A 56924-nucleotide genomic window follows, 5' to 3' on the forward strand; every position below is an offset into this window, starting at 1 on the left:
ACCCCGCCGCCCACCCCCCGCGGGCGCACCGTCCCCCCCGCGCCGGTCCCGCGGCGCCAGCACCCGCCCGCGGCGCTGTAGCCAGCCCCCACCCCCCCCCCCCCCCCACTCCAGCGTGACAAAGCAAGGTATAGCGGGCGGAGGATCGAGAAGAAAACTCAGCCCTGGAAGACGCGGATCCAGTCGACCAGCATCTCGGCCGGGTAGCTGCCACCGCTCGGATCGCGACCACCGGAGCCGCCGACGGCGATGTTGAACACCGGCACCAGGGTGTAGCCCGGGTCATTGAAAGGCCAGTCTTCCAACGAGTTTGCCGGGACCTCGAAGAAGGGGTCCATGCCCGGGGCATAGTCCTTCCAGAAGTACATGCCCTGCGGCGTCCATGACATCCGCCAGGTGTGCCACCCGCTGTCGATGGGGTGCGGGTCGGTGGCGAAGGACTCGCCGTCCAGCCGGGCGTGCACCGTGGAGCCCGACGGCCAGTCCCGGTTGCCGTACCACTCGACCAGGTCGACCTCGCCGCCGCGGACGGGATCGTCGTTGAGGAGCCAGAACGCGGGCCAGGCGCCGTCGGTCAGGCAGTTGAGCTTGACCCGGGCCTCCCACGTGGTGCCGATGCCACCGCGCCAGTTTCCGACGACCTTGGCGCTGGCGTACTTCTCCTGGACGGTGGTGCCCGGGCCGCGCGTCGCGCGGATCACCAGGTTGCCCTTGCCGTCCTGGAAGGCGTGGTCCGTGTCGGTGACGTAGCGGCCCATGTTGAACGGCTTGTCCCACTCGACCGGGTTCTTGATGGTCTCGCGCTCGGGCACCAGATGCCACCACGCCGGATCGGGCGGGGACCCGGCCGGACCGTTGAACTCGTCCTGGAACAGGAACGTCGGTGACGCCGCGGTAGCAGCCGGTGGGGTGGGCGCTCCGGGCGCGGCGGGACCAGGTGCGGCTGGGTCGGCGTTGGCCGTCCCGGCCGGCAGCGCTGCCGCTGCCACCCCCAGACCCATCATGAACATCACACTGCGACGATCCATCTCAGGCACAGCAGAACCTTAACCGAACTCTTACCGAGATATTCGCCCCCTGCCCAAAGTTTCGTGGTCGCAAGCCCGTTTCCCCAGCTAGAGGCATTGGGCGGGCGCGTCGTTCCGCACCGGAGCGTCGGCGGGCAGCGTGTAGGTGACGACGACATCGGCGTCGACGGCGCCTTCGTTGTTCACCCGGTGGGGCACCCCGGCGGGAATGACGACCGCCTGGCCCGCGGTGTACTCCGCAGGCACACAGTCGACCGCGGTCTGTACCACCACGGCACCCTCGTTGATCACCGACTGCTCCGGTCCGGGATGGGTGTGCCAACCGCTGCCGGCCCCGGGTTTGAGCTCCAGGCCGTGCACATGCAGCGTGGTGGGCTGGCCCGCGGTGAACACCCAGATCGGCGCAGTGGTGGTGCCTTTGCCGAGATCGGTGCGCACGACGTCTCCCTCGGCCGGAGTTGCGGCGGCCGGACCGACCGAGACCCCTGCGGCGATGACGGCGGTGGCGCCCACGGCGACGGCATGAATGCGCTTCATCTTTCCTCCCGGTTTTGACCGAGAAGGTACAGCCGAACCACGCGGCCGGCAGGGTATTGCCCCACCCTGCCGTCAGTCGTCGCCCGAGGCCGCCCCTTCCCGCGCGCATGGCACGGAACGTTGCGCCGCCGTCAGTTCAATGTATTGACAATGCGCACAATACTTTTCGGCCCAGCAACACCATCAGGGATAGGGCTGAAACGGATTCTGCGGCTGCTGCTGGTAGGGGTACTGCGGCTGTGGCTGATAGGGGTATTGGGGTTGCTGCGTCTCGCCACGGTTCGGCACCTGGATCGGAATGGGCACCGGGACGAACGGCACGGTGACATACGTCGTCGTCATCGGGTTCGTCGTCGTGGTGGTCGTGGTCGGCGTCGTCGTGGTGGTGGTGGTGGTCGGCGGCGTCGTGGTTGTCGTCGTCGTTGTCGTGGTGGTCGTGACCGGCGGAGGCGTCGTCGTCTGCGTGACGACGTGCGTCTCCGTCACGGGCGGAGGCGGGGGCGGAGGCGCCTGAGTGACGGTGACCGGCGGCGGCGCGGGTGCCTGGGTGACGGGCTCGGGAGCCGGTGGGGGCTCGACCGGCGGCGGGGGTGCGACCGGACTCGGTGCCACCTCCTGCGGAGGCAACGGCTTGGGCTCGGGTGGCTTGACCTCCGAACTCGGCGCGGTACCCGTCGCACTGGTCAACGCATACGTCACACCACCGATGGCGACCAGGACGAGCGCCGCGGCCACCGCGAAAACCGTCAGCGGCAACCGCTCCCACCCGCCACGCGGCTGCTCGATGGGACCCGTCGGCGCAACGTACTGCACCGCCGGGCGCGCCGCGGTCTCGCTGCCGTAGGACTCCACCAGGTCCGGGCCGGTATAGGGCACCACGTCGTCGCCCGCGTCGTCTTCGGACCACGCCAGCGCCCGGAACGTCGACGATGCCTCAGAACCCCCTGCACCGGCAGGCATTTCGGCCAGCGGTGGCACCGCGGCCACGCCAAGGGTAGGAGCCACGCCCGTCTGCGCCTCGGCGTCTGCGGAGTAGGCGGCGGACAACGCCGCACCGATCGCGGCATCCAGTGCCGGTTGCGGAGTAGTCACCACCTGCGCCTGCGAGTGTTGTGAAAGCTGTTGGGTGACAAGCGGAATACTGGCGCCACCACCGATGGTCACCACTGCCGACACCGCCGGCCAGCTGATCCCGTTGCGCTCCAACGCCTTTTCCAGCGCATCCAACGCACCGGCGAGCGGCGCCTGCATCAGCCCCTCGAGTTCGGTGCGGGTCACCCGCACCGTGGCCGAATATCCGGGCAGGTCGACCACCAGGTCGGTGGCGGTCTCCGCCGACAGACGTTCCTTGGCCTGACGGCACTCTTCGCGCAAGCGGGCCAGGGAGCCGACCGCCGCGGTGCCGGCCGGATCGATACCGCCGGCCTGGGCGACACCGTCGAGCACATGGGTCAGCAGCGCCTGATCGATCTGGTCGCCCGAGAAATCGGGATAGCGGGTGGCCTCGTCGATCGGCTCGAAGGCCGCCGCGGCGTCAGCCAGCGTGATGCTGGTGCCGCCGCCGCCGAAATCCAGCAGGGCCACCACGCCGTTGGACGGCAGGCCCGGGTTGGCGCGTAGCGCCGCCAGCGAGGCGACGGCATCGGGAACGAGCCGGGCGGGCCGACCGTCACGCGACAGGCTGGGGTTGTGCCGCAGCGCGTTGCGCAGAGCCCGCAAGGTGGGCGCACCCCAGTGCGCGGGCACCGCGATCGCGAGCTGGTCGGAAGGCCCGCCGACCAGCTCGACCATGGCATCGAGGGCCTCCACCAACAGAGTGTCGGCGGGATAGGACGCGCCGTCGGGCGCCACCAGCGGAACCGGGTCGCCAACCCGTTCGACGAATCCGCCGAGCGTGACACCGGGACCGGATTCGGGCACGCCGACCTGCGGCGTCCGGTCGGTCGACAAGGTCAACACCGAACGCCGGCTGACAGGTTGATTGCCGACACGCGCCGCAACCAAGTTGGTGGTCCCGATCGACAACCCCAACGGGCCGCTCATAACGCACGCCACGATAGCCGCACTGCAGCCCCGGGGCCCCTCGACACTCCGCAGCGACCCGGCGAAGCCCGTTCCGCCGGTGCGGTTTTGACTTCGTCAGCAACGCTCACGTGACACACAGGAACATTGATGGTTACTGCAGATGGCGGCCAGGCGGGCTACCTGGCAACAATTCTCCAGGCGGCTGTGACGAGCGTGCAGCTTCTCGGGCCGGACGTCGAGCGCCCGTCGCGAAAGCCTGCACACTCGCCACAGCGGCCCGGGCGGGTATTGCACCCGACTGAGGAATCGACCGGGCTTTCCAACCCCCACACCCAAAGCTGTTACCCATCAATGCTTCTGACGCCGCCCAGAAGCACCCTCCGCACCTACGTTTGAGTTCCCCACCTGCGGGTACAGCCACAACCGTGACGTCTCTCTGGCTTGCCGACCGCCCCGAGCACCGCATCGTGCCCACTCTCGACGAGGAATCCGCGCGCAGTGCAGACGTCGTCGTGGTCGGCGCCGGGATCACCGGCCTTGTCACCGCCGTCCTACTGGCACGGGCCGGGCGGGATGTGCTGGTCCTGGAGGGGCGCACCGCGGGTGCGGGCGCGACCGGCAACACCACCGCGAAGATCAGCCTGCTGCAGGGCACCCGGATGACCGACATCGTGGGCAAGCATTCGCCCGAGGTGGCCCGGCAGTACGCCCAGGGCAACCTCGAAGGTCAGCAGTGGCTGATCGACTACTGCGAGCAACGGCAGATCGGCCTGCAGCACGAGGACGCCTACACCTACGCGCAGTCACCTCGCGGGGTCGCAAAGGCCAAGGCCGAGCTGAAGGCCTGCCAGACCGCGGGCCTGGATGTCGAGTGGGTCGACGACGCCGACGTGCCCTTTCCGTTCCACGGCGGAGTCCGGTTGGCCGATCAGGCTCAGTTCGATCCCATGCCGTTCCTGGACAGCCTGACCGCCGAACTGCACGAACGCGAAGGGCGATTGGTCGAGGGCGCCAGGGTGCAACGCGTCAGCCATGACGGTGGGGCCCGCCTCAAACTGCGGGTGCGGACGAACACCGGTACCGACGTCGACGTACTCGCCAATCGCTGCGTACTGGCCACCGGCGTCCCGATTCTGGACCGCGGTGGATTCTTCGCGCGACTGACTCCCCACCGCTCCTACTGCATGGCGTTCCAGGTGCCGGGCAATATCACCCGCGGCATGTTCATCTCGACCGATTCCCCCACCCGCTCAATACGTTCGGCGCCGACTGCCGAGGGAGAGCGACTCATCGTCGGCGGCGCCGGCCACCCAGTCGGGCGCGGCAGCGACCCCGCGGCAGCCACCGACGAGCTGGCGTCGTGGGCCAAGCAGCACTGGCCCGGGTCCCTCCAGACGCACTTCTGGTCCGCGCAGGACTATTCACCCATCGACGCCCTTCCTTACGTCGGCCCGATCCTGCCGGGGCACGAAGAGATCTTGGTGGCAACGGGTTTCGACAAATGGGGCATGACCAACGGGGTGGCGGCCGCACTGGCGCTGACGGGCCGCATCCTGGGCGGTCGGATGGACTGGGCCGAGGCCTTCGCAAGCTGGAGCCCACACGAACTGTCCGGCATCGCCACCGCGGTGCAGGCCAATCTGACCGTCGGGCTGAATATGGCCAAGGGCTGGATCGCTCCGGTCACCCGCATCGGTAAGCCTGCCACCGAGGACTGCGGCGTGGTCAGCGGGCCGCCGTGGCATCTGGAGGCACGCAGCGTCGTCGACGGAGTCGAGCGCACCGTATCGCCCGTGTGCCCCCACCTGGGCGGCATCGTGAATTGGAACGACGCCGACAAGTCCTGGGACTGCACACTGCACGGGTCCCGCTTCGCGCCGGACGGCACCCTGATCGAGGGACCGGCCACCCGCGACCTCACGCGTTCGGCATAGCGTCACACCCGCTGTGGCCGGTGTGCTCCAATGTCGGGCATGGGTGACATCGACGACATCAAGCAAGTCAAATACCGGTACCTGCGTGCGCTCGACACCAAGCACTGGGACGAGTTCGCCGACACCCTCACCGAGGACGTCGCGGGCGACTACGGACAGTCCATGGGCAAGACGCTGCACTTCACCGAGCGCGGCCCTCTGGTGGAGTACATGAAGGCCTCGTTGGGTCCCGAGGTCATCACCGAACATCGCGTCGCACACCCCGAGATCGAGGTCAACGGCGACGACGCCACCGCCACCTGGTACCTCCAGGACCGCGTGATCGTGCCGAGCATGAACTTCATGCTGTTCGGCTCGGCGTTCTACCACGACACCTACCGCCGCACCGCCGACGGCTGGAAGATCAGCAGCACCGGCTACGACCGCACCTATGACGCCACCCTCTCGCTGGAGGGTCTCAACTTCAATCTCGAACCCGGTGCTGCGCTGAATCTTTGAGCTATTGCGCGACGGCGATCACGGCGCCCGGCCGTAGCCACTGCATGATCTTGACGAGCATGGCGTCGTCGATCGCCACGCAACCGGCGGTCGGCCCGCCATCAGTGGTGTGCACGAAGAACGCACCGCCGTTGCCGGGCACCCGCGCCTTGTTGACGCCCATCACGATGGCGTGTTTGTAGGCGGTGATGTCGAGGTTCTCGGTGCCGCTGGCCGGGTCGGTGTTGAACGGGCACTGCGCCTTCTTGCACACCTGCATGGTGTTGTAGGTCGGGCTCTTCATGTCCCCGTCCCACCAGTGGTCGGGTGTCACCTGGACGTACTGCAGCCCGCCACCGGGATTGGGGGCGGTGCCGAACGCGAAGTCGAGGGTGAAAACGCCCATGGGGGTCTTCATCTCCCCGTCATGGGTCTGCGGGGCCATGCCATTGGAGCCGATGTTGGCCGGAATCCCGGCGGCTACCGGCTGCCAGCCTGCCGGCCCGCGTTGCCAGACATCCATCTTCGCCTTCGAACCACCCACTCCGACAACGGAAATCACCTGGGTGGCGTTGCCCACCGAGGGGGCGAACCAGGGCGGGTCGACGGCGCCGGCCGTGGGCGCGCATGCCAGAGCCAACACCCCGGCACACAGCATGGCGAGCAGACGGCGCATCCGTCCATCGTCGCCGCTGCCCCTCTCGGCCCGGTAAAGCTTGGAGCACGATCCGGTCGCGACAGATACGTTGGCGGGATGGATGTGCGCGCGATCGGCAAGGGCCTCGGCACCTTGGACCGTGAGGTCTTCGAGGCGGTGGCCGAGTCACCGAGCCCCTTACTGGATTCCGTGATGCCCGGGCTGACCAGGGCCGCAGACCACTCCAAGCTGTGGTTTGCCATCGCGGCCGCCATGGGCGCGCTGGGCGGCACATCGCTGCGGCGCGGCGCCGCGCGCGGCGTGGTCAGCCTGGCGGTGACCAGCCTGGTGACCAATCAGGTGGCCAAGCGAATCTGGCGGCGACCACGACCGGACCGAAGCGTGATCCCACTGGCCCGACGGACCCGACGTGTGCCCACCTCACATTCCCTGCCGTCAGGACACTCCGCGAGCGCGGCGGCCTTCGCGGTGGCCGTCGGCCTGGAATCCCCGGCCGCCGGCCTGCCGCTGGCTCTGCTGGCCGGCCTGGTCGGCCTGTCCCGGGTGGCCACGGGTGCGCACTATCCCGGCGACGTGTTCGCCGGGTTCGGCATCGGCGCCGCCATCGCGGTCATCGGCGCCCGCATCGTCCCGACCATCCCGGCCGCCACCCTTCCCCGATCCGAACCGCTGCGATACCGCACCGAGCCCCGACCGGACGGCGCCGGCGTCGCACTGGTGATCAACCCGGCCTCCGGCGACGGGACGGGCGCGCGGATCGTCGACGACGTGCGCAAAGCCCTGCCGCGCACCGAGATCGTCGAACTCGGCGACGACGATGACATCGAGACGGTGTTACGCGAGACGGCGGCCCGCGTCGACGTGCTCGCAGTGGGCGGCGGCGACGGCACGGTGGCGTGCGCGGCGGGCATCGCCGTCGAGGCGGGGGTCCCGCTCGCCGTGTTCCCCGGCGGGACGTTCAACCACTTCGCCAAGGACATCGGCTGCGACACGGTGGCCCGCACCGTGACGGCGATCAAGGACGGCGCCGCGGCCTACGTCGACCTGGTGTGCCTCAACGAGGAACGCATGGTGATCAACACCGCCAGCATCGGCGCCTACCCGAACTACGTACGGATGCGCGAGAAGCTCGAACACCAGATGGGCAAGCGACTGGCCGGGATGTACGCGCTGTACCTGACGCTGCGCCGGGAAGCTCCGGTGCGGATCAGCTACGACGACAAGACCCTTGAGACGGAACTGTTCTTCCTGGGCAATTCGACGTACTTCCCGTCCGGGTTCGCTCCATCACAGCGGCCACGTCTCGACGACGGTCTGATCGACGTGCGGATCCTGGAGACCGGGCGGCGGTTCAGCCGGCTGCGCATCGCGACGGCGGTCGCGTTGGGCCGGCTCGAACGCAGCCCGCTCTATCACGAGCTTCAGGTGCCGGAGTTCCGGTTCGTCGCGGTCGACGGGCCCACCACACTGGCCCATGACGGCGAGGTGGGTGAGGCGCTCAGCGAGGCGAGCTTCACCGTGCGGTACCGGGCGCTACCGGTGTTTCGTCCACTGCCATGACCGTCGACGGATACGGCGGGTACAGCAGGAACACCACCACGAACCACATGTAGCCCAAGGCCCAGCCGGCCACCACATCCGAGGGATGGTGGACGTTGAGCACGACCCGGCCCACGCCGATCGCGACGATGACGAGCGCCCCGGCCGCCACCCACCAGCCCCGCAGGTTGGGGCGCAACGTCGGCCACGCCAGGGCCGACAGCGCGAGCACCGAGACCATCACACCCATCGCGTGCCCGGACGGGAACGAGGTGGACAGGGCGTGGACCAGCGCGGTGGACGGGCGCGGCCGGTCGGCCAGGAACTTGGCCACCTCGGTCGTCACCGCGCTGAGCTCGATGGTCAACACCAGGTACCACGCGATGCGCCACCGGCGACGCACCAGCGCAATGACGATCAGCACCAACGCCAGCAACCGGAAGGCGAACGGCCCGAGCACGGTGCAGAACACGTCCCACGCGGTCACCCAGCCCGGGTGCGCCGAGCCGTACCGGTACGGACCTGCCAGCCCCGCGGCATCGACATCGGCCAGCCAGGCCCACTGCATCGCGTAGCCGATCCACAGCGCCGCGTACACCACGGCGGCCGCCACCGCGGTCACGATCAGCCATCTGGCACGGGATCCCACCAGATAATCTCTACCAGCTCCCATCGATTTGCCATGTTTGCGCGCTACCGTCGAAGCATGGCTCTGATCCTGCGAAAGCTGATGCACATCGGCGGACTGCCGGAAGGTCTGCGATCAGAGGCCGAAGCCGAGGGCATCCTCTTCCTGGCCGAGTACATCCCGGTGACCAGGCGTTTCACCGGATCGATCCCGGGAACGCGCTCGGCCGGGAGCGTCGCCAGCTACGCCGGTTCACTGGTTCTCACCAACTACCGGGTACTGGCCACCATGTCCACCCTGCCCAAACTCGCCGGCCGCAGCATCGACCAGCCGTGGTCGGCCCCGCAGGTCGGTGCGGTGCATGCCGAGCTCACCGAGACCGGGCTCACCCTGCAGGCCGACGTGGCCCAGATCGACCGGCGCGGTCACGGGAAGCTCTCACTGCACTACAAAACCGAGATCCCCGACGAGGTGCTGACACGACTGCCGCGTCGGTCGCTGGCCTTCGACGTCGGCCCGGAATACGTGTTCCGCGCGGTCGGCGTGCCGTACCACCCGTAGCAAACTCCGTCACAAATCAGGTATTTACCGAGACCCGATGTCTCGGTAAATTGTCGCCATGGCTTCCACCTCGCCCGACACCGCACGCCTGGATGCGGACTACCGGGATCTGCTGCAGACACTGTCCGAGGGCTCCGTGCGCCGCCGCTTCGATCCCTATCTGGACATCGCGTGGGACTCCCCCGATCTGGCGATCGACCTCGACGATCCGCGGTGGGTGCTGTCACCGAACGTCGACCCGCTCGGCGCCACCGCCTGGTACCAGCGCCAGCCTTTGGCCCGCCAGATCGAGATCGGCCGGTGGCGGACACTCAACTCCGTCAAGGTCGGCGCGGCGTTCGAGAGCATCCTCATCCGCGGGTTGATGGCGTTCATCATGAAGCTGCCCAACAACTCGCCCGAGTTCCGTTACGCGTTGCACGAGATGACCGAGGAGTGCAACCACATCCAGATGTTCCAGGAGCTGGTCAACCGGTCCGGCGTCGACGTGCCCGGCATGCGGCCGCTGTTCCGCCGGCTGTCGCCGTACATCGGCCTGGTCGGCCAGTACTCGCCGACGGCGTTCATGGCAGGCATCCTCGCCGGCGAAGAGCCGATCGACCATTTCCAGAAGGGCCTGATCCGCGAGGGCGCCAACATTCCGCCCGCGGTGCTGCGCACCATGCAGATCCACATCGCCGAGGAGGCCCGCCACATCTCCTGGGCGCACGAGTTCCTCAAAACCCATATGCCGCAACGATCGTGGCGGATGAAGACCTTCGCGTGTGTGGCGTTCCCGTTGACGCTGCGCTGGCTGGCCCATGAGATCGTGGCGCCCCCGAAGTCGTTCGGCGAGGAGTTCGGGATTCCGCGGGCGGTGATCAAGGACGCGTTCTGGCGCAGCCCGCACTCACGCAAGATCCTGTCCGGCTACTTCGGTGAGATGCGTTCTCTCAGTGAGGAGCTCGGGTTGATGAGCCGGGTCGGCCGGTGGGTGTGGAAGCGCTGCGGTATCGACGGCGAGGCCGCCCGCTACCGCGGCGTGCCGGACCGTGAAGCGGTTGCGCTCGCCTGATGCCGCACGTCATCACGCAGTCCTGCTGCAGCGACGCCTCGTGCGTCTACGCCTGCCCGGTGAACTGCATCCACCCCACGCCCGACGAACCCGACTTCCACACCGCCCAGATGCTCTACGTCGACCCGGTCGAGTGTGTCGATTGCGGCGCGTGCGTGTCGGCATGCCCGGTGGATGCGATCAAACCGCATACCAAGCTGATCGCCGCGGAGGACGTGTTCACCACGCTGAACGCCGATTTCTATGCCACACCCCGACCCCGCCCGGTCCTGGCGCCGGTGGTGCCGCCGTTACAGGTGCGCGCGGGCGACCTGCGCGTGGCGATCGTCGGGTCGGGCCCGGCCGCGATGTATGCCGCCGAAGAGGTGCTGACCATTCCCAGCGCCCAGGTACGGGTCTATGAAAAACTCACGCAACCCTACGGTTTGGCCCGGTACGGGGTGGCCCCCGATCACCAGCGCACCCGCGGGGTGACCCGGCAGTTCGACCACATCACCGCCGACCCCCGACTGTCGATGCGTCTGGGAGTCGAGGTCGGCAGCGACGTCACCCATGACGATCTGCTGAATGAGCACCACGCAGTCATTTACGCCGTAGGTGCCTCAACCGACCGTCCGCTCGACATCCCCGGTATCGACCTGCCCGGCGTCACCTCAGCCACCGACTTCGTCGCCTGGTACAACGGTCACCCTGAACACGCGGGCCGCTCCTTCGATCTGTTCCATCGACGCGCCGTGGTGATCGGGAACGGCAATGTCGCACTTGACGTCGCACGCATCCTCACGATCGACCCGGACCTGCTCGCGGGTACCGCCATCGCGCCTGAGGCCCTGGAAGCGCTGCGCCACAGTGCAATCGAAGAGGTGGTCGTGGTCGGGCGACGCGGGATCGAGCAGTCCGCGTTCACCGTCCCCGAACTGGTCGGACTGTGCTCCACACCGGGTGTCGACGTCGTCGCGCGTGACGAGGACCTACGGATGTTGTCCGGGTCGGATCCGCGGTCCGCGATTCTGCGCGCCGCGCCACGCGGAGCGGGCCATCGCCGGATCGCGCTCGAATATCTGCTGTCACCGACCACGATCCGCGGCCGGTTCGCGGCCACCGGTGTGGAGTTCGTCCACAACGAGCTGGTCGCCGCGGCTGACGGATCAGTGCGGGTGAAATCGAGTGGGCGCGAACGGGTTATCGACGCCGGTCTGGTGCTGACGTCCATCGGTTATCGAGGCCGGCGTGTTGCGGGCCTGCCGTTCGACGAGCACACCGCCACGGTCCCGCACGAGGGCGGCCGGGTCACGCCGGGCGTGTACGTCACCGGCTGGATCAAACGTGGGCCGACCGGCTTCATCGGGACCAACAAGTCCTGCGCCCAGGAAACCGTGCGGAGCCTGGTCGGCGATTACAACGCCGGACTGCTCTAGCGCGTGGTCAGCGCGGCGATCACGGCCGTGAACTCGTCGTCGCGGTTGATCTCCAGGCCGCTCGCGCGGGCCGCGCCGTCCAGGACGTACCAGGCGAAGTCGGCCAGGTGCGTCACGACCTCTTCCCGTGACCGCTCCGGCGCCGCGCCGCGGATCCAGGCCGACAAGCTGGCTTCCACCATCGTCACCACCGCGAACGGAACCGTCTTGAACGCGCTGTCGTCCACCCCGATGGTCTGGGCGATCGCGGCGATGACCTCCTCGGACTGCCTGGTCATCCGGAGCTTCAGCTCGCTGACCGCGTCGAGTGAGCCGTCGCTCTCGAACGTCGGACCGCGCCGGACGAAGTCATCGAGCCGCGGGTGATCGAGCATCCAATCGGCGACCGCCGCCACGGTGCGGGTCAGGATGTCGCGCAAGGAGCCGTTGGAGACATCGAGGTTGGTGTCGAGAACCGCGGCAAAATCGTCGAACACCCAGGACCGGACGCGTCGCTCAAGCTCGTCCTTGCCGGTGAACTGCCGGTACACCACTGACTTCGCCACCCCGGCGCGCTCGGCGATGCGCACCATCGAGATCTCCGTGCCGGGCGGATTCTCCTCGACCAATGCCACCGCAGCCTGCAGGATCTGGGCGCGCCGCTCGGTGTTGTGCTGCTCCCAGCGGGCCTCATAACCGCTGACCGCAGCGGGATCGGTGGCGGTCGGCATGGGTCCACCCTACCGACGGCGCCGCGCCCGATACGCCGGATAAGTAGCTCTCGATGAGCCAAACGGTTGCGGGCGGCGCATTCAGGCTGTTCGGTCGTAGTGTGGACGGAAAGGATGTGACGTGACCGAGCCGCAACGGCAGAACCTGCTGATCGTGCACTGGCATGATCTGGGGCGCTACCTCGGCGTATATGGCCACCCGGACGTGACCAGCCCGCACCTCGACCGCCTCGCCGCCGAGGGAGTGCTGTTCACCCGCGCCCACGCCACCGCCCCGCTGTGCTCACCGTCGCGGGGCTCGCTGTTCACCGGCCGCTACCCGCAGAGCAACGGCCTGGTGGGCCTGGCCCACCACGGCTGGGAGTACCGCGCCGGGGTACGCACGCTCCCGCACCTTCTTGCCGAATCAGGCTGGCACACAGCCCTGTTCGGTATGCAACACGAAACTTCGCAGCCGGCCAATCTGGGGTACGCCGAGTACGACGTGTCGAACTCGTTCTGCGAGTATGTCGTCGAGCAGGCCAACGCCTGGCTGACCGCACCGCCGCGGCAACCGTTCCTGCTGACCGCCGGGTTCTTCGAGACGCACCGGCCGTACCCGCGCGACCGATACGAGCCAGCCGATTCCGCGTCCGTCGAGCCTCCCGACTATCTGCCCGACACCACCGAGGTGCGCGACGACCTCGCGGAGTTCTACGGCTCGATCGCGGTCGCGGACGCCAAGGTGGGCGAACTGCTCGCCACGTTGACCGCGACCGGTCTCGACGAGAGCACGTGGGTGGTGTTCATGACCGACCACGGGCCGGCATTGCCCCGGGCCAAGTCGACGCTGTACGACGCGGGCACCGGCATCGCCTTGATCGTGCGCCCGCCGCGGGGGTCTGCTGTGGCGCCGCGCCGCTACGACGAACTGTTCAGCGGGGTCGATCTGCTCCCCACCCTGCTGGACCTCCTCGGCGTCGAGATCCCCGACGAGGTCGAGGGGCTGTCCCATGCCAGCAACCTCACGGCGACGCCTACGGAAACCGCAGAGGTCCGGTCCGAGGTGTACACGACAAAGACCTATCACGATTCTTTCGACCCGATTCGCGCCATTCGCACAAAGGAATACAGCTATATCGAGAATTACGCGGCGCGGCCATTGTTGGACCTGCCGTGGGATATCGCCGACAGCCCCTCGGGACGTGCACTCGGCGATACCGTCCTGAGCCCGCGTCCCGGTCGCGAACTGTACGACCTCGTCGCGGACCCGACCGAGAACAACAACCTGCTGGGAGCGGACGCCACCGACAAGGCCGAGGCGATCGCGAACGACTTGGCACTGTTACTGAACGACTGGCGCGAGAAGACGCTGGATGTCATTCCCTCTGAATTCGCCGGCACCCGGATATCGGAGCGTTACACCGAGACGTATCTGCATATCCATGGCCGTCCCGCCACCAGCAGATCGGCCATCGCCGCCGACCGCGGCATCACCGATACCCGCCAATAGTTTTCCTCACGGTGAACGAAAACTCTTGACGCCCACTTAAATAGGCGCCGCAAACAAATCATGGTTAGAGTCTCGCCCATGCCAGATCATCCGACGGCCTACCTGGTGCTCGCATCCCAGCGCAGCGGCAGCACCTTGCTGGTGGAATCCCTGCGTGCCACCGGCATGGCCGGCGAACCCCAGGAGTTCTTCCAGTACCTGCCGACCACCAGCATGTCGCCGCAGCCGCGGGAGTGGTTCGCCGGTGTCGAGGACGAGTCGATCCTGCGCCTGCTCGACCCCCTGGTCGAGGGCAAGCCGGACCTGGCCCCGGCCGAGATCTGGCGTGACTACATCCGCACCGTCGGCCGGACCCCCAACGGGGTGTGGGGCGGGAAACTCATGTGGAACCAGACGCCGCTGCTGCTGGACCGCGTCGAGGGTCTGCCCGAACGATCCGGGCCCGGCCTGCTCGCCGCGATCCGCGATGTCACCGGCGGCGACCCGGTGCTCGTCCACGTCTACCGCCCTGACGTTGTGTCGCAGGCGGTTTCGTTCTGGCGGGCGGTGCAGACCAGGGTGTGGCGCGGCCGGGCCGATCCGGTGCGCGATGCCCGTGCCGAGTACCACGCGGGCGCCATCGCCCATGTGATCCGGCTGATGCAGGCCCAGGAGGAAGGCTGGCGCTCCTGGTTCGCCGAGGAGAACATCTCCCCCATCGACGTGTCCTACCCGTACCTGTGGCGCAACCTGACGACCGTGGTGGCCACGGTGCTGGAGGCGCTGGGCCTGGACCCGCGACTGGCGCCGCAGCCGGTTCTGGAACGTCAGGCAGATCAGCGATCCGACGAATGGGTGGACCGCTACCGCCGCGATGCCGAGAAAGAGGGGTTGCCGGTATGACAGCTTCTGACACTGTGCATGTCGACGAGTTACGACTGCTGGAAGCCGAGGCGGTGCACATCATCCGCGAGGTCGTCGCCGAACTGCAGCGGCCGGTGCTGCTGTTCTCGGCGGGCAAGGATTCCATCGTCCTTTTGCGGTTGGCCGAGAAGGCTTTTCGCCCCTCACCGTTGCCGTTCCCGGTGCTGCATGTGGATACCGGGCACAACTTCGACGAGGTCATCAAGTTCCGCGACCGCCGCACCACCGGGCTCGGCCACAAGCTGGTGGTGGCCTCGGTACAGGAGACCATCGACAGCGGTCGGGTAGCCGATCCCGGTCCGGGAGCCTCCCGCAACCGCCAGCAGACGCGCACGCTGCTGGATGCGCTGGAGGCCGGTGGATTCGACGCGGCGTTCGGCGGCGCCCGCCGCGACGAAGAGCGGGCGCGGGCCAAGGAACGCATCCTGAGTTTCCGCGACGAGTTCGGTCAGTGGGATCCGCGAGCCCAGCGCCCTGAGCCGTGGTCGCTGTACAACGGCCGGATCCGCAAGGGTGAGCAGGTGCGGGTGTTCCCGCTCTCGAACTGGACCGAACTCGACATCTGGCGCTACATCGAGCTGGAAAACCTTGAGCTGCCGTCGATCTACTTCGCCCACGAGCGCGAGGTGTTCGAGCGCGACGGCATCCTGCTCGCGGTGTCGGAGTACGCCGCACCCGCCGGCGCCGAGAAGGCGGCGGTGGAGTGGGTGCGCTACCGCACCGTCGGCGACCTGACCATCACCGGAGCCGTGCGGTCACGGGCCACCACCATCGACGGGGTGATCGCCGAGATCTCAGCGGCCACCGTCTCCGAACGCGGCGAGACCCGCGCCGATGACCGAACGTCCGTTGCGGCGATGGAAGACCGGAAACGGGAGGGGTACTTCTGATGACGAGGCGAGCCGAGCGCAGCGGAGCGACGGGGAATCAGGCACGGCCGCGTCAACTGCTGCGCATCACCACCGCCGGTTCGGTGGACGACGGCAAGAGCACCCTGATCGGCCGCCTGCTGCACGACACCGACAGCCTGCCGTTGGACCACCTTGAGGCTGTCACCGATTCGGAAGGGGTGGCCGACCTGGCTGCGCTGTCCGATGGACTGCGGGCCGAACGGGAGCAGGGCATCACCATCGATGTCGCTTACCGTTTCTTCTCCACCGCCACCCGCAGTTACATCCTGGCCGACACCCCCGGGCACGAGCGCTACACCCGCAACATGTTCACCGGCGCCTCCAATGCGCACGTGGCGATCCTGCTGGTCGATGCCCGGGCCGGAGTGCTGCGTCAGACCCGTCGCCACGCCCGCATCGCAAAGCTGTTGGGCATCACGCACTTTGTCGCCACGGTCAACAAGATCGACCTGGTCGACTTCGACAAAGGCCGGTTCGCCGAGGTCGAACGGGAACTGCAGCAGGTGGCAGACCGCCTTGGCGGGCTCGATCTGACGGTCATCCCGATCGCGGCCAAGCTCGGCGACAATGTGGTGCACCGCTCCGAGAACACTCCCTGGTACGACGGCCCGACCCTGCTCGAATACCTCGAGGGCGTCGAACTGTCTGCGCCGCATGCCGATCCGGCCAGCCTGCGACTCGCCGTCCAATGGGTATCGCGGCCGACAGCGGAACAGCGCCGTCGCTACACCGGCCGTCTGTCCGCGGGCACGCTTCAGGTAGGTGACCCCGTCGTGAGCCTGCCGGCTGGTACCCGCTCGGTGGTGACGGCCCTGGACACGCTCGACGATGACCGATCGGTGGGCGTTGCGCCGCTGTCGGTTTCGATCGAGCTGGCCGACGACATCGATGTGGGCCGCGGCGACGTCCTCGTCAGTGGGCTCTCGGAGCCAGTGCTGCCGGTGCTGGCCCGTGAGGTCGACGCGACGGTGTGCTGGTTCTTCGACGATCCGCTGCGCGCCGGAGACCGGCTGGCACTCAAGCAAGGTGCCCGCACGGTGCGGGCCACGGTCCAGGAGTTGCACACCAAGCTGGACCCGGAAACCCTGGACGAGGTCGAGACCCCGGTTGAGCTGGCACTCAACGACATCGGCTCGGTCACGCTGCGTACCAGCTCGGTGCTCGTCGCCGACAACTACGCCGACAACCGCGACAACGGGGCGTTCATCCTCATCGACGAGGTGTCCAATGACACCGTCGGCGCCGGGATCATCCTGCAGGCCCGGGAGCTCAAGCCGAGCGGGCACAACCGCTCAGACATCAAATGGCACCCCTCGTCACTGGACCGCGACTACCGCTGGAACAGCACGGGGCAACGCGGCGCCACGATCTGGTTCACCGGCCTACCCGCGTCCGGCAAGTCCACGCTGGCGGTGGCCGTCGAGCGGGCCCTGGTCGAATCGGGTCAGGTGGCGTATCTGCTCGACGGCGACAATCTGCGCCACGGCCTGTCCGATGATCTCGGCTTCTCCGCCGGTGACCGAACCGAGAACATCCGCCGCGTCGGACATCTGACCCGGCTACTGGCCGATGCCGGCGTCGTGGCCCTGGCGTCTTTGGTGTCGCCGCTCAAGTCCGATCGGGAGACTGCTCGGGCACTCAACGACGCCGCCAAGCTGCCGTTCATCGAGGTGCATGTCGCGACCCCCGTCGAAGAATGCGCACGCCGCGATCCCAAAGGGCTCTACGCGCGGGCCCGCGCCGGCGAGCTCACCGGGCTCACCGGCGTCGACGCCCCCTACGAGGCCCCGGAGAACCCGGACCTGGTGCTCGACACGACCGGCGCCGTCATCGACGACCTGGTCCAACAAGTCGTCGACCTGCTCAACACCCGCCGCTAACCAGTGATTTCGGTGCATCCAGTAACGCCTGGCGTTACCAAATGCACCGAAATCGCGTCGACGATGCGGTCGGCGTGGGTGAGGTACAGCCCGTGGGCGGCGCCCGGGATCTCGACGAGCTCCGCGTGCGGCAGCAGTGCGGCCGTGCGTCGTCCGGTGAGCTCGATGGGCGTCGACGCGTCGGCGTCACCGTGGAGCAGCAGCACCGGAAGATCGAGTTCGGCGAGCTCGGCACGGTAGTCGGCGTGGGCGCCCATCCGCTGCGTGGCGAGCAGGGTCTCGACGGGCAACGCCACGATCTGATCGATGGTCCAGTTCACCACCTCGGGTGACACCGGGTGGTCGCCGAAGAAGGGCGGCGCATTGTCGATACACCATTGCCGCACATCGCGTTCCAGCTCCACCAGCATGGCGTCGAGCATCGCCTCGGGGACGCCGTCGGGGTTTTCCGCGGTCTGGACCACCAACGGAAGTTGCCCCGCCACCAGCACCGCGCGATTCACCCGACCGGTCGCGTGCCGGCTGAGGTAACGCACGATCTCTCCGCAGCCCAGCGAATGTCCCACCAGCGTCACATCGTCGAGATCCAGGTGTTCGAGCACTCGGGCCAGGTCGTCGGCCAGCAGATCCACCGTCCACTCACCGTCGTAGGCGCCCGAGCCTCCATGCCCGCGCCGGTCGTAGGCGACACAGCGAAAACCCTTGCACACCAAGCTTTCGATGATCGGATTCCACTGGCCCGAGTTGAGCCCCCACGAGTGGGTGAACACCAGCACCGGCCCGGATCCGGTGTCGGTGTAGTGGATGTCGGTTCGGTCGGCGGTCTCCATCGTAGGCATGCGTCGATCGTCGACCGCGCACGTACGCATGTCGATTACGTCGTAGGTAATGCCCAGGCCCCGCCGTTGTCACGCCAGAGTGGCATTCGACCTCGAGAGCCACTCTGGCGTGACAAACGTGGCACAGCGCGATCAGCCGACTTGCGCCACCACGAACACGCGACGGAACGGAAAGAACGTCGTACCGTCAGCGCGCTTCGGATAGGCCTCGGCCAGCATCGGGATGATGGCCTGGCGATATTGCTCCCACATCTCCTCGCTCAGCCGACCCTTGACCTGTGTCAGAGCCGTCCCGGTGATCCAGTCCAGAACCGGTGTCTCACCAGTCAATTGGTGTACGTACGTGGTCTCCCAGGCATCCACCACACAGCCCGCATCGGTCAACAGCCCGGCGTATTCGACGGGCGTGTCCACCTGGCCGACATCGCGCCACGGCATGTCGCGCAGCGGCTCCATGAACGGTTCACGACGGGCCAGTTCCCGCACCGCGTGGTGCGACGGAGCATCGAAATTGCCCGGCACCTGGAAGGCGATCCAGGATCCCGGCGCCAGCTGCCCGGCCCAGCGCACCACGAGTTCGCGATGAGTGGGCACCCACTGCAGTGCCGCGTTGGTGACCACCACATCGGTGTCGGGTTGCGGCGTCCACTCCTCGATCGCGCCGACGTGTGCTTCGAGCCCACGGGACTGCGCTGCCGCGACCATCTCCGGGGAGCTGTCCCAGGCCTCCAGCGTGGCACCCGGCCAACGCTGCGCAAGCGTCTCGGTCAGGTTGCCCGGCCCGCAACCCAGGTCGACCACCCGGCGTGGCGCCTGCGCCGCGACCCGCGTGAGCAGGTCGTAGAACGGCCGGCCCCGATGGTCGGCGAAGGCGAGGTACGTGTCCGGATTCCACATGCCCCGATCATGCCCCGAACCCGGGTCGATATCGTCGGACGCGATGGACGAATCGGAGAAAGTGCGGAAGATCTGGACGGAGCTGGAGCTTCCCGGCATCGTCGACGTGCACACGCACTTCATGCCCAAGAACGTGATGGACAAGGTGTGGCAGTACTTCGACAGCCAGGGCCCGATGATCGGCCGGGAATGGCCCATCACCTACCGCGCCGACGAGGCCGAGCGGGTCGCCACGCTGCGGGAGTTCGGCGTCCGCAGATTCTCCTCACTGATCTACGCACACAAGCCCGAGATGGCCGCCTGGCTCAACCAGTGGGCGGTCGGCTTCGCCGAGGGCACCCCGGACTGCCTGCACACCGCCACGTTCTTCCCGGAACCCGAGGCCCCCGAGTACGTCGCGGAGGCGATCACCGCAGGTACCCAGGTGTTCAAGGTGCACATCCAGGTAGGCAACTACGACCCGAACGATCCCCTGCTCGACGAGGTCTGGGGGCTGATCGAGGACGCCGGTGTCCCGGTGGTCATCCACTGCGGTTCCGGTCCGGTGCCGGGTCAGTTCACCGGCCCAGACCCCATCGCCGAGCTGCTGGCCCGCTATCCGCGGCTGGTGCTGATCGTCGCGCACATGGGGATGCCCGAGTACTCCGCCTTCCTGGATCTCGCCGAGCAGTTCGAGCAGGTGAGGCTGGACACCACGATGGCGTTCACCCCGTTCGTCGAAGAGACGATGCCGTTCCCCACCACCGAGGTCAGCCGGCTGAAAGCGCTGGGTGAGCACATCCTGTGGGGCAGCGACTTCCCGAACATCCCCTACGGCTACGCCGAGGCCATCCACCACCTGATCGACCTGCCGGGCGTCGACGACGCCTGGCGCCGCAATGTCCTGCACGACAACGCCGCGAAGTTGTTCGGGCTGAGCTGAGCAGTTGGCTAGCATCGGGAAGCGTGGAGCCGTCCAGCGCAGATCCGGTCGAACCCCCGATCCCTGTTCCCGACGTTCCCGGCGGTGAAGCCGGTGCGCGCGGCCTTCCGCGGCGCGCCGAGCTGACGCTGAAGCAGCGGGCCATCGTGGACACCTCGGCGATCGCCGACATCGCGTTGCGCACCGGGGTCGCCTCGATCGTGGCCACGTCGATGGTGCCGACGACGCTGGCGTCGATGCTGCACCCCGCCGCGTCGCGGGCCGAGCAGGACCACATGCGGTTCTACGCGGATCTGGCGGCGGCGCAGGATCCCGCGGTGTCGTTCCCGGCGCCCACCGGGCCACCCCGGGTATCCACCCGCCAGGCCAACCCGGTTGCCGAGCTGATCGCCCACGGCCGGGTCGAGAACATCCGGTTCCAGAGCGGCTTCACCGCGGTCAACCCGGCACTGCGCGAGATGTGCGGCGGATTCACCCGCAACAACGTTGTGCGGGCCCAACATTGGCGCCATGACGACGGCCCGCACCCGACGTTGTGTGTGATCCACGGTTTCATGGGATCGCCGTATCTGGCCAACGGGCTGTTCCTGTCGTTGCCGTGGTTCTACCGCTCCGGATACGACGTGCTGTTGTACACCTTGCCGTTTCACGGTCAACGCGCCGAACGGTTCTCACCGTTCAGCGGCTACGGATACTTTTCCCACGGGTACGCCGGCTTCTCCGAGGCCATGGCCCAGGCTGTGCACGACTTCCGTTCGGTGATCGACTATCTGGAGTCCACCGGTGTCGACCGGATCGCCCTGACCGGCATTTCACTGGGTGGGTTCACCTCGGCGCTCCTGGCCAGTGTCGACGACCGGATTCAGGCTGTGGTGCCGAATGTTCCTGTGGTGACGCCGGATCGCACGGTCGACGAGTGGTTCCCGGCCAACAAGCTGGTGGCCCTGCAACGGCGTGTGGCCCGAACCGATCCCGCTTTGATCGAAGCGGCGGCGCGTTACACCTCGCCGCTGAATTACCGTCCGCTGGTGCCCAAGGACCGACGGATGATCATCGCCGGCCTGGGTGACCGGCTGGCTCCACCGCAGCAGGCCGAGATGCTGTGGGAACACTGGGATCGCTGCGCGTTCCACTGGTTCCCGGGCAACCACCTGCTACATGTGAGCCAGCCGGACTACCTACGCCGGATGACCCGCTTCCTGCGGGATTTCATGTTCGACTGACCGCTCGACGGACGCCGGCAGCGCCTTCGGCGGCGCGGCCGGGGCCCCCTCCAGACGGTCCGAGGACAACGGGTTCAACGCAGCCAACGCCGGACGGTGCCGGCCACCCGCCGGTTTCAGGCCGGCCAGCGGCGCCTTGCGTGCGGGCCGGTCCGCCGTGCGGATCGCCGCGCCCACCGTCAGCTGAGGCTGGGTCGGAGATCCGGTGAATTCCAGTGCCGTCCAGGTTTCCTGGGCCGGCAGGGCGCCGATCCCGGCGAGTACGGCGTCCAGCTTGTCGCTGACGCTGACGCGATAGGCCGCCACGAATCCTGAGTCGTCCTTCACCCCGCGCCAGGTTTCCTTACCCGGGTCAGGCAGCGGGGAGTCCACTCCGTCGACGAGCGTGACGGTCCAACCCTGCTCACGCAGGTGGTCGGCGAGCCGACGCCCGACGATTTCGGTGGTGTCCCGCAACGGGATCTGCGACGAACGGGCGCGCAGCGCAGCGAGATTGTCCGCTGCTGCCACGGTCAGGCTGATCCAGCTGCGGCGGGTGCCACCGGCGTCACGGTGGGTGACCCGGACCTTGTCGCAGCGAATGCCGTAGCGGTCCAGGTAGCTGACCACCACCGGCAACTGGGCCGGGTCCGCGGGATCGACCCGCAGCGTGACGGTCTCCACGCCCGGCTTGTCAGCCGGCCGGCTCTTGGCGAGGTTGCGCCGCCACACGGCGATGTGCCGGGCGACCCGCGTGGTCAGGAACAGCCCACCCCACCAGGCGAGCAACAGCACCACAGCCGCGACGGAAACTCCGAGCACCCACCGTTCGGTGTTGGTCTGCCATGGCCGGGCCAGGACGGCTGCGACGATGAACAGCGACGCCAACGCAAGTCGGGCGGTCATGAATGGTCCTTCCGTCTGTACGCGCTGAACGCAACGGCAATGGCCGCCAGCGCAAGTGCTCCGGTGCCGGCGAAAGCGACGATTCGGCCGGTGTTGTCACGCGGGGCTGGTTCTTGTGGTGCGGCAATGGGTTTGCCTGCAGGAGCCGCCGGTCCGTCCAGCGGCATGTCTGCGACATCCCAGGTGAGTGCGGCCACCGGATCGACACCCCCGGCGCCGATGATGTTCGACGGCGAGCGGGCGGCGCCCTGCGCGGTCGTGGTCAACCGGTGCACCACCTGGCGGGCGTTCAGATCGGGAAACTTGCTGCGCACCAGGGCTGCAACGCCGGACACGTAAGCCGTGGCGTAACTGGTACCGCTGAGCGGGATCAGCTTGCCCTGATCGGTGGGCAGCGCGTTGGCCAACCCTCCGCCGGGTCCGTTGCTCACCGAGGAGATGTTCTCGCCCGGCGCCGAGATCCCGACCCAGGGGCCGGCCATGGTGAATCCGGACGGCTGCCCGGTGGCGTTCAGCGCGCCGACCGACAACACGTAGGGCTGCCACCACGACGGGATCGACACCGAGGAGACGCCGCCCCAGTTGCGCGGATCACCCGGAGTTCCGGACAGCGGATTGGACGCGCACGCGGTCCCGGTGGTGACCCCACCCTGGGTGTTGCCCGCGGCCGCGATGATGACCGCGTCCTTCTCGACCGCCGCATAACGCAGTGCCGCACCGAGTTCGGTCTGGTCGACCTGTTTGTCGGCGGGAAGGCACGTCACCACCGAGATGTTGATGACGCGCGCACCCATGTCGGCGGCACGCACCACGGCCCGGGCCAGGCTGGCCACATCGGCGACGGCGCGGGCCTCGGCGGCGTCGGCGCTGGGCGTACGCGGCGCGAAGCGCGGTGAGTTCTGCCGGATCGAGATCAACCGGGCCTCCGGCGCCACGCCGGAGAACCCGTCGGATCCGGGTTGGCCGGCGATCAGACCGGCGACCGCGGTGCCATGGCCGTCACAGTCGGTCAGGCCATCGGTGGATTCGATGAAGTCTCCACCGCCCTCGACATGGGGCAACCGGGGTCCCGGCTGCACTCCGGTGTCGATGACCGCAACGGTCTGCCCCTGCCCCCGGCTCTGTTTCCAGGCACCGGACAGGTTGAGCGCCAACTGGTTCGGGTTGACCGCACCGGGATCGGTACCCGGCCTCGCCTCGGTGGCGACGCACGCCGAACGCTGCGCCATCGCCTCCACCGGACCGGCACTGCCGGCTGGTGGGGCGACCTGCGGGTCGACCTCGGGCGGGCTCACCGCACCCGCTGACGGGGAGCCGACCAACAGCACCAGACCGGCTGTGGCCAGGACACCCAGACTTTTGTGGATCACCGATTCATCACCTGTCGATAACGAGGCTGAACAGCCCGATGAGGAAGGCCATCACCGGAATCAGCGAAGCATCGAGCCCGGTCGCCAGGAAGCCCACCAGGCGCCGCATCGGCAGCGAGTAGGTATCCGGCGACGCCGCCCGCGGATTCAGCGCGGCGAAAACCCACACCACGACGAGCGCCGCGAGCACCGCCAGCGCCAACCAGGCAGCCTGGTACCGGCCGTCGATCGCGAAGGCCACCAACAGGGCAACGGACAGCACGTACGGATGGGCCAGCAGCCAGGACTTGCAGGAGGCGGAATCCCAGACACGAGCCCGCAGCACAGCACCGAGCGCCAAAGCGACGACCACGTACCAGGCCCACGGCGACGCGGTCGACGAAGCCACCAGGGCCACCGATCCCGCGACACCGAGCAGCACACCCGCGGCGATCACGCCGGTCTGGTGCGACTGGCTCACCTGGACCCGGCGCGGCAGGTCGGCCAGCACCGAAAGCGGTTGTGCCGACGGGGAAGGATCACCCGGCGCCGGGATGACCGGCAGCGGGAAGCGGGCCCACATCGCGGACAGTTGGGCGGCCTGGACCGTGACCACCAGGGCGATCAGGATCAGGGCACACCCGATCACGGTCGCGTTGATCTCCCACAGTGAGGCCGCACCGGCGACCAGCAACACCCCGGCTCCGGCCACCGTGGCCGCGGTGAACACCGCGATACCCCGGTCGTCGGGTGAGCTGGCCATGCTGATCAGCGACCATGCCGCCACTCCGGCCGCGGCCAGCAGGATGCTGGGCGCACCGAAACCGCCTGGCACACCGAGAGCGAACGCCGCGCCGACGGGGACGAGCCCGGTGACGGCCAACGCGGTCGCCAGGGCCCCCGATCGGCTCCTGGTCGACAGGGAGGCGAGCACGGCGGCGATGGCGATACCACTCACCACGAACAGCCCGAGCAGTTCACCGGTCAGCACGCGATGGGCGACGGCCAGGCCGGTGCCCACCAGGATCAGCCCGATCACGGCCAGCGCCGCACCCCGGGCAATGTGCGCGGTGCCCCACGGGCGTCGGCGGGCAGCCGAGAAGATCACCGCGGCGTCGGCGATGTCCTCGACGATGCGCGGGGCGGCCGGGCCGGCGGGGACGGCCTGCAGCGCAAGCAGATCCCCGTCCACCACACCGACCGTGTCGAGGGTGGCGTCCAAGCTGTAGGGAGCACCCCCCACCGGGGCCAGGCTGAGCCGCACCGGGTCCGGGGCGCTCGCGCCATCATCGCCGCCGGCGTTGGGGGGCAGCACGATGCGCTGGACCGCGGGCAGAATCTCGCGCAGCGGCAGCTCGGACGGCAGGGCCATCTCGGTCAGCCGGCCACCGTCGTCTCCAGCGGCCAGCACGGCCACCCGGACGATCGGCATCACAGTGTTGTCGGACATTCCTATGCTTTCTGGGTTCTTCTCATGGAGCGTGGATCTTGGTGGGGTACATCGTTATTAGAAAAAATGTCATTGACGGCTTCGCTGTCGAAGTCGCGGATGAGCGGTTGGTCCGGGAACCAGGAACCGCTCGGTAGTGAGGCGGTGAGCCGTTCGATCGCCATCGCGATCGCGTCGGCACTTCCCGCCGTGAAGGTCGAGATCCACTCCCCGTCGAAGGCTTTCGACGGGGAGACCAGAATCCGGCCTCCGGGGGTGTCGATGATGCTGACCCCCACCTGGGTGGTGACCCGGTGTCCGTCGCGATGCTCACCGGCCACGATCTCCACGTACGTCCGGCGCCCGTCGAACACCGCCTCCACGATCGGGCGGGCCGAGGACGGGACCCCGAGAAATCCCAGCACCTCGGTCAACGGGGTGCCGTTTCGGATCTGCTCGTCGGCGCGGGCGCCGGCCGCGGCAGGCAGCGCGAACTCCTCGAACCGGGCCGGTTTGCGCTGTGACAGCCCGGCCGTGAGCACCGGACCCAGGGCGTGCGGGTGGGCGATGTCCATCTCGGTGAACGTCACCAACTGTGCGTTGCGCAGCACGACAACAGTCCGGCCTTCCGACCGAGCCACGATGCCTCGCAGCAGATCTCCCGGCCCGGAGACAAACCGCAGGTCCAGCCACTGGGTCGCCCGGCAGGCCAGCCGAACCCATTGCGCCACCCGCGGATTGACTCCGCCACCGGCGTCGAGCACGCCCATCCTGGTCAGTTCAGCGGCCTGTCCGGCAACGAAGCCGGCCCGCTGTGCCGGTTCGCTGTAGGGCGGCGTGATGGCCAGCACCCACGGGTACGCCCCGGCGCCCAGTACCTCGGCGAGGTACCAGGCCTGGTCGGTGGTCAGCTCGACGGCGTTAGCCCCCACAGGTCACCGGCATCAGCCCCACTTGGCGCCTTCGGCGGCGTCGCGCGCACTCATCGACATGGTGTTCATCTCGTGAGTGGACGCCATGGCCCGGTACGCCCGGGTCAGCTCTTCCATCGCCTGGTTCCACTGGGCCTGCCAGGCCTGGTAGGTCATACCGGTGTCACCCTGCCAGGCGCTGCTCAGTGCGGCCTGCTCGGCGGCGATGTCGGCACCGACGGCGTGCAGGGCAGCCGAGTAGGTGTTCATCTCGCCGGCGTGAGCCAGCATGGCCGGGTAGTTGTACATGATCTGAGACATGAAAACTCCTGTATCCCTGTAGATCTAGCTCGGTCAGATGGAGGTGTAGGTGCTGGCCGCGGCGGCATCCTGGGCCACGTAGGTGCCCGCGGCGTCGCCGAGGTTGAGCTGCGCGTAATCGAGCAGGGCGTTGACCTTGGCCGAGACCTCGACGAATCGGGCGTGCGCGGCCTGGAAGGCAGCCGAGGCCTCACCCATGTGGAAGGCCTGCGACGACATGGCAGCCTGCTCGGCCTGCGCGATGGTGCTGCGCATCAGGGCGGCCTTGGCACTGAACGCCGCCTCGGAGGCGATCAGCTGGGGGATGTGAGCGTCCAACATGCTCATGGATTTTCCTTTCGGGTCGTAGACATTTGGCGGTGCATCGAACGTGATGAAGATGATCTGGTCAGCTGCGGGTACCCCCTTGCGAATCGCCGGGTTCCCAGGAACCGGGCAGCATCGGCGAGGACGGACTCTCGTCGTAGCTCTCGCCGGCCAGCGTGGTCAGACCGGCCGCCGTGGTATCGGATTTCGTCTCGGTACCGGTGAATCCGATCGTGCCGGTGCCGCTTTCGGACGCCCGCACCCGCGGCTCCGGCTTCGGTGCCGGGTCCGGGTCGGGTTGCTCGTAGTCCATGTAGGCGTCCGCGTAGGCGTGGTCTTCCAATGCCGCACCGCGCTTGCGACGCCGCTTGCGCCGTGCCGCCAGCGATGCGGCCACACCGGATGCCGCCGCGGGGATGCCGGAAGCCGGTGCCGAGGCACTGGACTTGCCGCCCACGGTCGGGCTGAATCCCTCGTCGGGGTCACTGCCGAGTACCGCATACGGTGCGAAGGCTGCCGCCGCGACGGGTGCCGGTGCGGCGACACCTCCGGCGGCAGGCGCAGCGGCGGGCGCAGCGCCCGCGCCGGCTCCACCGCCGAAACCCGCCGGGGACAGGCCGGCCATCGGCAGCCCTTGATCGGCGCGCACCGGTCCCGCCGGAACATCGGCGTCGGCGGGAGCCTCGTCCGGTGCCACATCGTCGGTGGGAAGCAGATCGAGGAAACCCAGTGCGGCAAGGCCCATGCCGAGCAGTGGGGCCAGGAACGGCGACAGCGCGACACCGATCCACGTTCCCCAACCCACCGGCTGGAAGATCAACTGATAGATGACGCCGAACAGGAACGGACCCCAGGTGGTCAGGAAGCCGGACGGGTTGGTCATCAGGTCCGTGAGCATGCTCTGGATGGTTCCGAGCGGATCGTTGAGGAACCTCAGCAGCTCCTTGCCGCCGATCATCGAGTCGTTACCGAGGTAATCGACCAGCCACTGCGGCAGGTTGGGGTACTCGTTGTCGGCCGTCGCGTCGGCGTTGGTCAGCGCTGACCCCGAATCCGTCGCCGTCGCCTGCGCCATCATCTGCTGTGCGTTGGCCGAGGCGGCGCCGGCTTCCCCGGCGCCCGGCTTGAGCAGCATCGGCGACGGCGTGCTGGTCGGCGCCGCCATCACGGCGGCCCCCGAGACAGCCTGGTAGGTGGCCATGGTGGTGGCGGCCTGGATCCACATCCGCACGTAGTCGGCCTCGTTGACCGCGATCGGAATCATGTTGATGCCGAAGAAGTTCGTCGCGAGCAGCACACCGTGCACCACGTGGTTGAGCGCCAGCTCGGGCATGGTCGGCATGGCCGCCACGGCCGTGGTGTACGCCGCGGCCGCCGTCTCGTGCTGCACGGCCACCGCAGCGCTGTTCGCGCTCTGCTGCGCCAGCCAGGTCAGGTAGGGCCCGTGCGCGGTGATGTACTGCTCCGAGCTCGGCCCTTCCCAGGACCCGGCCTGCACCGAGCCCAGCACGCTGGTGAGTTCTGCTGCCGCCGAAGCGTATTCGGTGCTCAGCGACTGCCAGGCCCCCGCGGCAGCCAGCAACGACCCGGCGCCTGGACCGCTGGAGAGCAGCGTCGAGTGCACTTCGGGTGGTAGGGCCATCCAAATGGGGGCAGTCATCTCAGATGCCGCGCGCAGTCAGGTAGGACGAAGCCGCCATCGCGTCACCGGTCATGTAGCTGGCACCGGACTCGCCGACGCCGACGCCGGAGCGTCCGAGCTCCTCGACACCCTGTGCGGCCATCGTCGAGTGCTGGGCACCGTGGGCGCTGAAGCCGGTCGCGGTCTGCAGCGAAACCGCGTCGGCCGCAGGCGGAATCACCGCCGAGACCAGTGGGGCGGCTGCCGCGTGAGCGGCGGCCAGGCGCGCGGTGAGCGCCTCCACGGCCGCGCTGGCGGCGGTCAATCCTTCTGGAACTACCCGCAATGTCATCAGAATTCCTTTCGCCCGTTGTTCACGGAAAGTGCCGTGTCATCGATGAGTGGGTTGACGAGCTGGACGAACTCGGGTGCGTCACCGTCGCCGAGCAACATGCCGCGCCCCGCCGGGAACCGGGCGAACCGGTGTCCACGGAGCTTGCCGCTGTCGGCCGGATTGCCCGACAGCATCAACGTGGTCGCCTGCAGATCATTGAGGCGACGCAGCAGCGGTGCCGTCATCACGGCGTGGGCCGATCCGGTGGCACGGGCCGTCACGATGACGCGCAGACCCAGATCGGTGGCCTCGGCCAACAATCCGACGATGTTGGTCCACGGACGCTGTCCGGCGAATGGACCGCTGACCGCGGGGCCGTCTGGAATCTGGTCCACGTCGTCGATGATCAGGTAGTGCGTGTGGCCGTCCTGCCCGGACCGCTGGTTCCACGCGCTGAGCTCCTGCGGGCTCAAACCGGCCGGCGGACGGCGCTTCTCGATGAGCGCCGACAGTCCCAGCATCGCGGGCAGCACGCGGTCGATGTTGGCCGTGTACTCGTTGTCCGGGAACAACGGCTCCTCGACCAGATGCAGTCGTCGGTCGATGACGGTGAAGGCCACCTCGTCCGGCCGGGAGTTCTCCCGGATGGTCCGGATGATGTGACGCAGCAGCGTGGTCTTACCCGACTTCGTATCGCCGAACACCGCCAGCAGCGGGTTGTGCTTGAAGTCCAGCACCACCGGTGCCAGATCCTCTTCACGCTGCCCGATGACCACCTGTTCGGCGGCCGGGTACAGCGGGGCCAGCGCGGCGGGGGCCAGCGCGGTCGGCAGCAGCCGCACCGGGGGTGCACTCTGGCCCGGGTAGCGGGCGTTGATGACGGCGATGTCGCTCAGCTGCGGCTCGGCGAACAGGAAGTGTTCGGCGGCCATGGTCAGGCCGCGGCCCGGCTGATCGGCGGGCACCGACTCGGCCGGCCGGCGCAGCGCACCCACCACCCGCACGATGCTGTCGTGGCTGTCGTGCAGTTTGAGCTCGAGTCGCAGACCCAGGCCGTCACGCATCGCCAACGGCACCTCCAGCCAGTTCGGCGTGGTGATCACGACGTGGATGCCGTAGGCAAGGCCAGTGTTGGCCAGCTCGGTCACCTTGGCCAGCAACGGGTTACGCGTATTGAACGTGTCGGTGTTGTCGCGGCTGAACGCGTACAGGTTGTCGATGATCAAGAAGACCTCGCCATACCCGTCTGCGTAACTACCCACCCGGCTCACGGCGCCCTGCCGCTGGCGGGCCTGCAGCAGCTGCTCGAGCTCGCCGAAGGTACGCCGGATGCGCTCGGGCTCCAGCGGGGTGGCCACACTGCCGACGTGGGCCAGACCCTCCAGGCCGGCGAGCTGTCCGCCGCCGTAGTCCAGGCAGTAGAAGCTGACCTCGCTCGGCGAGTGCAGCGCTGCGGCCGACAGGACGAAGGTCTGCAACGCGGTCGACTTGCCCGAGCGCGGACCGCCGTGGATCAGCACGTTGGCTGCCGACGAGTTGGCGTCGAACACCAGGGCGTCGCGACGCATCTCGAACGGCTTGTCGATCTCGCCGAGCGGCCAACGCAGTTGACCGGGCTCCACCTCGGTGCGGGCCAGCACGTCGTCCAGGGCGATCGCGCCATCCAGCGGCGGCAGCCACAGCTTCGGTGCCTGCGGGCCGTAGGTGGCCAACTGGTCGCCGATGGTGGCGATCAGCTTGCGCGGCGGCAGCACGTCGATCTCGGGCTCGTTCGTGACGATCACGGTATCGGGTTCAGGCTCCACCCGCGAGGCCGTGAACAGCTGCGGCTGCGGCAGTGCCCGGACCACGATCGACTTCTCGGCCCGCGGCGGGTCGTAGATGCCGTCGACATAGGTGCTCCGGAACTTGACCGGCACCGCACCAGGGGCGGGCACCAGGAAGCCCTCGCCCTTGTGCTCGCGGCCCGATTCGATGTGATAGGCGTCCTCGACCCCGATGATCTGGCGAGAGATGCTGGGGCTGGCCACCTTCAGGCCGATCCGGTACGACGTGTTCTTGTCGATGTCCTTGATGCGGCCCACGTCGAGGGTCTGCGACGCGAACAGGATGTGGATCCGGAACGAGCGGCCCTTGCGCGCAACGTAATCGAACAGGTCCGCGTACTCGGGATGCTCGGCGAGCATCAACGTGAACTCGTCGGCGACCACGAACAGTGTCGGCATCGGCGGCAGGTCATGCCCGGCGGCGATCGCGGCCTCGTACTCGGTCACCGAGTTGAAGGCGCTGCCCTGCACCCGGCGGCCGGCCTCCTTGAGCAGCTGCTCACGGCGGGCCACCTCACCGCGCAGGGTGTCGGCGAACCGGTCGGCCAGCGACCGCTTCTCGGCCATGTTCGAGATGACCGCGACGACCTGCGGGAAGTTGCGGAAGATGTCGGCTCCGGCCTCACCCTTGAAGTCGGCGTAGATCACGATGAGCCGGTCGGCGGAGTGAGTGGTCAACAGCGACAACAGGATCGACATCAGGGTCTGGGACTTGCCCGAGCCCGTCATACCGATCATCAGGCCGTGCGGGCCCATGCCGCCCTCGGCTTCGTCCTTGAGGTCGAAGTACAGCGGTTCGCCGGTGGCGGTGACGCCGATCGGAACCCGCAGCTCGTCGTCACGGTTACGCGGGGCCCACAGGCTGGCCACGTCCAGGGCCGAGGCATCCGGGATGTCGAGCAGCGTGCCGAAGGTGGCACCGCCGGTGGCGGTGGAGCGCACGTAACCGGGGTTGGAGTCCCAACGCGACAACCGCCGCGCGATGTGGGCGGCCTCGGCGGCCGACATCGTGTCAGCCTGACCGACGTAGGGCTGCCAGCCGCTGCTCTGCCACCGCTCGATCCGGCCCTCGGTGACCCGCAGGATGGGCCGCTCGGGATCCGGGTACTGCTCACGGTTCGGCAGCTTGTCGCTGCGGTGGATCACGGTCACGCCGGTCAGCCCGGGCTTCCGCGCGATGTCATCGGGATCGGCCTCGGGATCGTCGAGGACGACCAGCAGGTGCTTGAGCACCTGGTCCGCCTCGGCCGGGAACGCGGGCCGGCCGACCAGGGCCGAGTCGAGGTGCTCGCGCAGCTCGGCGACACCGGTGGTCAGGTACCGGGCCGGGCCGACACCGTCGGCCTGCGACGGGATATCCACGTGCGGAAGCCACTTCAGCCACGACCAGGCGTCGGAATCGATGTCGGGAGAGGCCAGCGCCACCCCGAGCATCGTCGGGTCGTGCCAGGTGACGGCCTGGGCGATCCAGGCCCGCAACGCATCCCGGACTTCCTCGGCCTCACCGATCACGGTGATCCGGGCGAGCTTGGTGACGTCGATGCCGGTCGGGGCATCACGCACGGTGCGCTGCACGTCGAGCAGACCGCGAAGGGTGCTGTGCGACACCGGTTCCAGGTCGATCTCGTCGGCGGTGTCCTTGACCTTGAGCGCGGCATCCAGCGGCACATCGTGCAATCCGGCGCGCAGCACCAGGAAGTCGCGGTCGCGCGGATCGCGTTCCCACTGCCTGCGCGTGCCCGGGACGGAGGCCAGACCTGCAGGCTCCGGGTGTGACCACTCCAGCGCCTTGCGCTGCTCGGCGGCATGGGCACGGACGTTGTCGCGCACCACCGACAGGTAGCGCAGGTAGTCGGCGCGTTCGGCGTCGACCTCCTCGGTGCGCATCTTGTTGCCGCCGCGGTAGAGCGCGGTGGCGGCCAGCAGCAGCACGAACGGGAAGAACAGCATCGTCGGCGAGATCATCTTCATGCCGGTGGCGAACAGGGCCACGATCATGCCCACGATCAGGATGACGATCAGGTAAGGCAGCACCCGGCGCAGCAGCGACGGCGGGACCATCCGCTCCAACTGGGGCGGCGGCTCGATCGTGATGGTGCCCTTGCGGGTGGTCGGCGGGGCCAGCCTGCGCTGGTGCTCGAAGATCAGCCGGCTCATCGGGTCGTCGCCTCCAGGCGTGCAGCATTTGCGTTGGGCGACAGCGCATCGTGTGCGGTCAGGGCGTCGCCACGGGACAGGGTCGGACCGGCCGCGAACTGCGTCAGGATCGACCACGGAATGGGCAGGGCCGGGGAGGTGAGGCCAAGCGCCTCGACAACTTTGGCGTCGCCGGCGGTGTCGATGCCGTAGCGGACACCGGTGTCGCTGACCCAGAACAAAGAGCCTGCGGTCGGCGAGCCCGGCTCGGCCCCGACGGTCTGGACGAAGTAGCCGCTGCCCGGAGTGAGCGCGACCCGGTTGGCGGCGCCGTTACTGCCCGCTCCGACCAGGTCGACAGTGTGCAGGCCGTCCGGCACCGGCAACGCCGCACCGGAGAGGACCGACAGCTTGCTCTCGGTGGCACCCGTCGGCTTGATCCACTGGGCACAGGTCACCGGAGCAGTCGACGGCGCGACCAGCTTGACCGGAGCCTCCGGGTAGCCGGCGGTGTCGATGGCGTGCGACACGGGCATCCGCGACACCTCGTCGGGCCCGATCCGCGGCGCCTGGTCCAGGCCATAGGAGTTGGTGTTGCGCAGGATTGCGGCCAGTACCGGCGAGACCGGCTGCAGGCCGTCATTGAGCACCGCGTAGTAGCGGGCGGTGTTGTCGGCGTCGTAGGCCGCCACCACGCCACCGACGGGCACCTGGGTCGACAGCTCGTAGCTCGTCGGCGCACCGGCGTCGGCGATGTGCGGAGCCGCCAGCGCCGGGGCTTCGGGGATCGCATTGAACAGGCCGGCCGCGATGGGTCGCGGCGTGGGGATCTGTCCGCCGAGACCGAGGGCATCGGTGACGGCGCGGTTGGCCAGATCGACCGGGCTGCGTTTGCCGGCCCACAGCAGCCAGTCGCCCGGCGTGGGGCCCTCGCTGTTGTGCACCAGGACGGCCGCATCCGACGTCAGCGTCAGAGCACGCTCACCGCCCGACGCGAGGGTGCCGGCAATGACCGTCACACCGGCATTGGCGCCCGAAACCGCGTCGCACACAGTCCAATCCGCGTCGGTGCTGGTGCTCTGCACCATCCGCTCGGGCGCACCGGCGATGCCCAGCAGGTTGCCGCGCGGGAACTTGTCGATCTCACTGGTCTTGACCGTACTCGGGTTGTCCGACTTGCCGGTGATCAACCGCGCCGAGGTCAGGTTGAGCACGGGATGCAGCTGCTCGCCCACCCGCACATACAGCGCGGCCGTGGACCGGTCGGCGAGAACGGCATCGTTTCCGGCAGCCCCGCCCGGACGGAACAACGAGAACAGGAAACAGCCGATCAGGCCGGTGATCATGATCAAGGCGCCGGTCAGCACCGCCCGGCTCTGCGTACGCAGCGGGTCGACCAGCATGCGGGTGTCGTGCAGCGCCACGCCAGAAGCGATGCGGCGCATGATGAATCGCCAGCCGGTGACCTGGTTCTTGGTGACGAAGCCACGCCGGTACTGCACCCCGTCAGGGTTCTCGTTGTTGGGCGTGCGGGAGCTGAACGAACGACGCTCGTCCGGTCCGGGCGCGGTCATGCGGGCACCGTCAGCCCCAGGCCGCGCAGCAGCGGGCCGGCCGAACTGTTCACGTCACCGGCGGTGATCGTCATCATTTCCTCGTCGGTGAAGTCGTCGTGGTCGGAATGGTCGAGGCGGTACTCGCGCTCCTCCTCGGAACGCTCGACCAGGTTGCGGACGAAGCGGCCGTTGCCCGCGATGTCCAGGCTGCGCCGCGGCACACCTTGGGCGTCGGGCGTGGTGGCCTCGGCCAGGTAGCCGAACAGCCGCTCCATCTCGTCGTGCGCGGTCTTCTCGAACGTGCTGTCCCGCTTCTCGGCCATCCGCTCGGCGATCTCGACGAGTTCGGACGAGGAGTAGGACGGGAAGTCGATGCTGCGGGTGAAGCGCGAGCGCAGACCTTCGTTGGTGTCGAGGAACATGTCGAGGTCCTTGCGGTACCCCGCGACGATCACGACCAAGCGGTCACGGTCGTTCTCCATGCGCGCCAGCAGCGTGTCGATGGCGACCAGGCCGAAGTCGTTCTTGGCGCCGGTGGACACCAGGGCATAGGCCTCGTCGAGGAACAGCACGCCGTCGAGCGCACTGTCGATGATGGCGTTGGTCTTGGCCTCGGTCTCACCGATGTGCTGGCCGATCAGGTCGGCACGGTGCACCTCACGGACCGTCTCCTTCTTGAGAAGTCCGAGGCCGCAATAGATCTTGGCGACGACGCGGGCGATGGTGGTCTTACCCGTTCCGGGCGGCCCGGCGAACACGAGGTGGTTGGTGCGCTGAGCGACGGCCAGCCCGCGCTCCTGGCGGCGGATCGACATGGCGACCGAGCTCTTCAGCCGCGCTACCTGGAACTTCACTTCTTCCAGGCCGATGAACTCGGCGAGCTCGGCTTCGGCCTCGACGAGCAGGTGCGCCTTGCGTTCCTTGGCACCCGGGTCGACGAAGTCGGACTCCGACGGTTCGGTCTCCGGGTCCCACGGATCGGTACGCGCGTCGATGCGGGCGGCATTGGTGAGGAGCAGCCCGAAAGTCGGATCCGACAGGGCCTCTTCAACCTGCTTGTTCTCCGGGTGGGCGGCGAAGAGGTCCTGCAGCACCTCGCTCGCGTCTTCGTCCTCGCCCTGCCCGCGCAGCGTCAGCGCCTTGGCGAGCGCGCCGTCGAGCGCGGCCACCGTGATCGGGCCGGACGGGTCCTCCAGGTACGACAGCGCGGGCGCCAGCATGCCGAGCCGGGCCAGCGCGATGCCCAGGGTGACGCGGGCGGCGTGCGCAGTGACCTCGTCGAGCGACGGGTTGGTGACCACCGGGGTGAGCAGCCGCACCACGTCGTTCCAGCGCTGGGCCCGGTGGTTGATCGCCACGCGCAGCCAGGTGGCGTTCAGCCAACCCGGCCGGCGAGCGAGGAGATCGCCAACGAGCGCGTCCGCCTCGGCGAGTTCACCCTGGGCGGCGCGGCGTGCCGCGTAGGCCAGCTGGAAGTCGTCGACCTCACTGGCGCGGAACTGTAGATACAGCCCACTGTCATAGGTGAAACCGAGGTCACCGGCAGCCAGGTCGATCTCGCGCTGGAGCAGACCGGCGCTGGCCCGGGTGCGCCACACCGCGTCGATGACCGCACCGGACACGTCGCCCGCGGCGGCCAGGCCCGTCCAGGCGTCACAGTGGTCGTGCGCGATGTGTGCCAATCCAGCAAAGCCGGACCGGGCTGCGGTGAGGTCGGCCGGCCGCTGCCGGTCGTTCACCGTCAGGCCCAGCGCACGACAACATGTGGCGAAACGGCTGATCACATCGCGATCGAGCCGGGGCGCTCCCTGAGGCGGAGCCGCAAGCGTGTCACTACCCATATGCGTGCACGGGAGCGACTAAGCCCCCGAATCTCTCCCTTATGTATGGCTAAGCTAACTTTCGCTGAAGTTAGCATTGCATAACTTAACTGTCGAGAGGCACGTACTCGGGCTAGCTCGTGAACTGCCTCACCTTTTGGTCGCGGCGACCAAGGTGATAGTTCCCGTCATCAGGCCTGCTTCGGAGTCCGGAGCAGGCACAGGCCGGCCGGCGCCGGTCAGATAGTCGTGCAGCGGAGTCTCAGCGGCTTCCCAGCCACGCTCGCCGAACCACCGCTGCGCGGGCGCGTGCTGCTGGTTGTACACGAGAGTGAAGAAGGCGTTCTCCTCTCCGGAGGAGACGGCTTCGGCGCGCTTGGCCTGGAATGCCTCGTCCGGCATCGGGATCGCTTCCTCGATGCCGACGAAGCTGCCCGGCGCGGCCAGCGCGTCAATTCCAGCAAACAGCCGTTCCTGTGCTGTGGCAGGCAGATAGATCAACAGTCCCTCGGCGATCCAGGCCGACGGCCGCGCCGGGTCGAAGCCGCTCTCCTGCAGCGCGCGCGGCCAGTCGTCGCGCAGATCGATCGCCACCTCGCGCCGCTCGGCCGTCGGCGCCTCACCCAGCCGCTCGATGGTGTCGCGCTTGAACTCGAGCACCCGGGGCTGATCCAACTCGTAGACCACGGTGCCGTCGGCCCACGGCAGGCGGTAGGCCCGTGAGTCCAGGCCGGCCGCCAGCAGCACGACCTGCTTGACCCCGGCGTCGATGGCCCGGGTGAAGTACTCGTCGAAGAACTTGGTGCGGGCGCCCTGGAAGTTGACGAAGCTCTCGCCGAATTCGGTCTGCAGCGGATGCTCGGGGTCGGTGCCCTCGACCGCCGTCGTCCATTCGCCACCGACCGCGCGACAGAACACCTCGGCATACTTGTCGACGGCAAGCGGATCGGACTTCTGCGCCTCCAATGCTCTTGAGGCAGCGACGAATAACGCTGTCGAACCTACGCTCGTGGTGATGTCCCAGTTGTCATTGTCTGTACGCACCCGCGCGAGGGTACGCCGCGAGCCTGACAGCTACACCAACGGACGGCCGGTGCGGATCCGCCAGTCGAGGTCTTTGAGCAGCACATTGAACGGGAACTGCCGCAGGACCGAGGGCAGCAGGTCGTTGATCGTGCGGAGCACTTTGATCAGCTGGTCGAACCGCTTCTGACTCTTGGCATCCCACGGCAACCGCATCTCCTCACGGAACCGCTGCGGCAGGAATCCCGTGGTGATCAGCAGGGCCACTGCATCGAGCCGACGCTGCACGAAGCGGGGCAGCACCGGGTTCTTGGGCCGTCCCGCCGCGATCGGATACAGATAGCCGCGCACGGTGTCGTCGATGTGCAGCTTTTCCAGGGATTCCTCCCAGTACCGGTCGAACGCAGCCCGGTCGGCCGGCCACATCGACTCGGGCACCTGCAGTGTGGTGCCCATCGTGACACTGTCGCGGTAGTGCTGGTCGGCGGTCTCGTCGTCCAGCTCGCCGATGAACATCCGGAACACGTCGACGCCGCCCTTGTAGAGGCAGGCAGCCACCCAGAGCTGGAGGTTCTTGTCGAACGCGTTGTACTTCACCGGGCTGTCCTCGGTGGAGTACACCTGCGCGTGCGCCTTGTTGACCGCACGCCGGTAGGCCGACTTCTGTGCGTCGCTGCCGCGGGTGGCCACGGCCAGGTAGGTGAAGGTGGTCCTGGCCCGCTTGATCGGGTGCAGGTCGGTGCGGCCGCTCTCGACGCGGCTCTCGACCACGCCGTAGCCGACGCCGGGGTTGGCCAGCTGCATGATCACGTTGGCCGGGCCGGCCAGCAGTGCCACGCCCATCAGCCCGTCGTCGAAGCTCGCGCCGCGCCGGCGCTTGGGCGCGGCGCCGGGCCGCGGCGACTCGTTCATCGGCCGCTCGACGTGCGGGATCGGTTCGCTGACCGTCATGGCCACCCCTTCTAGAAACTGAGAACCTGTGTTTCCTGATACTGGCCCGCCGGAGTGACAGGTGTCAAGATGTGGGGGTGAAGCAGGTCCGCCCGTACCGCGGCGTCGAAGCCGCCGACCGCCTGGCGCAGCGCCGCAGCCAGCTGCTGGAGGCCGGGCTGGATCTGCTGGGAGCCGAAGACGCCGAGGTCACCGTGCGGGCTGTGTGCCGCACCGCCGGTTTGGCCGCGCGGTATTTCTACGAGAGCTTCACCGACAAGAACGACTTCATCGCCGCGGTCTATGACTGGGTGATCGCCGATATCGCGACCTCGACACAGGCGGCCGTCGCGGCCGTTCCGCTGGCCGATCAGACCACCGCCGGGATGACCAACATCGTGCATCTGATCGCCAAAGACCCGCGGATCGGCCGGCTGCTGTTCAGCGTCAAGCTGTCCAACGAGGTACTGGCACGCAAGCGCGCCGAGTCCACCGCGCTCTTCGCCACCCTGCTCGGTCAGCACGCCGGCGATGCCCTGCAGCTGCGCGCGAACGACTACCTGCGGGCCACTTCCCATTTCGCGGTCGGCGGCGTCACCCAGACCATCAGCGCGTGGTTGTCCGGCGAGATCACCTACTCCCCCGAACAACTCATCGACCAGTTGCGTTCGATGCTCGACGCACTGGCCGGAATGCAGCAGCCAGGGGATTGAGGTGGCCGGCCCGGTATTGCTACGTCCGAGCCCACCGCTGGCCGCCCATGTTCAGTTCTTCGGATACTGGCACAACGCGCAGTCGACGACCCATCACAGCCGTGCCCTCCCCCGCGGCGCCGCCACCGTGATCATCGATCTCGGTTCCCGCGAGCGGGTCGATTTCTTCGCCGCCGATGGCACCACCCGTCTCGACGTCGGGACCGCCTTCATCGCCGGGGCCGGTGTGACCTCGTACGTCACCCAGATCGATCCGTCGCAGACCGTGCTGACCATCCATTTCCGTCCCGGTGGCGCGTCGGCGTTCCTGCCGGCGCCGCAGGACGACCTGGAGGACCACTGTGTGGACCTGGACACGATCTGGGGTCGCGACGCATCGACCCTGCGCGCCCGACTGATCGACGTGTCCTCGGCTCGGTCGAGGGTGGCGCTGGTGGAGTCATTTCTGCTGGCGCGCATGAGATCCCGCGATCTCGCCGTCGGTGCGGTCTTGCTCGCGGCCGAACGTCAACCCTCGCTGCGGGTGGCCGAGGCGTCGGCCCTGACCGGGTTGTCGGCCCGACGGCTGATCGCGTCTTTCCGCGCCGAGGTGGGCCTGACGCCCAAGACCTATCTGCGGGTGCGTCGGTTCCAGGCGGCCATGAGGCTGTTGGACGCCGGCGACGCCAACGGTGCCCGGATCGCGGCCGATCTGGGCTACTTCGACCAGGCGCATCTCGTCCGCGAGTTCCGATCGTTCACCGCGATGACGCCCACGCAGTACGCCCAACGCCGCACCCCGTTGCCGAGTCACATCGGGATCAACCCACACCGGTGAATCGGCGCGTCTCCCCCGGCGCCCAGCCCGGATCTCCCGTGGTGGCGTAACGGACCCAGGCACCGTGCATCTCGGCGGCCAATGCCGCCGGAGGCTCGCCGGGCCCCAGCAGGGCACCGGGGCCACGTACCGACTCCAGGCCGGTGCGTTCGAAGACGAACGGCAGTTCCACGGCGTGAGCCGCGCCCAGCATGCCGTCCACTGCTTCTGAGCGCCAACTGAATTCGTAACGATGCGCCGCACCATGGGCTTGAGCCGTGCGGTCACTGCCCGTGCGGAACAACGCGTCGCCCAGGATTGCCGAGCGCAGCTGACCCCAGCCCGCCCGGGGGAAGCGGGAGCGGTACCGCTGGACCACGGCGGCCGGGTCGGCGTCGACCTGCGCGGCGAGCCGCTCGACGTCGTCGCGGGTCGAGGAGTCGAAGGTTCCCTGCGGAACCAGGTACAGGTTGCCCTCTTCGGTGTTGGTCCCGATCAGCAGGCCCACGGCCGGATTGAGCTGCCGTGCAGGCTGTTCGGTCAGCACCAGACTGAACGGGCTCAACCCCAGCAATGGGTCGAAACGTCCTTCGGTGCGCAGATCAAGCCGCGCCAGCTCGGAGATCGCCTCGACCAGCTGTTCATCGGAGAGGGCGTCAAATCCGATGACCGTGGCCTCGACGTCGAGAACCTTGGCGGCCGCCCGGCTGACCCGTTCGGCCTGCTCCGGATGGAACGCACCGAAGCCGTTGCCGCTCTGCATGATTGCGCGCCGGATCAGCTTGTCCGCGCTGGCTGCGGCCAGGGCTCCGGCGGTGATCGTCGCACCGGCGGACTGGCCGAACAGGGTGACGTTGCCGGGATCACCACCGAAGGCCTCGATGTTGGCCTGCACCCACTCCAGCGCGGCCAGCACGTCGAGCAGGCCGCGGTTGGGTGCCGCGCCGGGCAGGTCGAGAAATCCGGTGATGCCCAGCCGGTAGGTGACCGTCACCAACACCACGCCGTCGCGGGCGAAGGCGGTGCCGTCGTAGAGCGGTGAATGGGTGGAGCCCGCCACGAAACCGCCGCCGTGGACGAACACCATGACCGGGCGTCGCCGTGCGTCCGGCGGAACCCAGAGGTTGACCGTGAGGTAGTCCGAACCACGCGTCCACCCCGGCCCGAAGAACGGTGACATATCCAAGCGCCCGAAGCCGTTTCGACGTGGCTGTGGCGCCGTCGGCCCGAGTCGGGTCGCATCGCGCACGCCGCGCCACGGCTCGTGTGCTGCCGGGGCCGCGAAGCGACCGGTGATGCTGGGCGGTGTGGCGTACGGGATCCCGAGGAAGGCCGAGCCGTTGACGGTGCGGATTCCCCGCACCGTCCCGGTGGCGGTGTCGACGGTCGGGTCGATCATGCTGTCACCCGCTCGAACGCTGCCCATTCCTTGACCGCGAATCGGTCCCCGTCCCGCATCACCTCGGCCGCGCCGTGACCGCCGAAATGAGCCGGTATCACCAGCGTGTTGGTATCGGCGGCGTGGCCGAGTACCCGTCGCCGCGATGCCCGCGCCTGTTCGGGATCCTCGCAGTAGCAGCTGTTGACATCGGGTTCAGCGATCTGCAGCGCGGTGTGCATCATGTCGCCGACGAACACCGCCCGGTCACCGCCCGACTGCAACCGGACCACCGCCGAGCCTGGGGTATGTCCGGGAGCCGGCTCCAGGGTGAGGTTGCCGTCGATCAGAAAGCTGTTCTCCCACAATGTGGTCTGACCGGACTCGTGGACCGGCGCGACACTGTCGAGGAAGACGTTGTCCCGTCCCGAGACGGGTGCGCCGCGGTTGGCCGGGTTAAAGAAATCGAAGTCGGCTCGCGGCATCAGGTAGGTGGCGTTGGGGAACGTCGGGACCCAGCTGCCCTCGTCGAGGTAGGTGTTCCAGCCGACGTGATCGATGTGCAGGTGGGTATTGATCACCACGTCGACGTCTTCGGGTGCGACCCCGGCCCGGGCCAGGTTGCCCAGAAAATCAGTGTCCAGGTGATGCCACACCGGGGCGTGCGGCCGCTCCTTGTGGTTGCCCACCCCGGTGTCGACCAGGATGGTGCGGCCCTCGCTGCGCAGCAGCCAGGTCTGGAGGGCCGATATGCAGTCGTCGTGGCCGGGATCGTAGAAATCCGGGGCCAGCCAATCCTCGTTGCGCCGCCACATGTCGTCGCCGCTCTCCGGGAAGAACTCCTGCGGCGACAGCCGCACCGAGCCGTAGTACTCCATGACCCGGGTCACCGTGACGTCGCCCAACACAATCTCGCTCATGCCCCCAGCTTGGGGACGCCCTGACCGGCCAACCAGACCCGCTCGTGCCTACCACTGGCAGGGATAGGCACGCCCCTCGAGCCGGAGGCATAGTGGGCTGATGAGCACCGGACAACTCGGCGAGTTCCTGCGGGCCCGGCGCGGGCGGCTGCATCCGGAGGATGTGGGCCTGGCCCGGTACGGCGAACGACGACGTGTGGCCGGTCTGCGGCGCGAAGAGGTCGCCCAGTTGGCCGGGGTCAGCGTTTCCTACTACACGCGGTTGGAGCAGGGGCAGTCGGTGAATGCCTCGGAGGCGATCCTCGACGCGCTGGCCCGGGCTCTGCAACTCGATGTTCACGAGCAGGCGCATCTGCGGGAGTTGGCGTCCCAGCGCGTACAGCCGCCCCGCCGGCCTCCCGTCGAACGCGTCAGCACCTTTACCCGCGATCTGTTGCGCTCCCTGGACCATCTGCCGGTGCTGGTGATCGGCCGGCGCACTGACGTGCTGGCCTGGAACGAGCTGGGCCACGCCCTGTTGGCCGGCCATCTGGATTTCACCTCGGTGGACCACCCGGCGACCCGGCCCAACCTGGCCCGGCTGCTGTTCCTCGATCCGCACACCCGCGATCTCTACGCGGACTGGGGCCGCAAGGTGCGCACGGTGGTCGGCAGTCTGCGCCGGGCCGCGGGGCGATATCCCGACGATGCACTGCTGTCCGCCCTGATCGGTGAATTGTCGGTCAAGAGCCCGGAATTCGTCGCGCTCTGGGCCGATCACCGGGTCAAGCCGTGCGAGGCCGACTCCTATGAGATGCGTCATCCGCTGGCCGGATCACTCACCGTCACCATGCAGAACCTGGCGATTGCCCGGGACGTCGACCAATCGCTGTGTGTCGTGACGACCGCGGAAGGTTCGAGTTCGGCGGACGCGCTGCAACTCCTCGCGCAGTCGATCCGGGACAAAAATATCCAAGCCCACACCACAGCCGCACGCGCATGATGGCGGCATGACGAACTCTGGACCGACCCCAGGTCAAGCCGTCGCCGATACCGGCGTCCTGGTGGCGGCCATCCGTGCCGAGGAAACCCGCCGCCCCGACCGGCTTTTCGACGATCCCTTCGCGGAGCGGTTGGCAGGGGAAGCGGGTCGGCGGCTGCTCGCCGAGGCGGTCGCCGCCACCGGTGACAAGTCGACATTGCAGATCGTGGTGCGCACCCGGTTCTGGGACGAGGCGCTGTTGAATGTCGTTCCGCCGGTGAAGCAGGTGGTGATCCTCGCCGCCGGTCTGGACGCGCGGGCCTACCGGCTGCCCTGGCCCGACGGCACCACGGTCTTCGAACTCGACCAGCCCGCCGTGATCGCGACCAAGGCCGATCTACTTGCGGGCGACGAGCCACACTGCCGGCGGGTGGCCATCGGCGTCGACCTCACCACGGACTGGACCGATGCCCTGCGGTCCAACGGCTTTGACCCGACGACGCCGTCCGTGTGGTTGATCGAGGGCCTGTTGCAGTACCTCGACGAGGACGCCGTGCACACGGTGTTCGAGCGCGTCGACGCGCTGTCGGCGGCCGGATCGGTCCTGCTGTACGACATCGTCGGCAAGACATTGCTGGACAACGTGATGCTGGCAGCGGTTCGCGAGCAGATGGCCCGTAACGGCGCGCCGTGGCTGTTCGGGACCGACTCCCCGGAGCAATTGTGCGAGCCGCTGGGCTGGTCGGCGGTGGTCACCGACATCGCGGAGCCTGGAAACACGTGGAACCGGTGGTTCGCCGCGGCGGTGCCACTCGACGTCCCAGGGGTACCGCGGGGCTATTTCGTCACCGCCACCAAGTCTTGACGCCTTGACGCCCGGGGGCGGTTGTGGCCCACTTTGTGGCCCGTTGCCGCGGGCCGTTGCCGTTGCCGTTGCCGGCCGTTTGTCACGCTGGAGTGGCTGTCGGGCTCGACGGCCACCCTGGCGTGACAATGTCTGCGGCCAACCCGGCCGACGCACGCCCATTGTCACGTTGGAGTGGCGCTCGACGGCGACAGCCACTCTGGCGTGACAGTGGTGGGCCGGGCGAGACGGTCGGGCCGGAGCTAGCCGGAGCTAGCCGGGCGGGCCGGAGCTAACTACCCGCCGTCACGGGCGGACGACGATCGGCGGCCGTCTTGGGCGGCGTCTGTGCATCGTTGTCGGTGAATTCCTTCGTCCAGCAGGCGAATTCCAGCGTGATGCCGTCCGGGTCGAGAAAGTAGAACGACCGGACGTAGACCCCGGGGTGCACGGTCGCCGACGCCTGCATCGGGCTGTCGTCATGGTTGAGCACCGGGCCGACGCGAACCCCCTTGGCCTTGAGCTTCTGCCGGTATTCGTCAAACTTCTCGGCGGGCACGTGTAGGGCGATGTGGTTCAGCGAGCCGGTGGCGCTGACGAATTCGCCGATGCCGGGAATGGCGGCCGGCGCCGAGATCCCCGGCACGCCGTCGGGGGCGTCGCGGAACCAGAAGAACGCGATGCAGTCCCCGTTGCCGGCGTCGAAGAAGAAGTGCTGTCCCATGTCGCCCGGTAGGTCGAGCGATTTGATCAGGGGCATGCCGAGCACGTTGGTGTAGAAGTCAACGGTGCGTGCCATGTCCGCGCACACCAGGGCCACATGGTTGATTCCGCCGAACTCGAACTCCGAGTTGGGATTGTTGGGCTTGATCACGTGACACACCTCCGGGGCGAACGCGCCAAGGACTGGCGCTGCGGCGAATCTGAATCTAACATCAGATTCAGATGTGATCAATGACCGGGCAAGTTTCCCCAGCCCGCCGGGAGTGAGGAAATCCGTGACCGTCAGTCCCCGCACCCCGTTGCCGACCGCGCGTGGCCGCCAGACCCAGGCGGCGATCGACAATGCGGCCCGTGTGGTGATCGCCCGCAAGGGCATCCTGGCCACGACGATCACCGACATCGCCTCGGAGGCGGGCCGCTCGGCCGCCTCGTTCTACAACTATTACGCCTCGAAAGAGGCCATGGTTCGCGAATGGGCGCTGCGGTTCCGCAACGAGGCCCGCGAGCGGGCACTGCCTGCGACCGCGCCGAATCTGACCAACTGGGAACGCTGCCACCAGGCGGCCTCGGCACACTGGATGACCTACCGGCACCGCCTGGCCGAGATCATCAGCGTCTCCCAGATGGCCATGATCGACGACGACTTCGCCGAATACTGGGACGAGATCTGCCAGCTGCCGATCGCCATGATCACCGAGATGGTCAAACATGCACAGCAGCAAGGCTTCTGCCCCGACGACGACGCCCACCTGACCGCCGTCGCGCTGGTATCGATGCTCAACCAGTTCTGCTACGCGCAACTGTCCGGCGGCCGTGACGCCGTCGCCGACGACACCGCCTGCATCACCACCCTGGCCAACGTGTTCTACCGGACCATCTACCACGAGGAGACCCCGCGTTCATGAGTACAGCGTCACCGGAAGTGGTCCGCGAGTTCATCGGGCTGGAATCCCCGACTGCCCAGCGCGCCGGGGCCGGCGGGTACCCGTGCCAGGGCCTCTACTACCGCGGCGCGGGACACAAACCCAAGGTGGCCGTGATCGCCACGCACTATCAGATCGACTTTTCCGAGCACTACATCGCGGACTTCCTGGCGCGCAGGGGCATCGGCTTCCTCGGCTGGAACACTCGTTTCCGCGGCTTCGAGAGCAGCTTCCTCTTGGACCACGCGCTGGTCGACATCGGAGTGGGCGTGCGCTGGCTGCGCGAACAGCAGGACATCGAAACCGTTGTCCTGCTCGGCAACTCCGGCGGCGGATCGCTGATGGCCGCCTACCAGTCCCAGGCCGTCGACCCGAACGTGCGGCCGCTGGAGGGCATGCGACCGGCAACCGGCCTGACCGACCTCCCACCTGCCGACGGCTATGTGGCCAGTGCGGCCCATCCGGGACGCCCAGATGTGCTGACCGCCTGGATGGACGCCTCCGTCGTCGACGAGAACGACGCCGTCGCCAGCGACCCCGAACTGGACCTGTTCGATGAGCGCAACCCGGCGCCCTTCTCGGCCGAGTTCGTGGCCCGGTACCGCGCGGCCCAGGTGGCCCGCAACGAGAAGATCACCGACTGGGCCGAGGCCGAGCTCAAACAGATTCAGGCAGAAGGTTATTCGGACCGTCCGTTCACCGTCATGCGTACCTGGGCCGATCCCAGGATGGTCGATCCGGCCATCGAGCCGACCAACCGGCAAGCCAATCTCTGCTACGCGGGAACACCGATCAAGGCCAACCGGTCGGCTCGCGGCATCGCCGCAGCCACCACAGTGCGGAACTGGATCGGGATGTGGAGCCTGCGGCACGCCCAGACCCGGGCCGAGCCGCACCTGGCCCGGATCACCTGCCCGGCCCTGGTGATCAACGCCGACCAGGACACCGGGGTGTACCCGTCGGACGCCAAACGCATCTACGACGCGCTGGCGAGCACGGACAAATCCCAGTCCTCCATCGACACCGATCATTACTTCACCACTGCCGGTGCCCGCGACGAACAGGCCGATACCATCGCCGGATGGATCGCGAAGCGGTGGCGGTGAGCCCCGGCCGGATCAAGGTCCTGGCCCACTTCACTCCCGGTGACAAGGTGCTGGATTTCCTTGCACCTCATCAGGACTGGATCGACGTGACGTTCTGCGCCGAAGACGACGACACCACGTTCTACCGGGAGCTGCCGTCCGCCGAGGTGCTCTGGCACGTGTTACGGCCGGTGTCCGGCGACGACCTCCAGCGTGGCCTGCGGTTGCGGCTGGTGCACAAGCTCGGCGCCGGGGTGAACACCATCGACGTCGACACCGCCAGTCGACTGGGCATCCTGGTGGCCAACATGCCGGGGGCCAATGCCCCTTCGGTGGCCGAGGGCACTGTACTGCTGATGCTGGCCGCATTGCGCCGGTTGCCCGAGCTCGACCGCGCCACCCGGGACGGCAAGGGCTGGCCGTCGGACCACAGCCTGGGCGAGACCGTCCGCGACATCAGCGGGTGCACAGTGGGCTTGCTCGGCTACGGCAACGTCGCGAAGCGGGTCGAGAAAATCGTCATCGCCATGGGCGCCGAGCCGGCGCAGGTGCTGCACACCAGCACGCGCGATACCGGTCACCCACGGTGGCGCAGTCTGCCAGACCTGTTGGCCGCCAGCGATATCGTCTCGCTGCATCTCCCGTTGACCGAGGCCACCCAGGGCCTGCTCGACAAGGCGGCCCTGGCGTCGATGAAACCCGGTGCCGTCGTCATCAACACCGCGCGTGGACCGATCATCGACGAGCCCGCCCTGGTCGACGCGCTGCGCACCGGGCAGCTGGCCGCGGCCGGCCTCGATGTGTTCGCCGAGGAGCCGGTACCGCCCGGCAACCCCCTGCTAGAGCTGCCCAATGTGGTGCTGACACCGCATGTCTCCTGGTACACGGCCGACACCATGCGGCGGTATCTGACCATGGCGGTGGACAACTGCCGACGCATTCACGACGGCGAACCGTTGGTCCACGTAGTTAACGGGGTGAGATGAAGTCTCCGCCTCCTGAAGGAGGCGGTTTCCTTACTAGCTACCGCTGTTAAGCGGCGGTTTTCGGGTTTTGACGTTTCACAGCCTGCCTGATGGCGTTGGGCTCCACGTCCTGCAAGGCCACTTCCTGGCCCCGGTGATTGATTGCGATCGCGGCGTTGGTGTCAGCGTTGCCGGTCCACCCGCATGCTGGGTCTGCGCATCGGAACAACGCTTGGCTTTCGCGTTGCCCCTCTGCGGTGGACCCGCATCGGTGGCACGTCTGTGACGTGCCGTGTGGCCGGACCCGGATGACCCGTGCCCCTGCTTGATCGGCCTTGTATGTGAGCAGTGTCAGAATCTGGGTCCATCCTTGATCGAGGATGGACCGGTTCAACCCAGACTTTTGTTTGACGTTCGTCCCCGGTGCTTCGACGGTGCCTCTAGCACTGCGGGTCATGTTCTTCACCCGCAGGTCCTCCACCACCAGGGTGGCCATCCCGGTGGCGACCAGTGCGGTCGTGGCTTGGTGGGCGAAGTCCTAGCGGCGTCGGGCCTGGCGGGCTTTCAAGCTCGCGATCTGAGCGTAGGTCCGCAGCAGTCTACGGCTTGCTTTGTGGCCGCGGAGTGTCCCTGCCCGCTGCCGCGCGGCTCGGCGTTCAAGACGGTAAAGACGTTTCTTCTCACCTGCAGTGAGGGTGGCTGCTTGGTCGATGAACGACCCGTCCGACAGTGCCAGAGTATGGATCACGCCACGGTCGATACCGACGCTGCCCCGTTGCGCTCGCCGCTGGCAGGGTTTCACGACCTGGTTTTCACCACGCACCACCAACATCCAGCCAGTCGACTCCCGCACCACCCGCGCACCGGTGACCCGTTCAGGTATATCGCGGTGCAACCGGAGCTTGACCTTCCCGACTTTCGGAATGGCCACGGTCGCCCACTTGCGATTGAGCCGGGTGAAGTTGAGGTCGCGAGCTTGGGGCACATCGACCGCGTGGCGTGCCCGACGCGTTTTCCAGGTAGGCCGGCCATGGGTGCCGTTCCAATAATTCAACCAGGCCTGCTGGTAGGCTTTGAGCACTTGCTGTGCAGCCTGGGCCGGCAGGATCGCGAGCCAGTCGATGTCCTTGCGGGCCTGCCGGATCGCCGCGTCCGAGTCCGACCACGACGGCCACCGTCTCGACGCCTCATAAAACGTGTGGTGCGCGTGGATGAGATTCCACAACGCCCGAGCGGCGCCAGCCTGACGAGCCAACACCTCCGACTGCGCCGCCGACGGTGCCAGCGGATACTTCACGCACCGCTTGACCACCATCAACTCGCTCACAGCAGCAGTATCGTCCACACCACTGACATGACCGTTGGCGTATGTCACCACGATGGCAACGAAACGAGGATGCACCCCCAGCAAGACATGTCGTCTACAAGCCCTCGCCTCCGAAAATACCTGTGGGGCCGACACTTCTGGTCCATCTCCTACTTCGCGCGCCCATTCGGCGGAGCGACCGAAAACCAGCAACGTCCCGTCTGACAGACACGACCTCGCTCTGCGAGGCACAAACCCCGGGATGCGCTACACCCAGCCCTAAAGGACGGAGCACCGCGCAAGGTACAGATAGACCCCCGAAGTGGCGCCGGTCACGCCGGGGTACCCTCGGCCCAACCGACCGGTTAATAGATGTACGCCCCGGATGGAGGAACCGCATGCCTATTGCGATCACGTCTGAGCACAGCGACCTGGCCGATTCGGTCCGGTCCCTGGTGGCGAGAGTGGCGCCCTCGGAGGTGCTTCACGAAGCGCTCGAGACCCCGATCCCCAATCCCCCGCCGTACTGGAAAGCCACGGCCGAACAGGGGCTGCTGGGCCTTCACCTCTCGGAATCCGTTGGCGGACAAGGGTTCGGCATCCTTGAACTAGCCATCACACTGGCCGAGTTCGGCTACGGCGCGGTCCCCGGACCCTTCGTCCCGTCGGCGATCGCCAGCGCACTGATCTCGGCCGACAACCCCGAGGCGAAGGTGCTGAGCGGCCTGGCCTCGGGCGAGACCATCGCGGCCTACGCCATCGACTCCGGTCTGACCGCGACCCGCCACGGTGACGGCCTGGTGATCCGCGGCGAGGCCCAGGCGGTGCCCTCCGCAGCGCAGGCATCGATCCTGGTGCTGCCGGTCGCGATCGAGTCCGGTGTCCAATGGGTGGTGCTGGACGCCGCCCAGCTCGAGATCGAGCCGGTGCGCAGCGTCGATCCGCTACGTCCGTTGGCCCACGTCCGGGCCAACGCAGTCGAGGTCGACGCCGACCGGGTGTTGACCAGCCTGAGCACCGCCCACGCCCGCGCACTGATCACCACCCTGCTGTCGGCCGAGGCGATCGGTGTCGCTCGCTGGGCCACCGACACCGCCACCGCATACGCAAAGATCCGCGAGCAGTTCGGCAGGCCGATCGGGCAGTTCCAGGCGATCAAGCACAAGTGCGCCGGAATGATCGCCGACACCGAGCGCGCCACCGCCGCCGTCTGGGACGCGGCCCGCGCGTTGGACGACGCGCAGGAAGACCCCTCGGCAACAACTCATTACGAGTTCGCCGCCGCGGTGGCCGCCACCCTGGCACCCGCTGCCGCACAGCACACCGCCCAGGACTGCATCCAGGTGCACGGCGGGATCGGCTTCACCTGGGAACACGACACCAACGTCTACTACCGGCGCGCACTCGTGCTGGCTGCCTGCTTCGGCCGAGTCTCGGACTACGCGCAACTTGTGGTCGACACCGCGACGGCAAGCGGGATGCGGCCGGTCGACATCGACCTCGACCCGGACACCGAGAAGCTCCGTGACGAGATCCGCACGGAAGTCGCTGGGCTGAAGGCTATTCCGAGCGGTGCCGAACGCAACACCGCGATCGCCGAGGGTGGTTGGGTGCAGCCGCACCTGCCCAAGCCGTGGGGCCGCGCGTCGGCGCCGATCGAGCAGATCATCATCGCCCAGGAATTCAGCACCGGCCGCGTGCGGCGCCCGCAGATGGGTATCGCCGCCTGGATCATCCCGTCGATCGTGGCCTTCGGCACCGAGGAGCAGCAGCAGCGGTTCCTGCCACCGACGTTCCGCGGCGAGATGATCTGGTGCCAGCTGTTTTCCGAGCCGGGTGCCGGTTCTGACCTGGCCAGCCTGACCACCAAGGCCACCAAGGTCGACGGCGGCTGGCGGATCACCGGACAGAAGATCTGGACGACGGGTGCACAGTACTCGGAGTGGGGCGCCCTGCTGGCGCGTACGGAGCCAAGCGCTCCAAAACACAATGGCATCACGTACTTCCTGCTGGATATGAAGTCACCGGGCGTCGAGGTGAAGCCGCTGCGGGAGCTGACCGGCAACGCGATGTTCAACACCGTGTTCATCGACGACGTGTTCGTACCCGACGACATGGTGCTCGGCGAGGTCAACCGTGGCTGGGAGGTCAGCCGCAACACGCTGACCAACGAGCGGGTGTCGATCGGCAGCAGCGAGCCGCCGTTCTTGGCCAACCTCGACCAGTTCGTGGCCTTCTTACGTGACGGGCAGTTCGACCAGATCGAGCAGAACCACGCGGGCCGGCTGATCGCCGAAGGCCACGCCGCCAAGGTGCTGAACCTGCGGTCCACGCTGCTGACGCTGGCCGGCGGGGACCCCATGCCTGCGGCCGCGATCTCCAAACTGTTGTCGATGAAGACCGGCCAGGGCTACGCCGAGTTCGCGGTGGCCTCCTTCGGCACCGACGGCGCAGTCGGGGACCCCGAGCAGGAATCCGGCCGCTGGGCCGAGTACCTGTTGGCCAGCCGCGCCACCACGATCTACGGCGGCACCACCGAGGTTCAGCTCAACATCATCGCCGAACGCCTGCTGGGCCTGCCCCGCGATCCGTAACCCGATCGCGCGAGCAGACGCAAAACTGCCCTGGAAACGGGGCAGTTTTGCGTCTGCTCGGTAGGTGACTCGAGTGCTACCGTCGAAATAGACGGCTACCAGAAACGGTTGGCACTCAACGATGAGAACGTCAGTACAGCGCATCCTGCGCCCGGTGGCAGTGGGCGTAGCGGCAGTCGCGGTCGTCATCGCGCCGACTGCCGTGTCGGGCCAGGTCTCCGCGGGACCTGCCGAGATTCAGGCCGAGCCATGTGTAAACGGGGTCATCCCGTGGAACCCGTACGTGGTGAACTGCAATCTGCAACCCCGACCGCCGCGGGTGCGCGGGTCGGCTCCCGATGCCGGCGCCATCATCGCGTGCCGCGGCCGGCCGGGTTGTCTGGCCTGGTACATCAACGGGCCGCCGTGACGGATGTGAGCCGAAGATATGGGCAGCGATGAAGACGATGTCGAAAAGCGTTGGCACAACCCGGAGATGTTCCGGTCCGCGGTGGGCTACGTGGTCGCCGTCGTTGTCGTGGCGGGCTTGGCGCTGACGTTCTACGCCTTTGACCACTCCGTGCTCTCGGCGGCGCTGGTTCCCACGATCACGTTCGTCGGCGGGCTCGGGGCCTTCATCCGGACCTACCAGGTGTGGAAAGCCGAGAGCACCTGGCCGATCTGGCAGGGCGCAGGATGGTTCCTGCTGGCATTGTCGTTGGTATGCCTGGCCGTGCCCGGCACCGCGATGCTCTCCTAATGCCCCGCGTTGAGCTCCGCCTGCACAGCACGGTTGCGCTCGAGCGCCGTTTTCGCCAAGCGCAACGACAGCCGCGGTGAAAGCCGCTCCAGATACCAGAACAACTTCCACCACGCGGGCACGATGATAATCGCGTCGCCCCGCATCACGGCCCGCACCACACGCTCGGCGAAAACGTCAGGATCCATGGGCCGCAACGGTTCCCACACCTTCTTGACGAAGTCTTCGTCGGTGACGCCTGCGCCTTTTAGCCTCCCGTACTTGCCACCGCTGAGAATCGGTGTCCGGATCACCCCTGGGCACAGCGCCGAAACCAGCACGTTGTGACGCTCGGCCTCGACGCGCAAGGTCCGCGAGATGGCCACGACGGCATGCTTCGTGGCGGAGTAGCTCGCCTGACCTGCGCCGGTCATGAGCCCAGCCATGGAGGCGGTGTTCACGATGTGGCCACTGTGCTGCCGGATCATGATCGGATAGACCGCCTGAATGCCGTGCACGACACCACGCAGGTTCACGTCGAAGACTTCGTTCCAGTCGTCCAGCGTGTACGAGTCGATCTCGCCGCCGACCCCGATTCCCGCATTGTTGAACAGGTAGTCGATCCGGCCCGACCGCTCCGCGATCGTGGCGATCGCGCGCTCGAACGAGGCGAAGTCGCGCACGTCGACTGCGATGGCGTGTGCTGTTCCACCACTGGCACCGAGCTTGTCGGCGAGATCCTGTGCGACGTCCTTCTGTCGATCGGCAATCCACACTTCAGCGCCTTGGCCGGCCAGCCTTGCCGCGAGCGCCGCACCGATACCGGATGCACCACCGGTGATCACGGCGACTTTTCCCGATACGCTCTGCGCCCCCATGGCGGCAGAATACGTTCGATCTCGCGGCAGCGCCGGAGGTTGAGTTTCTACGGCAGGATCGAGTCGACGTAACCGCCGTCGACGCGTAGCGCCCCACCTGTGGTCGCCGAGGCCAGGGGCGACGCCAGATAAGTCACCATGTTGGCGATCTCCTCCGGCTCGATCAGGCGCTGGATCAGCGACTGCGGCCGATGCTTGATCATGAACTCCCGCTGCGCCTCCTCCCACGGCAGCGACTTGTCGACGAGTTGATAGACGAAGTCCTCCACCCCCGCGGTATGGGTCGGCCCGGCAATCACCGAGTTCACGGTCACGCCGGTACCCGCAGCTTCCTTGGCGAAACCACGCGACACCGCGAGCAGCGCCGTCTTGGACACGCCGTAATGGATCATCTCCGCCGGCGTGACAATCGCGGAGTCACTGGCGATCTGGATCGCCCTGCCCCAGCCGCGCTCGGTCATACCCGGCAGGTAGCTACGGATAAGCCGCACGGCCGCAAGCACATTCACGTCGAAGTAGGTGCGCCACTGCTCGTCGGTGATCTCCATCGGCGGAACCGCCCCGAAGATGCCGAGGTTGTTCACCAGGATGTCGACGTCGGGCAACTGACGCAGTAGATCGGCAGTTCCCTCCTCCGTCGAGACGTCGGCGGCAACACCCAGGGCGTCGAACTCGCCCAGCTTGGCGACGGCTTCATCGACCCGGGCCGGCGTACGACCGTTGACGGCGACACGGGCACCGCTACGTGCCAGTTGCTCGGCGATGGCCAGCCCGATGCCTTGCGTCGAGCCCGTGACGAGTGCGGTCTTTCCGGCCAGTTCGATGTTCACAAGCCTGTACTACCACCGATGTGGGCAAACTATTCCAGATCGCGGAGTTCCCGCTTGAGGATCTTGCCGGTCGGGTTGCGCGGCAACTCGTCGAGGAACACCACCTCACGCGGCACCTTGTATCGCGCCAGATGCTCTTTGACGTAGGACTTGATGGAGTCCTCGTCGAGGCTGGCTCCTTCGGCCTTCACCACGAAGGCCTTGAGCCGCGCACCCCATTCCTTGTCCTCGACACCGAGCGCGGTGGCCTCGATGACGTCGGGGTGTCCACTGATCAGATCCTCGACCTCGGCCGGGAACACGTTCTCGCCGCCGGAGACGATCATCTCGTCGTCGCGACCGCTGACGTAGAGCAGGCCGTGCTCGTCGAAGTATCCGACGTCGCCCGACGACAGCATGCCGTCGATGATCTCCTTGCCCCCGCCACCGGTATATCCCTTGAACGGGAAGGTGTTTCGCACGAAGATGCGCCCCACCTGCCCCGTCGGCAACTCGTTGCCGTTGTCATCGATGATCTTGACGGTGATGCCCTTGACCACCGGTCCGACCGTCGACGGATTGATCGACAGATCCTTGGGGCGCGCGATGCTGGCGAAGGCGATCTCGGTCGATCCATAGAGGTTGTAGATGACCGGCCCGAGCTCTTTGAGGGCACGGGCTGCCAGTTCCGCGCCGAGTTGGGAGCCGGAGACGAACACGATCCGCAGCGACGACAGGTTGGGTTTGGGCTGCATCTGATCGAGATGGTCGAGCATGCGCGACAGCATCACCGGCACCACCACCATGCCGGTGACTCCGTGCTTCTCGACGTCTTCGAACACGGTGGCCGGCTTGAACCGGCGACGGAGCACCAGCGTGGAGCCCAGCATCATCGCGATGGTGGCGTGCAGGAACCCGAGCGCGTGGAACATCGGCGCCGGCAGTGCGGTCACCTCACCGGCCTTGAACGGGACGTGGGACAGTACTCCCCCGATCGGCGCCAGCGACGGCGGAGCGGCCCGGTTGGCACCCTTGGGGGTGCCGGTGGTGCCGCTGGTCAGGATGATGATCGCGGGATGTTTGGTGGCCTTGGGCGCAGGTTTGCCGTTGCTGCGCGCGATGACGTCGGCCAGGGTCTCGTCGGTACTACCCGACGGAGTGTCGGAATCGGGGTTGACGCCCAGCGCCCGTAGTTTGCCCAGTGTCGGCTCGGCGTGTGCCACGGCAGCGGTGTACTCGTCGTCGTAGATGATCACCTTTGCGCCCTCGCGCTCGGAGACCTCTTTGATCTGCGGCCCCGAGAACTCGGAGTTCAGCATGATGATCCGGGCCCCGACCCGGGCCGCGCCGTATTGGGAGATCAGGAACCAACGGTGGTTGCGAGCCAGGATGGCCACGCCGTCACCGCCGCGCACACCCATGGTCAGCAGTTCGTTGGCCACCGCGTGCGCCGCGGCGTCGAGCTCACCGAACGTCAACTCGCCTTCGTCGTCGATCACCGCGACACGGTTGGGATGCCGACGCGCGTTGAGCGCCGGGATCATCCCGATCTCGCCCCAGGTCCGGATGTCGTTCAGCATGGCCGCGAGGTGCTGAGGCGGTTCCAGCCGTAGCGCACCCGCCTCGAACATCTTGCGCGCGTAGTGCAATTCGGCCGCGCCACGCTCCGCGTACTGCTTGGCTTTCGCGGTCAGGTTCGCCGGCAGATCAGACAGACTTGGCATGTCGCCACAATAAGTGACATCTATCGCACCGCGGGCAGTAACTACCATGTGGTCATGGCCGGTGCAGAGTCGCTGGAGATCGACGGCCTCGAGGTGGCCGTCAGCAACCCCGACAAGGTGGTTTTCCCTGACGCGCATGTCACCAAGCTGGACCTGATCAACTATTACCGATCAGTCGCCGACGGTGCACTGCGTGGTGTTTATGAGCGTCCGATGATCCTCAAACGGTTCGTCAAGGGCATCTCCACCGAAGCCATCTTCCAGAAACGTGCCCCGGAGAAACGGCCGGACTATGTGGACGTCGCCGAGCTCAAGTACCGGTCCGGCACGTCGGCCAAGGAAGCGGTGCTGCGCAACACCGCGGGACTGGCCTGGGCGGTGAACCTCGGGTGCGTCGATTTCAACCCCCACCCGGTGCGCGCCGACGACCTCGACCACCCCGACGAACTTCGCGTCGACCTCGACCCGATGCCCGGGGTCGACTGGTCGCAGATCGTCGATGTCGCGCAGGTCGCCCGCGAGGTGCTGGAGGAACACGGCCTGACCGCGTGGCCCAAGACGTCGGGTTCGCGCGGCTTCCACATCTATGCGCGCATCCACCCGCGGTGGCCGTTCACCAAGGTGCGGCTGGCTGCCGAGACGGTGGCTCGTGAGGTCGAGCGACGTGTCCCGGACCTGGCGACCGCCCGCTGGTGGAAGGAAGAGCGGGGCTCCCGGGTCTTCGTCGACTTCAACCAGAACGCGAAGGACCGCACGGTGGCCTCGGCCTATTCCGTTCGGGCCACCCCCGATGCCCGGGTCTCCACCCCGTTGCGCTGGGACGAGGTCGACGGCTGCCGCCCCGAAGCGTTCACGGTCGCCACCGTGCCCTCCCGGTTCGCCGAGATCGGCGACCCGTGGGAAGGCATGGATCTAGCGGTCGGCGAGCTGGACGCGTTGCTCGCGCTCGCCAAGGAGCTCGGCCCGGCAGAGAAAGCCCCCAAGGGCGCGTCTCACGATGGACGACGACAGTCGAGCATGCCGCTGATCGAGATCGCCAAGACCAAAACCAAAGACGAAGCCATGGCGGCACTGGACGTATGGCGCGAGCGCTATCCCGCGGTGGCGGCGCGGCTCGAACCCGTCGACGTCTTACTCGACGGCATGCGCGGACCGAGCTCGATCTGGTACCGGGTGCGGATCAACCTGCAACACGTGCCCGAGGCTGAGCGCCCACCGCAGGAAGAGCTGCTCGCGGACTACAACCCGTGGGAGCACTATCGCGGTGCTCAGTGGCCGCCGGATCGACACCGCGACTGATCGGAAACCACCCGAATCAGCAATTCAGCAGTGCCTTCTGGTGATTCGACGTGGAAGTGGTGGCTGCCCAGATCCACGGGCACGATGTCGATCCGGTCGCGGTAGCGTTCGATGGCTTCCTGCCTGATGAGTGAGCGCACCGCCAACAGCGTCACCGGCTTTCGAACGTCACCGAGCGCGGCGTCCATGTCCCAGTCCACCAGGC

General features: G+C 67.5%; 52 protein-coding genes and 1 pseudogene (1 of these 53 cut by a window edge). 23 read left to right on the top strand and 30 right to left on the bottom strand.

Features of this window, described 5'->3' with window-relative positions:
• Positions 1-158: 158 nt before the first annotated feature.
• The 3 genes from AB0876_RS22130 to AB0876_RS22140 form a co-directional block, all read right to left on the bottom strand.
• Positions 159-1028, bottom strand: a complete 870-nt coding sequence (locus AB0876_RS22130; protein WP_491842197.1) for a glycoside hydrolase family 16 protein — start codon at positions 1026-1028, stop codon at positions 159-161.
• A gap of 87 nt (positions 1029-1115) precedes the next feature.
• Entirely contained in the window at positions 1116-1565 is a 450-nt protein-coding gene (locus tag AB0876_RS22135) for a cupin domain-containing protein (RefSeq protein ID WP_491842059.1), read from the bottom strand.
• Between the two features lie 183 nt (positions 1566-1748).
• Complete coding sequence (locus AB0876_RS22140; RefSeq protein WP_526042949.1) at positions 1749-3608, bottom strand: Hsp70 family protein; 1860 nt, start codon at positions 3606-3608, stop codon at positions 1749-1751.
• Positions 3609-4015: 407 nt separating this feature from the next.
• Here AB0876_RS22140 and AB0876_RS22145 point away from each other — a divergent pair, with 407 nt between their 5' ends.
• Both AB0876_RS22145 and AB0876_RS22150 read left to right on the top strand, forming a co-directional pair.
• Complete coding sequence (locus tag AB0876_RS22145; RefSeq protein ID WP_526042950.1) at positions 4016-5524, top strand: FAD-dependent oxidoreductase; 1509 nt, start codon at positions 4016-4018, stop codon at positions 5522-5524.
• A 39-nt stretch (positions 5525-5563) separates the two neighbouring features.
• Positions 5564-6022, top strand: coding sequence for a nuclear transport factor 2 family protein (locus AB0876_RS22150; RefSeq protein WP_491842062.1), 459 nt, complete (start codon positions 5564-5566; stop codon positions 6020-6022).
• Between the two features lies 1 nt (position 6023).
• On the opposite strand, the gene AB0876_RS22155 is transcribed toward AB0876_RS22150, so the two are convergent.
• Complete coding sequence (locus AB0876_RS22155) at positions 6024-6677, bottom strand: L,D-transpeptidase family protein (protein WP_169619052.1); 654 nt, start codon at positions 6675-6677, stop codon at positions 6024-6026.
• Positions 6678-6755: 78 nt separating this feature from the next.
• Between AB0876_RS22155 and AB0876_RS22160 the strand changes: the two genes are divergently transcribed.
• On the top strand, positions 6756-8219 hold the full coding sequence (locus AB0876_RS22160) for a bifunctional phosphatase PAP2/diacylglycerol kinase family protein (RefSeq protein ID WP_526042951.1): 1464 nt from the start codon (positions 6756-6758) through the stop codon (positions 8217-8219).
• Here AB0876_RS22160 and AB0876_RS22165 read toward each other — a convergent pair.
• Positions 8173-8847 carry a phosphatase PAP2 family protein gene (locus AB0876_RS22165; RefSeq protein ID WP_526042952.1) on the bottom strand — a complete coding sequence of 225 codons (675 nt, stop codon included), beginning with the start codon at positions 8845-8847 and terminating at the stop codon, positions 8173-8175. The genes AB0876_RS22160 and AB0876_RS22165 overlap by 47 nt on opposite strands.
• A 57-nt stretch (positions 8848-8904) precedes the next feature.
• Between AB0876_RS22165 and AB0876_RS22170 the strand changes: the two genes are divergently transcribed.
• From AB0876_RS22170 to AB0876_RS22180, 3 genes are read left to right on the top strand one after another with little or no spacing between them, the layout of a single operon-like run.
• Entirely contained in the window at positions 8905-9387 is a 483-nt protein-coding gene (locus AB0876_RS22170; RefSeq protein ID WP_491842065.1) for a hypothetical protein, read from the top strand.
• A 58-nt stretch (positions 9388-9445) separates the two neighbouring features.
• Positions 9446-10441, top strand: a complete 996-nt coding sequence (locus AB0876_RS22175; RefSeq protein ID WP_526042953.1) for a diiron oxygenase — start codon at positions 9446-9448, stop codon at positions 10439-10441.
• Complete coding sequence (locus AB0876_RS22180; protein ID WP_491842067.1) at positions 10441-11859, top strand: FAD-dependent oxidoreductase; 1419 nt, start codon at positions 10441-10443, stop codon at positions 11857-11859. Before AB0876_RS22175 ends, AB0876_RS22180 begins: the two co-directional genes overlap by 1 nt.
• Here AB0876_RS22180 and AB0876_RS22185 read toward each other — a convergent pair.
• Complete coding sequence (locus AB0876_RS22185) at positions 11856-12569, bottom strand: TetR/AcrR family transcriptional regulator (protein WP_491842068.1); 714 nt, start codon at positions 12567-12569, stop codon at positions 11856-11858. The genes AB0876_RS22180 and AB0876_RS22185 overlap by 4 nt on opposite strands.
• Positions 12570-12690: 121 nt before the next feature.
• Here AB0876_RS22185 and AB0876_RS22190 point away from each other — a divergent pair, with 121 nt between their 5' ends.
• The 4 genes from AB0876_RS22190 to cysN all read left to right on the top strand — a co-directional run bounded on the left by AB0876_RS22190 (position 12691) and on the right by cysN (position 17755).
• Positions 12691-14061 (top strand): sulfatase family protein, encoded by a 1371-nt coding sequence (locus AB0876_RS22190; protein WP_491842069.1) that lies wholly within the window; start codon positions 12691-12693, stop codon positions 14059-14061.
• 78 nt (positions 14062-14139) lie between these two features.
• Complete coding sequence (stf0, locus tag AB0876_RS22195; protein ID WP_491842070.1) at positions 14140-14943, top strand: trehalose 2-sulfotransferase; 804 nt, start codon at positions 14140-14142, stop codon at positions 14941-14943.
• Entirely contained in the window at positions 14940-15854 is a 915-nt protein-coding gene (gene cysD / locus AB0876_RS22200; protein ID WP_491842071.1) for a sulfate adenylyltransferase subunit CysD, read from the top strand. Before stf0 ends, cysD begins: the two co-directional genes overlap by 4 nt.
• Positions 15854-17755 (top strand): sulfate adenylyltransferase subunit CysN, encoded by a 1902-nt coding sequence (gene cysN, locus AB0876_RS22205; RefSeq protein WP_491842072.1) that lies wholly within the window; start codon positions 15854-15856, stop codon positions 17753-17755. Before cysD ends, cysN begins: the two co-directional genes overlap by 1 nt.
• On the opposite strand, the gene AB0876_RS22210 is transcribed toward cysN, so the two are convergent.
• Together AB0876_RS22210 and AB0876_RS22215 are read right to left on the bottom strand one after the other, a co-directional pair.
• Positions 17752-18594, bottom strand: coding sequence for an alpha/beta fold hydrolase (locus AB0876_RS22210; protein WP_491842073.1), 843 nt, complete (start codon positions 18592-18594; stop codon positions 17752-17754). The genes cysN and AB0876_RS22210 overlap by 4 nt on opposite strands.
• A gap of 132 nt (positions 18595-18726) precedes the next feature.
• Complete coding sequence (locus AB0876_RS22215; protein ID WP_491842074.1) at positions 18727-19491, bottom strand: trans-aconitate 2-methyltransferase; 765 nt, start codon at positions 19489-19491, stop codon at positions 18727-18729.
• A 43-nt stretch (positions 19492-19534) separates the two neighbouring features.
• On the opposite strand from AB0876_RS22215, the gene AB0876_RS22220 reads away from it, so the two are divergent.
• Together AB0876_RS22220 and AB0876_RS22225 are read left to right on the top strand one after the other, a co-directional pair.
• Positions 19535-20413 (top strand): amidohydrolase family protein, encoded by an 879-nt coding sequence (locus AB0876_RS22220; RefSeq protein WP_491842075.1) that lies wholly within the window; start codon positions 19535-19537, stop codon positions 20411-20413.
• Positions 20414-20436: 23 nt separating this feature from the next.
• On the top strand, positions 20437-21636 hold the full coding sequence (locus tag AB0876_RS22225) for an alpha/beta hydrolase family protein (RefSeq protein WP_491842076.1): 1200 nt from the start codon (positions 20437-20439) through the stop codon (positions 21634-21636).
• Here the strand turns inward: AB0876_RS22225 and eccE are convergent.
• The 13 genes from eccE to AB0876_RS22290 all read right to left on the bottom strand — a co-directional run bounded on the left by eccE (position 21592) and on the right by AB0876_RS22290 (position 38104).
• Positions 21592-22521, bottom strand: a complete 930-nt coding sequence (eccE, locus tag AB0876_RS22230) for a type VII secretion protein EccE (RefSeq protein ID WP_491842077.1) — start codon at positions 22519-22521, stop codon at positions 21592-21594. The two genes, AB0876_RS22225 and eccE, sit on opposite strands and share 45 nt — an antisense overlap.
• Positions 22518-23891: a type VII secretion-associated serine protease mycosin gene (mycP, locus tag AB0876_RS22235; protein WP_491842078.1), complete on the bottom strand. Its 1374-nt coding sequence runs from the start codon at positions 23889-23891 to the stop codon at positions 22518-22520. Before mycP ends, eccE begins: the two co-directional genes overlap by 4 nt.
• Positions 23892-23898: 7 nt before the next feature.
• The gene (eccD, locus tag AB0876_RS22240) at positions 23899-25320 is read right to left on the bottom strand and encodes a type VII secretion integral membrane protein EccD (RefSeq protein ID WP_491842079.1); all 1422 of its coding nucleotides are present in this window, start codon (positions 25318-25320) and stop codon (positions 23899-23901) included.
• Between the two features lie 2 nt (positions 25321-25322).
• Complete coding sequence (locus AB0876_RS22245) at positions 25323-26231, bottom strand: ESX secretion-associated protein EspG (protein WP_491842080.1); 909 nt, start codon at positions 26229-26231, stop codon at positions 25323-25325.
• Between the two features lie 12 nt (positions 26232-26243).
• A complete protein-coding gene (locus AB0876_RS22250) occupies positions 26244-26531 on the bottom strand; it encodes a WXG100 family type VII secretion target (protein ID WP_044515203.1) in 288 nt (95 codons plus the stop codon).
• Positions 26532-26564: 33 nt separating this feature from the next.
• Positions 26565-26858 (bottom strand): type VII secretion system protein EsxG, encoded by a 294-nt coding sequence (gene esxG, locus AB0876_RS22255; RefSeq protein WP_064886591.1) that lies wholly within the window; start codon positions 26856-26858, stop codon positions 26565-26567.
• A gap of 61 nt (positions 26859-26919) precedes the next feature.
• Positions 26920-28497: a PPE domain-containing protein gene (locus AB0876_RS22260; protein ID WP_491842081.1), complete on the bottom strand. Its 1578-nt coding sequence runs from the start codon at positions 28495-28497 to the stop codon at positions 26920-26922.
• Position 28498: 1 nt separating this feature from the next.
• Positions 28499-28810 carry a PE family protein gene (locus AB0876_RS22265; protein WP_491842082.1) on the bottom strand — a complete coding sequence of 104 codons (312 nt, stop codon included), beginning with the start codon at positions 28808-28810 and terminating at the stop codon, positions 28499-28501.
• A complete protein-coding gene (gene eccCa / locus AB0876_RS22270; protein ID WP_526042954.1) occupies positions 28810-32775 on the bottom strand; it encodes a type VII secretion protein EccCa in 3966 nt (1321 codons plus the stop codon). Before eccCa ends, AB0876_RS22265 begins: the two co-directional genes overlap by 1 nt.
• Positions 32772-34328: a type VII secretion protein EccB gene (gene eccB / locus AB0876_RS22275; RefSeq protein ID WP_526042955.1), complete on the bottom strand. Its 1557-nt coding sequence runs from the start codon at positions 34326-34328 to the stop codon at positions 32772-32774. Before eccB ends, eccCa begins: the two co-directional genes overlap by 4 nt.
• Positions 34325-36094, bottom strand: coding sequence for a type VII secretion AAA-ATPase EccA (gene eccA, locus AB0876_RS22280; protein WP_491842198.1), 1770 nt, complete (start codon positions 36092-36094; stop codon positions 34325-34327). The genes eccB and eccA overlap by 4 nt, the downstream gene beginning before the upstream one ends.
• A 186-nt stretch (positions 36095-36280) precedes the next feature.
• Positions 36281-37174, bottom strand: a complete 894-nt coding sequence (locus AB0876_RS22285) for a class I SAM-dependent methyltransferase (RefSeq protein WP_491842085.1) — start codon at positions 37172-37174, stop codon at positions 36281-36283.
• 30 nt (positions 37175-37204) lie between these two features.
• On the bottom strand, positions 37205-38104 hold the full coding sequence (locus tag AB0876_RS22290) for an oxygenase MpaB family protein (protein WP_491842086.1): 900 nt from the start codon (positions 38102-38104) through the stop codon (positions 37205-37207).
• Positions 38105-38181: 77 nt separating this feature from the next.
• On the opposite strand from AB0876_RS22290, the gene AB0876_RS22295 reads away from it, so the two are divergent.
• Entirely contained in the window at positions 38182-38796 is a 615-nt protein-coding gene (locus AB0876_RS22295) for a TetR/AcrR family transcriptional regulator (protein ID WP_491842087.1), read from the top strand.
• A gap of 1 nt (position 38797) precedes the next feature.
• Positions 38798-39613 (top strand): helix-turn-helix domain-containing protein, encoded by an 816-nt coding sequence (locus AB0876_RS22300; RefSeq protein ID WP_526042956.1) that lies wholly within the window; start codon positions 38798-38800, stop codon positions 39611-39613.
• Here AB0876_RS22300 and AB0876_RS22305 read toward each other — a convergent pair.
• Entirely contained in the window at positions 39597-40991 is a 1395-nt protein-coding gene (locus tag AB0876_RS22305) for a carboxylesterase/lipase family protein (RefSeq protein ID WP_526042957.1), read from the bottom strand. The genes AB0876_RS22300 and AB0876_RS22305 overlap by 17 nt on opposite strands.
• Complete coding sequence (locus AB0876_RS22310) at positions 40988-41890, bottom strand: MBL fold metallo-hydrolase (protein WP_526042958.1); 903 nt, start codon at positions 41888-41890, stop codon at positions 40988-40990. Before AB0876_RS22310 ends, AB0876_RS22305 begins: the two co-directional genes overlap by 4 nt.
• Positions 41891-41990: 100 nt before the next feature.
• On the opposite strand from AB0876_RS22310, the gene AB0876_RS22315 reads away from it, so the two are divergent.
• The gene (locus AB0876_RS22315) at positions 41991-42872 is read left to right on the top strand and encodes a helix-turn-helix domain-containing protein (RefSeq protein WP_526042959.1); all 882 of its coding nucleotides are present in this window, start codon (positions 41991-41993) and stop codon (positions 42870-42872) included.
• Positions 42873-42879: 7 nt separating this feature from the next.
• Positions 42880-43716, top strand: coding sequence for an SAM-dependent methyltransferase (locus AB0876_RS22320; protein WP_491842092.1), 837 nt, complete (start codon positions 42880-42882; stop codon positions 43714-43716).
• Between the two features lie 271 nt (positions 43717-43987).
• On the opposite strand, the gene AB0876_RS22325 is transcribed toward AB0876_RS22320, so the two are convergent.
• Positions 43988-44569, bottom strand: coding sequence for a VOC family protein (locus AB0876_RS22325; protein WP_064881562.1), 582 nt, complete (start codon positions 44567-44569; stop codon positions 43988-43990).
• A gap of 124 nt (positions 44570-44693) precedes the next feature.
• Here AB0876_RS22325 and AB0876_RS22330 point away from each other — a divergent pair, with 124 nt between their 5' ends.
• The 3 genes from AB0876_RS22330 to AB0876_RS22340 are packed head-to-tail and all read left to right on the top strand — an operon-like array spanning position 44694 to position 47412.
• The gene (locus tag AB0876_RS22330) at positions 44694-45323 is read left to right on the top strand and encodes a TetR/AcrR family transcriptional regulator (RefSeq protein ID WP_526042960.1); all 630 of its coding nucleotides are present in this window, start codon (positions 44694-44696) and stop codon (positions 45321-45323) included.
• A complete protein-coding gene (locus AB0876_RS22335) occupies positions 45320-46447 on the top strand; it encodes an alpha/beta hydrolase family protein (protein ID WP_526042961.1) in 1128 nt (375 codons plus the stop codon). The genes AB0876_RS22330 and AB0876_RS22335 overlap by 4 nt, the downstream gene beginning before the upstream one ends.
• Entirely contained in the window at positions 46423-47412 is a 990-nt protein-coding gene (locus AB0876_RS22340; RefSeq protein WP_526042962.1) for a 2-hydroxyacid dehydrogenase, read from the top strand. Before AB0876_RS22335 ends, AB0876_RS22340 begins: the two co-directional genes overlap by 25 nt.
• Before the next feature lie 46 nt (positions 47413-47458).
• On the opposite strand, the pseudogene AB0876_RS22345 reads toward AB0876_RS22340, so the two are convergent.
• Positions 47459-47917, bottom strand: a pseudogene (locus AB0876_RS22345) (transposase); the annotation flags it as partial.
• A 12-nt stretch (positions 47918-47929) separates the two neighbouring features.
• Complete coding sequence (locus AB0876_RS22350; RefSeq protein WP_526042963.1) at positions 47930-48718, bottom strand: transposase; 789 nt, start codon at positions 48716-48718, stop codon at positions 47930-47932.
• Positions 48719-49095: 377 nt separating this feature from the next.
• Between AB0876_RS22350 and AB0876_RS22355 the strand changes: the two genes are divergently transcribed.
• From AB0876_RS22355 to AB0876_RS22365, 3 genes are all read left to right on the top strand, one after another.
• The gene (locus AB0876_RS22355) at positions 49096-51291 is read left to right on the top strand and encodes an acyl-CoA dehydrogenase family protein (protein WP_526042964.1); all 2196 of its coding nucleotides are present in this window, start codon (positions 49096-49098) and stop codon (positions 51289-51291) included.
• Between the two features lie 121 nt (positions 51292-51412).
• On the top strand, positions 51413-51700 hold the full coding sequence (locus AB0876_RS22360) for a hypothetical protein (protein WP_491842097.1): 288 nt from the start codon (positions 51413-51415) through the stop codon (positions 51698-51700).
• Between the two features lie 18 nt (positions 51701-51718).
• The gene (locus AB0876_RS22365) at positions 51719-52030 is read left to right on the top strand and encodes a hypothetical protein (protein ID WP_491842098.1); all 312 of its coding nucleotides are present in this window, start codon (positions 51719-51721) and stop codon (positions 52028-52030) included.
• Here AB0876_RS22365 and AB0876_RS22370 read toward each other — a convergent pair.
• The 3 genes from AB0876_RS22370 to fadD2 are packed head-to-tail and all read right to left on the bottom strand — an operon-like array spanning position 52027 to position 55420.
• Positions 52027-52887, bottom strand: a complete 861-nt coding sequence (locus AB0876_RS22370) for an SDR family NAD(P)-dependent oxidoreductase (RefSeq protein WP_491842099.1) — start codon at positions 52885-52887, stop codon at positions 52027-52029. The two genes, AB0876_RS22365 and AB0876_RS22370, sit on opposite strands and share 4 nt — an antisense overlap.
• A gap of 47 nt (positions 52888-52934) precedes the next feature.
• Positions 52935-53717 carry an SDR family NAD(P)-dependent oxidoreductase gene (locus AB0876_RS22375; protein WP_491842100.1) on the bottom strand — a complete coding sequence of 261 codons (783 nt, stop codon included), beginning with the start codon at positions 53715-53717 and terminating at the stop codon, positions 52935-52937.
• A gap of 29 nt (positions 53718-53746) precedes the next feature.
• Positions 53747-55420 carry a long-chain-fatty-acid--CoA ligase FadD2 gene (fadD2, locus tag AB0876_RS22380; protein ID WP_491842101.1) on the bottom strand — a complete coding sequence of 558 codons (1674 nt, stop codon included), beginning with the start codon at positions 55418-55420 and terminating at the stop codon, positions 53747-53749.
• A 54-nt stretch (positions 55421-55474) separates the two neighbouring features.
• On the opposite strand from fadD2, the gene ligD reads away from it, so the two are divergent.
• Positions 55475-56719, top strand: coding sequence for a non-homologous end-joining DNA ligase (ligD, locus tag AB0876_RS22385; RefSeq protein WP_491842102.1), 1245 nt, complete (start codon positions 55475-55477; stop codon positions 56717-56719).
• Here ligD and AB0876_RS22390 read toward each other — a convergent pair.
• A protein-coding gene (locus tag AB0876_RS22390; RefSeq protein ID WP_491842103.1) for an alpha/beta fold hydrolase crosses the window boundary here: on the bottom strand, positions 56689-56924 show its 3' end. The gene runs 595 nt beyond the window's last position; 236 of the gene's 831 nt are visible here — the last part of the coding sequence; the start codon falls outside the window, past its right edge; it ends in the stop codon at positions 56689-56691. The two genes, ligD and AB0876_RS22390, sit on opposite strands and share 31 nt — an antisense overlap.

Source organism: Mycobacterium sp. NPDC049093, assembly GCF_040704635.1.
Lineage (GTDB): Bacteria > Actinomycetota > Actinomycetes > Mycobacteriales > Mycobacteriaceae > Mycobacterium.

What these genes read in the sequence shown, in the direction of transcription:
- AB0876_RS22130 (WP_491842197.1), bottom strand. Translation starts at nt 1,028, where the DNA reads ATGGATCGTCGCAGTGTGATGTTCATGATGGGTCTGGGGGTGGCAGCG.
- AB0876_RS22135 (WP_491842059.1), bottom strand. Translation starts at nt 1,565, where the DNA reads ATGAAGCGCATTCATGCCGTCGCCGTGGGCGCCACCGCCGTCATCGCC.
- AB0876_RS22140 (WP_526042949.1), bottom strand. Translation starts at nt 3,608, where the DNA reads ATGAGCGGCCCGTTGGGGTTGTCGATCGGGACCACCAACTTGGTTGCG.
- AB0876_RS22150 (WP_491842062.1), top strand. Translation starts at nt 5,564, where the DNA reads ATGGGTGACATCGACGACATCAAGCAAGTCAAATACCGGTACCTGCGT.
- AB0876_RS22155 (WP_169619052.1), bottom strand. Translation starts at nt 6,677, where the DNA reads ATGCGCCGTCTGCTCGCCATGCTGTGTGCCGGGGTGTTGGCTCTGGCA.
- AB0876_RS22160 (WP_526042951.1), top strand. Translation starts at nt 6,756, where the DNA reads ATGGATGTGCGCGCGATCGGCAAGGGCCTCGGCACCTTGGACCGTGAG.
- AB0876_RS22170 (WP_491842065.1), top strand. Translation starts at nt 8,905, where the DNA reads ATGGCTCTGATCCTGCGAAAGCTGATGCACATCGGCGGACTGCCGGAA.
- AB0876_RS22175 (WP_526042953.1), top strand. Translation starts at nt 9,446, where the DNA reads ATGGCTTCCACCTCGCCCGACACCGCACGCCTGGATGCGGACTACCGG.
- AB0876_RS22180 (WP_491842067.1), top strand. Translation starts at nt 10,441, where the DNA reads ATGCCGCACGTCATCACGCAGTCCTGCTGCAGCGACGCCTCGTGCGTC.
- AB0876_RS22185 (WP_491842068.1), bottom strand. Translation starts at nt 12,569, where the DNA reads ATGCCGACCGCCACCGATCCCGCTGCGGTCAGCGGTTATGAGGCCCGC.
- stf0 (WP_491842070.1), top strand. Translation starts at nt 14,140, where the DNA reads ATGCCAGATCATCCGACGGCCTACCTGGTGCTCGCATCCCAGCGCAGC.
- cysD (WP_491842071.1), top strand. Translation starts at nt 14,940, where the DNA reads ATGACAGCTTCTGACACTGTGCATGTCGACGAGTTACGACTGCTGGAA.
- cysN (WP_491842072.1), top strand. Translation starts at nt 15,854, where the DNA reads ATGACGAGGCGAGCCGAGCGCAGCGGAGCGACGGGGAATCAGGCACGG.
- AB0876_RS22210 (WP_491842073.1), bottom strand. Translation starts at nt 18,594, where the DNA reads ATGCCTACGATGGAGACCGCCGACCGAACCGACATCCACTACACCGAC.
- AB0876_RS22215 (WP_491842074.1), bottom strand. Translation starts at nt 19,491, where the DNA reads ATGTGGAATCCGGACACGTACCTCGCCTTCGCCGACCATCGGGGCCGG.
- AB0876_RS22220 (WP_491842075.1), top strand. Translation starts at nt 19,535, where the DNA reads ATGGACGAATCGGAGAAAGTGCGGAAGATCTGGACGGAGCTGGAGCTT.
- eccE (WP_491842077.1), bottom strand. Translation starts at nt 22,521, where the DNA reads ATGACCGCCCGACTTGCGTTGGCGTCGCTGTTCATCGTCGCAGCCGTC.
- eccD (WP_491842079.1), bottom strand. Translation starts at nt 25,320, where the DNA reads ATGTCCGACAACACTGTGATGCCGATCGTCCGGGTGGCCGTGCTGGCC.
- AB0876_RS22250 (WP_044515203.1), bottom strand. Translation starts at nt 26,531, where the DNA reads ATGTCTCAGATCATGTACAACTACCCGGCCATGCTGGCTCACGCCGGC.
- esxG (WP_064886591.1), bottom strand. Translation starts at nt 26,858, where the DNA reads ATGAGCATGTTGGACGCTCACATCCCCCAGCTGATCGCCTCCGAGGCG.
- AB0876_RS22260 (WP_491842081.1), bottom strand. Translation starts at nt 28,497, where the DNA reads ATGACTGCCCCCATTTGGATGGCCCTACCACCCGAAGTGCACTCGACG.
- AB0876_RS22265 (WP_491842082.1), bottom strand. Translation starts at nt 28,810, where the DNA reads ATGACATTGCGGGTAGTTCCAGAAGGATTGACCGCCGCCAGCGCGGCC.
- eccCa (WP_526042954.1), bottom strand. Translation starts at nt 32,775, where the DNA reads ATGAGCCGGCTGATCTTCGAGCACCAGCGCAGGCTGGCCCCGCCGACC.
- eccB (WP_526042955.1), bottom strand. Translation starts at nt 34,328, where the DNA reads ATGACCGCGCCCGGACCGGACGAGCGTCGTTCGTTCAGCTCCCGCACG.
- AB0876_RS22290 (WP_491842086.1), bottom strand. Translation starts at nt 38,104, where the DNA reads ATGACGGTCAGCGAACCGATCCCGCACGTCGAGCGGCCGATGAACGAG.
- AB0876_RS22305 (WP_526042957.1), bottom strand. Translation starts at nt 40,991, where the DNA reads ATGATCGACCCGACCGTCGACACCGCCACCGGGACGGTGCGGGGAATC.
- AB0876_RS22310 (WP_526042958.1), bottom strand. Translation starts at nt 41,890, where the DNA reads ATGAGCGAGATTGTGTTGGGCGACGTCACGGTGACCCGGGTCATGGAG.
- AB0876_RS22315 (WP_526042959.1), top strand. Translation starts at nt 41,991, where the DNA reads ATGAGCACCGGACAACTCGGCGAGTTCCTGCGGGCCCGGCGCGGGCGG.
- AB0876_RS22320 (WP_491842092.1), top strand. Translation starts at nt 42,880, where the DNA reads ATGACGAACTCTGGACCGACCCCAGGTCAAGCCGTCGCCGATACCGGC.
- AB0876_RS22335 (WP_526042961.1), top strand. Translation starts at nt 45,320, where the DNA reads ATGAGTACAGCGTCACCGGAAGTGGTCCGCGAGTTCATCGGGCTGGAA.
- AB0876_RS22340 (WP_526042962.1), top strand. Translation starts at nt 46,423, where the DNA reads ATGGATCGCGAAGCGGTGGCGGTGAGCCCCGGCCGGATCAAGGTCCTG.
- AB0876_RS22355 (WP_526042964.1), top strand. Translation starts at nt 49,096, where the DNA reads ATGCCTATTGCGATCACGTCTGAGCACAGCGACCTGGCCGATTCGGTC.
- AB0876_RS22360 (WP_491842097.1), top strand. Translation starts at nt 51,413, where the DNA reads ATGAGAACGTCAGTACAGCGCATCCTGCGCCCGGTGGCAGTGGGCGTA.
- AB0876_RS22365 (WP_491842098.1), top strand. Translation starts at nt 51,719, where the DNA reads ATGGGCAGCGATGAAGACGATGTCGAAAAGCGTTGGCACAACCCGGAG.
- AB0876_RS22370 (WP_491842099.1), bottom strand. Translation starts at nt 52,887, where the DNA reads ATGGGGGCGCAGAGCGTATCGGGAAAAGTCGCCGTGATCACCGGTGGT.
- fadD2 (WP_491842101.1), bottom strand. Translation starts at nt 55,420, where the DNA reads ATGCCAAGTCTGTCTGATCTGCCGGCGAACCTGACCGCGAAAGCCAAG.
- ligD (WP_491842102.1), top strand. Translation starts at nt 55,475, where the DNA reads ATGGCCGGTGCAGAGTCGCTGGAGATCGACGGCCTCGAGGTGGCCGTC.